This is a genomic window from Candidatus Electronema sp. JC (assembly GCF_048287365.2).
Classification (GTDB): Bacteria; Desulfobacterota; Desulfobulbia; order Desulfobulbales; family Desulfobulbaceae; genus Electronema.
Genome location: NZ_JBLWEM020000014.1, coordinates 1 through 55678, shown reverse-complemented (window position 1 = coordinate 55678; position 55678 = coordinate 1). Strand labels below are relative to the sequence as shown.

General features: G+C 58.9%; 59 protein-coding genes and 2 tRNA genes (1 of these 61 cut by a window edge). 31 read left to right on the top strand and 30 right to left on the bottom strand.

Annotated elements, in window-relative coordinates; all coding sequences use genetic code 11:
- From gpmI to ACNKH3_RS01920, 25 genes are all read right to left on the bottom strand, one after another.
- Positions 1-335 carry the 5' portion of a 2,3-bisphosphoglycerate-independent phosphoglycerate mutase gene (gene gpmI, locus ACNKH3_RS02040; RefSeq protein ID WP_420208056.1) on the bottom strand. The gene continues 1201 nt to the left of window position 1, outside the view, so the window shows 335 of its 1536 coding nt (coding positions 1-335); it begins with the start codon at positions 333-335; its stop codon lies beyond the left edge, outside the window.
- Positions 332-739 (bottom strand): ribosome silencing factor, encoded by a 408-nt coding sequence (gene rsfS / locus ACNKH3_RS02035; RefSeq protein ID WP_420208055.1) that lies wholly within the window; start codon positions 737-739, stop codon positions 332-334. Before rsfS ends, gpmI begins: the two co-directional genes overlap by 4 nt.
- Before the next feature lie 369 nt (positions 740-1108).
- Positions 1109-1903, bottom strand: a complete 795-nt coding sequence (rlmB, locus tag ACNKH3_RS02030) for a 23S rRNA (guanosine(2251)-2'-O)-methyltransferase RlmB (protein WP_420208054.1) — start codon at positions 1901-1903, stop codon at positions 1109-1111.
- 36 nt (positions 1904-1939) lie between these two features.
- Entirely contained in the window at positions 1940-3343 is a 1404-nt protein-coding gene (sbcB, locus tag ACNKH3_RS02025; protein ID WP_420208053.1) for an exodeoxyribonuclease I, read from the bottom strand.
- A 120-nt stretch (positions 3344-3463) separates the two neighbouring features.
- Positions 3464-4030 carry an LPS export ABC transporter periplasmic protein LptC gene (gene lptC / locus ACNKH3_RS02020; RefSeq protein WP_417916022.1) on the bottom strand — a complete coding sequence of 189 codons (567 nt, stop codon included), beginning with the start codon at positions 4028-4030 and terminating at the stop codon, positions 3464-3466.
- Positions 4027-4662 (bottom strand): KdsC family phosphatase, encoded by a 636-nt coding sequence (locus ACNKH3_RS02015; protein WP_420208052.1) that lies wholly within the window; start codon positions 4660-4662, stop codon positions 4027-4029. The genes lptC and ACNKH3_RS02015 overlap by 4 nt, the downstream gene beginning before the upstream one ends.
- Positions 4655-5503, bottom strand: a complete 849-nt coding sequence (kdsA, locus tag ACNKH3_RS02010; RefSeq protein ID WP_417916024.1) for a 3-deoxy-8-phosphooctulonate synthase — start codon at positions 5501-5503, stop codon at positions 4655-4657. Before kdsA ends, ACNKH3_RS02015 begins: the two co-directional genes overlap by 8 nt.
- 126 nt (positions 5504-5629) lie before the next feature.
- Complete coding sequence (locus ACNKH3_RS02005) at positions 5630-7147, bottom strand: MBOAT family O-acyltransferase (protein WP_420208051.1); 1518 nt, start codon at positions 7145-7147, stop codon at positions 5630-5632.
- Between the two features lie 3 nt (positions 7148-7150).
- Complete coding sequence (locus ACNKH3_RS02000) at positions 7151-8380, bottom strand: hypothetical protein (protein WP_417916523.1); 1230 nt, start codon at positions 8378-8380, stop codon at positions 7151-7153.
- Positions 8326-10470 (bottom strand): glycosyltransferase family 4 protein, encoded by a 2145-nt coding sequence (locus ACNKH3_RS01995; protein ID WP_417916524.1) that lies wholly within the window; start codon positions 10468-10470, stop codon positions 8326-8328. The genes ACNKH3_RS02000 and ACNKH3_RS01995 overlap by 55 nt, the downstream gene beginning before the upstream one ends.
- Positions 10467-11606 carry a class I SAM-dependent methyltransferase gene (locus ACNKH3_RS01990; protein WP_420208050.1) on the bottom strand — a complete coding sequence of 380 codons (1140 nt, stop codon included), beginning with the start codon at positions 11604-11606 and terminating at the stop codon, positions 10467-10469. Before ACNKH3_RS01990 ends, ACNKH3_RS01995 begins: the two co-directional genes overlap by 4 nt.
- Entirely contained in the window at positions 11606-12709 is a 1104-nt protein-coding gene (locus ACNKH3_RS01985; protein ID WP_420208049.1) for a TylF/MycF/NovP-related O-methyltransferase, read from the bottom strand. Before ACNKH3_RS01985 ends, ACNKH3_RS01990 begins: the two co-directional genes overlap by 1 nt.
- A 12-nt stretch (positions 12710-12721) precedes the next feature.
- On the bottom strand, positions 12722-14038 hold the full coding sequence (locus ACNKH3_RS01980) for an ABC transporter ATP-binding protein (RefSeq protein WP_417915730.1): 1317 nt from the start codon (positions 14036-14038) through the stop codon (positions 12722-12724).
- Between the two features lie 3 nt (positions 14039-14041).
- Complete coding sequence (locus ACNKH3_RS01975; RefSeq protein WP_417915731.1) at positions 14042-14842, bottom strand: ABC transporter permease; 801 nt, start codon at positions 14840-14842, stop codon at positions 14042-14044.
- Positions 14843-15793 (bottom strand): GDP-L-fucose synthase, encoded by a 951-nt coding sequence (gene fcl, locus ACNKH3_RS01970; protein ID WP_417915732.1) that lies wholly within the window; start codon positions 15791-15793, stop codon positions 14843-14845.
- 9 nt (positions 15794-15802) lie between these two features.
- Complete coding sequence (locus tag ACNKH3_RS01965; RefSeq protein ID WP_417915733.1) at positions 15803-16165, bottom strand: hypothetical protein; 363 nt, start codon at positions 16163-16165, stop codon at positions 15803-15805.
- Between the two features lie 4 nt (positions 16166-16169).
- Positions 16170-16397, bottom strand: coding sequence for a DUF4160 domain-containing protein (locus tag ACNKH3_RS01960; RefSeq protein WP_420208048.1), 228 nt, complete (start codon positions 16395-16397; stop codon positions 16170-16172).
- A 67-nt stretch (positions 16398-16464) separates the two neighbouring features.
- On the bottom strand, positions 16465-17550 hold the full coding sequence (gene gmd / locus ACNKH3_RS01955; RefSeq protein WP_417915735.1) for a GDP-mannose 4,6-dehydratase: 1086 nt from the start codon (positions 17548-17550) through the stop codon (positions 16465-16467).
- Entirely contained in the window at positions 17547-18500 is a 954-nt protein-coding gene (locus ACNKH3_RS01950) for a UDP-glucuronic acid decarboxylase family protein (protein WP_420208061.1), read from the bottom strand. Before ACNKH3_RS01950 ends, gmd begins: the two co-directional genes overlap by 4 nt.
- 67 nt (positions 18501-18567) lie before the next feature.
- A tRNA-Arg gene (locus tag ACNKH3_RS01945) sits at positions 18568-18644 on the bottom strand.
- 58 nt (positions 18645-18702) lie between these two features.
- Complete coding sequence (locus ACNKH3_RS01940) at positions 18703-19983, bottom strand: glucose-1-phosphate adenylyltransferase family protein (protein ID WP_420208047.1); 1281 nt, start codon at positions 19981-19983, stop codon at positions 18703-18705.
- Positions 19980-21224 (bottom strand): glucose-1-phosphate adenylyltransferase family protein, encoded by a 1245-nt coding sequence (locus tag ACNKH3_RS01935; RefSeq protein WP_417916949.1) that lies wholly within the window; start codon positions 21222-21224, stop codon positions 19980-19982. Before ACNKH3_RS01935 ends, ACNKH3_RS01940 begins: the two co-directional genes overlap by 4 nt.
- A gap of 129 nt (positions 21225-21353) precedes the next feature.
- On the bottom strand, positions 21354-22394 hold the full coding sequence (locus ACNKH3_RS01930) for a DHH family phosphoesterase (RefSeq protein ID WP_420208046.1): 1041 nt from the start codon (positions 22392-22394) through the stop codon (positions 21354-21356).
- A 184-nt stretch (positions 22395-22578) separates the two neighbouring features.
- Positions 22579-23772 carry an efflux RND transporter periplasmic adaptor subunit gene (locus ACNKH3_RS01925; protein WP_420208045.1) on the bottom strand — a complete coding sequence of 398 codons (1194 nt, stop codon included), beginning with the start codon at positions 23770-23772 and terminating at the stop codon, positions 22579-22581.
- Positions 23769-24386, bottom strand: a complete 618-nt coding sequence (locus ACNKH3_RS01920) for a TetR/AcrR family transcriptional regulator (protein ID WP_417916512.1) — start codon at positions 24384-24386, stop codon at positions 23769-23771. Before ACNKH3_RS01920 ends, ACNKH3_RS01925 begins: the two co-directional genes overlap by 4 nt.
- A gap of 305 nt (positions 24387-24691) precedes the next feature.
- Between ACNKH3_RS01920 and ACNKH3_RS01915 the strand changes: the two genes are divergently transcribed.
- The 7 genes from ACNKH3_RS01915 (at position 24692) to ACNKH3_RS01885 (ending at position 32367) form a co-directional block, all read left to right on the top strand.
- Positions 24692-26464 (top strand): hypothetical protein, encoded by a 1773-nt coding sequence (locus tag ACNKH3_RS01915; RefSeq protein WP_420208044.1) that lies wholly within the window; start codon positions 24692-24694, stop codon positions 26462-26464.
- 70 nt (positions 26465-26534) lie between these two features.
- Positions 26535-27542, top strand: coding sequence for a caspase family protein (locus tag ACNKH3_RS01910; protein WP_417916514.1), 1008 nt, complete (start codon positions 26535-26537; stop codon positions 27540-27542).
- Positions 27523-28650, top strand: a complete 1128-nt coding sequence (locus ACNKH3_RS01905; RefSeq protein WP_417916515.1) for a hypothetical protein — start codon at positions 27523-27525, stop codon at positions 28648-28650. Before ACNKH3_RS01910 ends, ACNKH3_RS01905 begins: the two co-directional genes overlap by 20 nt.
- Positions 28651-29496, top strand: coding sequence for a malonyl-ACP O-methyltransferase BioC (gene bioC / locus ACNKH3_RS01900; RefSeq protein ID WP_417917178.1), 846 nt, complete (start codon positions 28651-28653; stop codon positions 29494-29496). It begins immediately after the preceding gene.
- Between the two features lie 27 nt (positions 29497-29523).
- Complete coding sequence (locus ACNKH3_RS01895; RefSeq protein WP_417917177.1) at positions 29524-30336, top strand: TatD family hydrolase; 813 nt, start codon at positions 29524-29526, stop codon at positions 30334-30336.
- Positions 30333-31046 carry a YggS family pyridoxal phosphate-dependent enzyme gene (locus ACNKH3_RS01890; protein WP_417917176.1) on the top strand — a complete coding sequence of 238 codons (714 nt, stop codon included), beginning with the start codon at positions 30333-30335 and terminating at the stop codon, positions 31044-31046. Before ACNKH3_RS01895 ends, ACNKH3_RS01890 begins: the two co-directional genes overlap by 4 nt.
- Before the next feature lie 10 nt (positions 31047-31056).
- Positions 31057-32367 carry a UDP-glucose dehydrogenase family protein gene (locus tag ACNKH3_RS01885; RefSeq protein ID WP_417917175.1) on the top strand — a complete coding sequence of 437 codons (1311 nt, stop codon included), beginning with the start codon at positions 31057-31059 and terminating at the stop codon, positions 32365-32367.
- Between the two features lie 209 nt (positions 32368-32576).
- Here ACNKH3_RS01885 and ACNKH3_RS01880 read toward each other — a convergent pair whose 3' ends face one another.
- Positions 32577-32825, bottom strand: a complete 249-nt coding sequence (locus ACNKH3_RS01880) for a PxxKW family cysteine-rich protein (RefSeq protein ID WP_420208043.1) — start codon at positions 32823-32825, stop codon at positions 32577-32579.
- A gap of 167 nt (positions 32826-32992) precedes the next feature.
- On the opposite strand from ACNKH3_RS01880, the gene ACNKH3_RS01875 reads away from it, so the two are divergent.
- From ACNKH3_RS01875 to coaE, 10 genes are all read left to right on the top strand, one after another.
- Positions 32993-34198, top strand: a complete 1206-nt coding sequence (locus ACNKH3_RS01875) for a type II secretion system F family protein (protein WP_420208042.1) — start codon at positions 32993-32995, stop codon at positions 34196-34198.
- A gap of 119 nt (positions 34199-34317) precedes the next feature.
- On the top strand, positions 34318-34608 hold the full coding sequence (locus ACNKH3_RS01870; RefSeq protein ID WP_420208060.1) for an integration host factor subunit alpha: 291 nt from the start codon (positions 34318-34320) through the stop codon (positions 34606-34608).
- A 58-nt stretch (positions 34609-34666) separates the two neighbouring features.
- Complete coding sequence (gene ispE / locus ACNKH3_RS01865) at positions 34667-35605, top strand: 4-(cytidine 5'-diphospho)-2-C-methyl-D-erythritol kinase (RefSeq protein WP_420208041.1); 939 nt, start codon at positions 34667-34669, stop codon at positions 35603-35605.
- Between the two features lie 43 nt (positions 35606-35648).
- A tRNA-Gln gene (locus ACNKH3_RS01860) sits at positions 35649-35723 on the top strand.
- Positions 35724-35753: 30 nt separating this feature from the next.
- A complete protein-coding gene (locus tag ACNKH3_RS01855; RefSeq protein WP_417916518.1) occupies positions 35754-36695 on the top strand; it encodes a ribose-phosphate pyrophosphokinase in 942 nt (313 codons plus the stop codon).
- A gap of 94 nt (positions 36696-36789) precedes the next feature.
- A complete protein-coding gene (locus ACNKH3_RS01850; protein ID WP_417916519.1) occupies positions 36790-37347 on the top strand; it encodes a 50S ribosomal protein L25 in 558 nt (185 codons plus the stop codon).
- A gap of 88 nt (positions 37348-37435) precedes the next feature.
- The gene (pth, locus tag ACNKH3_RS01845) at positions 37436-38044 is read left to right on the top strand and encodes an aminoacyl-tRNA hydrolase (protein WP_417916520.1); all 609 of its coding nucleotides are present in this window, start codon (positions 37436-37438) and stop codon (positions 38042-38044) included.
- A 105-nt stretch (positions 38045-38149) separates the two neighbouring features.
- Positions 38150-38653: a CarD family transcriptional regulator gene (locus ACNKH3_RS01840; protein WP_417916521.1), complete on the top strand. Its 504-nt coding sequence runs from the start codon at positions 38150-38152 to the stop codon at positions 38651-38653.
- Between the two features lie 20 nt (positions 38654-38673).
- Complete coding sequence (locus ACNKH3_RS01835; protein WP_420208040.1) at positions 38674-39585, top strand: RluA family pseudouridine synthase; 912 nt, start codon at positions 38674-38676, stop codon at positions 39583-39585.
- The gene (gene coaE, locus ACNKH3_RS01830) at positions 39578-40207 is read left to right on the top strand and encodes a dephospho-CoA kinase (RefSeq protein ID WP_420208039.1); all 630 of its coding nucleotides are present in this window, start codon (positions 39578-39580) and stop codon (positions 40205-40207) included. Before ACNKH3_RS01835 ends, coaE begins: the two co-directional genes overlap by 8 nt.
- A gap of 24 nt (positions 40208-40231) precedes the next feature.
- On the opposite strand, the gene ACNKH3_RS01825 is transcribed toward coaE, so the two are convergent.
- The 3 genes from ACNKH3_RS01825 to ACNKH3_RS01815 form a co-directional block, all read right to left on the bottom strand.
- Positions 40232-40546 carry a hypothetical protein gene (locus tag ACNKH3_RS01825; protein WP_420208038.1) on the bottom strand — a complete coding sequence of 105 codons (315 nt, stop codon included), beginning with the start codon at positions 40544-40546 and terminating at the stop codon, positions 40232-40234.
- Between the two features lie 32 nt (positions 40547-40578).
- Entirely contained in the window at positions 40579-40671 is a 93-nt protein-coding gene (locus ACNKH3_RS01820) for a type II toxin-antitoxin system RelE family toxin (RefSeq protein WP_420208037.1), read from the bottom strand.
- 147 nt (positions 40672-40818) lie between these two features.
- Positions 40819-41025, bottom strand: a complete 207-nt coding sequence (locus ACNKH3_RS01815; protein WP_420208036.1) for a hypothetical protein — start codon at positions 41023-41025, stop codon at positions 40819-40821.
- 467 nt (positions 41026-41492) lie between these two features.
- Here ACNKH3_RS01815 and rho point away from each other — a divergent pair, with 467 nt between their 5' ends.
- The 4 genes from rho to prmC all read left to right on the top strand — a co-directional run bounded on the left by rho (position 41493) and on the right by prmC (position 45368).
- Positions 41493-42740: a transcription termination factor Rho gene (rho, locus tag ACNKH3_RS01810; protein ID WP_420208059.1), complete on the top strand. Its 1248-nt coding sequence runs from the start codon at positions 41493-41495 to the stop codon at positions 42738-42740.
- Positions 42741-42861: 121 nt separating this feature from the next.
- Positions 42862-43077, top strand: coding sequence for a 50S ribosomal protein L31 (gene rpmE, locus ACNKH3_RS01805; protein ID WP_420208035.1), 216 nt, complete (start codon positions 42862-42864; stop codon positions 43075-43077).
- An 89-nt stretch (positions 43078-43166) separates the two neighbouring features.
- On the top strand, positions 43167-44237 hold the full coding sequence (gene prfA / locus ACNKH3_RS01800) for a peptide chain release factor 1 (RefSeq protein WP_420208058.1): 1071 nt from the start codon (positions 43167-43169) through the stop codon (positions 44235-44237).
- A gap of 264 nt (positions 44238-44501) precedes the next feature.
- Positions 44502-45368: a peptide chain release factor N(5)-glutamine methyltransferase gene (gene prmC / locus ACNKH3_RS01795; RefSeq protein WP_420208034.1), complete on the top strand. Its 867-nt coding sequence runs from the start codon at positions 44502-44504 to the stop codon at positions 45366-45368.
- On the opposite strand, the gene ACNKH3_RS01790 is transcribed toward prmC, so the two are convergent.
- Positions 45352-46260 carry a polyprenyl synthetase family protein gene (locus tag ACNKH3_RS01790; protein WP_420208033.1) on the bottom strand — a complete coding sequence of 303 codons (909 nt, stop codon included), beginning with the start codon at positions 46258-46260 and terminating at the stop codon, positions 45352-45354. The genes prmC and ACNKH3_RS01790 overlap by 17 nt on opposite strands.
- Positions 46261-46353: 93 nt before the next feature.
- Here ACNKH3_RS01790 and ACNKH3_RS01785 point away from each other — a divergent pair, with 93 nt between their 5' ends.
- The 10 genes from ACNKH3_RS01785 to ACNKH3_RS01740 all read left to right on the top strand — a co-directional run bounded on the left by ACNKH3_RS01785 (position 46354) and on the right by ACNKH3_RS01740 (position 55440).
- Positions 46354-47877 carry an HD domain-containing protein gene (locus ACNKH3_RS01785; protein WP_420208032.1) on the top strand — a complete coding sequence of 508 codons (1524 nt, stop codon included), beginning with the start codon at positions 46354-46356 and terminating at the stop codon, positions 47875-47877.
- A 189-nt stretch (positions 47878-48066) separates the two neighbouring features.
- Entirely contained in the window at positions 48067-48360 is a 294-nt protein-coding gene (locus tag ACNKH3_RS01780) for a hypothetical protein (protein WP_420208031.1), read from the top strand.
- Between the two features lie 6 nt (positions 48361-48366).
- Positions 48367-48960 (top strand): hypothetical protein, encoded by a 594-nt coding sequence (locus ACNKH3_RS01775; protein WP_420208030.1) that lies wholly within the window; start codon positions 48367-48369, stop codon positions 48958-48960.
- Between the two features lie 436 nt (positions 48961-49396).
- The gene (locus tag ACNKH3_RS01770; RefSeq protein ID WP_420208029.1) at positions 49397-51232 is read left to right on the top strand and encodes an ABC-F family ATP-binding cassette domain-containing protein; all 1836 of its coding nucleotides are present in this window, start codon (positions 49397-49399) and stop codon (positions 51230-51232) included.
- Positions 51219-51431 carry a hypothetical protein gene (locus ACNKH3_RS01765; protein ID WP_420208028.1) on the top strand — a complete coding sequence of 71 codons (213 nt, stop codon included), beginning with the start codon at positions 51219-51221 and terminating at the stop codon, positions 51429-51431. Before ACNKH3_RS01770 ends, ACNKH3_RS01765 begins: the two co-directional genes overlap by 14 nt.
- Positions 51432-51435: 4 nt before the next feature.
- Positions 51436-52317 (top strand): Tim44 domain-containing protein, encoded by an 882-nt coding sequence (locus tag ACNKH3_RS01760; protein WP_420208027.1) that lies wholly within the window; start codon positions 51436-51438, stop codon positions 52315-52317.
- 24 nt (positions 52318-52341) lie between these two features.
- Positions 52342-52773, top strand: coding sequence for an FKBP-type peptidyl-prolyl cis-trans isomerase (locus ACNKH3_RS01755; protein ID WP_420208026.1), 432 nt, complete (start codon positions 52342-52344; stop codon positions 52771-52773).
- A gap of 77 nt (positions 52774-52850) precedes the next feature.
- Positions 52851-53798, top strand: coding sequence for a glycosyltransferase family 2 protein (locus tag ACNKH3_RS01750; RefSeq protein WP_420208025.1), 948 nt, complete (start codon positions 52851-52853; stop codon positions 53796-53798).
- Between the two features lie 239 nt (positions 53799-54037).
- Complete coding sequence (locus tag ACNKH3_RS01745) at positions 54038-54781, top strand: YkgJ family cysteine cluster protein (RefSeq protein ID WP_420208024.1); 744 nt, start codon at positions 54038-54040, stop codon at positions 54779-54781.
- On the top strand, positions 54778-55440 hold the full coding sequence (locus ACNKH3_RS01740; RefSeq protein WP_420208023.1) for an HD domain-containing protein: 663 nt from the start codon (positions 54778-54780) through the stop codon (positions 55438-55440). Before ACNKH3_RS01745 ends, ACNKH3_RS01740 begins: the two co-directional genes overlap by 4 nt.
- Positions 55441-55678: the final 238 nt, after the last annotated feature.

Here is a 55678-nt window from a genome sequence, read left to right as displayed (position 1 = left end):
CTGCTGCCTGCCGCCTGCGCCTTGTCAAGCACGGCTGTCAGGGCGGGATTCTTGGCAAATTCACCCAGCGCAATGGCCCGGCTGATGCGGGTGAAATCCTGATAGACCACCCGGCCCGCGCCGATATTAAGATGGCCGACCTCGGAGTTGCCCATCTGTCCTTCCGGCAGGCCGACCGCGCCGTTGTGCGCAGTCAGTGTGGTGCAAGGATACTCGGCGGCCCATTTGTCCATGTTCGGAGTCAGGGCCATAGCCACCGCGTTGGCCGAAGAGGCCGGAGCCACGCCCCAGCCGTCGAGAATCGCCAGAACTACAGGCCGTCCCGCTGCCGTCATTCTTCCACCTCCGGCTCGGCAACGCCCAAATCCTCTTTCAAATCCAAGCGGGGCGCGTCGTGCCACAAGCCTTCCAGATCATAGAACGCCCGCTGCTCTTTGTAAAAAATATGCACGACCGCGTCGCCGAAGTCGAGCAGCACCCAGAGGCCCTCTTGCAGACCCTCGGCGTGCTGGCTGCTCACCCGCTTGGAGTTCAGCTCCGCCTCAATGGTCTCCGCCAGAGCCTGCACATGGCGGGTCGAGCGGCCGCTCATGATGACGAAATAATCGGTGAAGGAGGATTGGCCGCGCACGTCGAGCACGGTCAGTTCTTCCGCCTTGGTGTCAAGGGCGATGCGGGCGCAGACAGCAGCCAGCTCTTGGCCGCCGCATTCCTGGTATTCTTTTTTCAGTTGTCGCATATCATCTGTTGATGAAAAATTATTGATTTAAAATCAAAGAAACAGCTTAGTGAAGGCGGTTGCCGCAAACATGGCATTACATCTGGAACAGAATAATTTGAAAATTCATCATTCGGCAAGCTCAGGAGCCATCCTTCGACAAGCTCAGGAACTGCGCGCTCTTCGGCTCCGCTCAGAGTGCTTGTTCGTGCAAGTGCCCTGAGCGGAGCCGAAGGGCATTTTATAGCACTACAGCTATAATAAAATTAATTTCCGCCTTTATGCAGATACAAAAAAACAGCGGAAACAGCAACAAATTGCTGTCTTGTCAAACAATCAAATCCTGCTTTTTTAAGCAGGACAGACAATGCTGCAACATCGAGTTGAGGATCAAGAGCTGCTCCTCTGTGCCTGCCGCACCGTTTCAAACATGACCAAAGCGGCGGCGACAGAAGCGTTGAGGGAATTGAACGCGCCGGGCATGGGAATGGTGATCAAGTGATCGCAGCATTTCTGCACCAGCGGACGGATGCCTTTGCCCTCGCTGCCGATGACGATGCCGATTTTACCGCTGAAGTCGGTCTGATACATGGACTGCGCCTCGGCTTCAGCCACAGCTCCGTATATCCAATAGCCTTGACTTTTGAGCTGCCGCAAGGCTTCGGCGAGATTGACCACCCGGCTGATGCGGAGATGAGCGACCGCTCCGGCAGAAGCGCGGGTCACGGCGCCGGTCAGGGGCGCGCTGCGCTCGCTGGTGATGACGACAGAGCTGAAGCCCGCCGCCAGCGCGGAGCGGAGAATGGAGCCGAGATTGCCAAGGTCTTGGATGGAGTCAAGCAGCAGGATGCGCTCCGGCTCCGCCGCCAGCAGCTCGGCCAGCGGCAGCAGCTCGGCCTCGGCCTGCCGGGCGGCCACGCCCTGATGACGGCAGCCGCTCGGCAGGCCGACCCGCTCCAGCTCGACAAAACGGAGACGCACTTCAGCCTCGCGGGCGGCCTCAATGATCTCCTGCAGCCGTGCTCCTGCTTTGCCTTTCTCGATGAAGATTTCGCTCAGTCGGCGGGGATTGCCGCGCAAAGCCTCGGCCACGGCGTTGATGCCCCAGATCAGGCTTTCGTCCGGATTCTCCTCTGTTTTCCGTTTCTGTTCAAAACTGCGTGTGCTTGCGCGCTGCGAGGTCATAGTTTTTTTCGTGCAAAAAAAGAAGATGTTGTCCGTTCAGACATCCGCCAGCAGCCGGAACAGCTCCGGCTGCTGCGCCGCCGCGCCGCTGCTGATCAGCTCTTCCAAAATCTGCTTGTAGCGCGTGAAGGTCAGCTCGTTGCCGAACTGACCTTCCAGCAGGCGGGCCTCGCAGAAGTGCCGCCACCGCGCCTGCTCCTTGGCGTTCAGGCTCTCCGGCCAGTTGCGCGCCCGGAAGCGGAAATAGAGCGTTTGCAGCCGCTCATCGGCAAAAGGCGGCTGCCAGGCCGCAAGCTGGCCCGGAGTTTTCGTCAGTGCCTCATCACAGAGGCGGCGGTCAGCATCAGAAATCAAGCCTTCATATAAGGCCGCGTCCGCGTCCGGCGGCACGTCCGGCCTGCTCTGATAGAGCGTGGTCAGCCGCTGCATCAGTGTTTTGTCTGCTAAAATTTGCTCGCGGTGCCGCTCGGCTTGGGGCAAGTCAATCTGCCACTGCGCGGCCAGCTCCGGGCGCAGGGTGTTGAGCGGGGCCAGCACCGGCGACTTGTTGACATGCGCCCCTTTTAGGGCCAGCCGCTCGAAGCCCTCCGGCTGCTCCTCGCTGCGGGCGTAGAGGTTTTCCGCCATCTCCTCCGGTGTCATCGAGAGCAACATCTGCGGCGGCTGGCGCAGGTTATAGACAATGATCTCGCTTTTGTTGCGTGGATGCTGGAGCAGCGGCATGATTGGGGCGATGCAGCCCTTGACCGCCGGATACATGCCACTGACATGCAGGACGATGTCTTTTTTGCTTAGATCAAGCAGTTTGGTCGCCTCGCTCTTCTGGCGGAGGTTGAAGCAGTAGTCATAGAGGCGCGGCTGGAGCCGCCGGAGCAGGCGGGCCAGATCCAGCGTGGCGCGGACATCGCTCAGGGCCTCGTGGGCATCATGCGTGATGCCGTTGGCGGCGGCGAGCAGGTCGAGGCGAAAGCTGACGCAGCCGTCCTGCTCCGGCCAGCTGATGCCTTCCGGCCGCAGGGCGTGCGCGGTGCGGAGCAGGTCGATGATGTCCCAGCGCGAGCAGCCGTGCTGCCATTCGCGGGCGTAAGGGTCGATGAAGTTGCGGTAGAAGCCGAAGCGTGTCACCTCGTCATCAAAACGGAGGCTGTTGTAGCCGACTCCGCAGGTGCCGGGCCGGGCCAGCTCGGCCTCGATCCGACGGAAGAACTCGGCCTCGTTCAGCCCCTTCTTGGCCGCCTCCTGCGGGCTGATGCCGGTCAGCAGCACGGCGCGCGGGTCCGGCAGCGCGTCGCTGGCAAGGCGGCACCAGAGCACGAGCGGCTCGCCGATTTCCTCCAACTCAAGATTGGTGCGAACAGCGGCAAACTGCGCAGGCCGGTCGCTGCGGGGATTCAGCCCCCAGGTCTCATAGTCATGCCACAGCAAGGTGATTTCGGACATCTGCTCCTCTGATTTGAGAACTGCTGCGTGGACGCTGGCGAAGAGCGGCAGCAATAAAAAGACTGAACGCCGCCAGAGCCGTCTTGACTCCGTTCTTGAGGCGTTCAGTCATGCTCTGACCTACATGACCACATGCACCCGTCCGCCGAAATCATAGGCTTTGGTGGAAATGTCGTAGTTCATCCTGCCGCCGCGCAGCTCAAAGCTGGGGCTGCTGATCCGCACCTTGTCCGGACTGACAAGCAGTTTTTTTGTGTCGTAGTAGTGGAGCAGCTCGGTGCGCAGCCGCTCGCGCTGCACCGGCTTGGTCAGCACCACGTCCTCGGTCAGAGTCAGGTGCTTTTCATCCATACGGTACAGGCCCCGGCGGCTGGTGACCAAAAGCGGGTCGTCGCCTTTTTTGCTGTACACGGCATCCACGCCGTTCATGTCAATCTCGCGGTCGGTTTTGCCGGTGCGGGCCTGCGCGGCTTTGACTGTCCACGTCAGCTGGCCGTTCGAGGTGAAGGTCAGCACCACGTCCTCCATGACAAATTCCTGCGTCTCCTGAGTGTAGGCGGCGGCAGCGGCGGCATCATAGCCCCCGCGTGGTTCTAGAAAGGCGGCGGCGCGCCCTTTCCAGAGCGGGCTGCTGACAAGCAGGCCGAGCGGAACCGCCCAGAGCAGATTGCGCAGGCTCCAGCTCATGGCTGTCCTTGGCAGCAGCGGGCGAAAAGAGCGGCCAGCAGACCTTTGGCCTCCAAGATCAGCTCGCAGACTTCCCGCACCGCCCCGTGGCCGCCGCTCCGCTCGGTGACATAATCGGCCCTCTGCCGCAGCTCGGCGACCGCGTTGGCCGGTGCGAAAGCGCAGCCCGCCCGCAGCAGCATCGGCAGATCCAGCCAGTCGTCGCCCATGCAGCCGACCTGCTCCGGCTTCAGGCCGGTTTGGGCCAAGATGTCGGCAAACGCGGCGCCTTTGTCCGAGCAGCCCGCGCAGACATGGGCTATTTTCAAATCCTTGGCCCGCTTGCTCACCGCTTCCGAGCTGCGGGCGGTGATCAGGCCGACTGTGACTCCGGCTTCCTGCAAGATGCGCAGGCCGAAGCCGTCTTGGGTGTTGAAGCCCTTGATCTCGCCGGAATCAGGGCTATAGAAGACAGTGCCGTCAGTCAGCACGCCGTCCACATCCAAGAGGAGCAGCTCAATTTTTTCCGCCTTGCGCAAGGCCGCGCGCCATGCCGGACTGCGTTCAACCGGCTTTTCCCGCTCCGCCGCCCGAAGACGGAGGGCTTCAGTCAGGGCGCAGTCAGAATAGGCGCCGCAGCTTTGTTCACTCATTGCTGAACCTGCTCACTGCCTTGCGGATTTCCAGCAGCTGCCGGAGCAGCGGCTCGACTTTGTCCAAGGGAATGCTGTTGGGGCCGTCGCAAAGGGCTTTGTCCGGGTCAGGATGCACCTCCATGAACAGGCCGTCAATGCCTGCGGCCATCGCCGCTCTGGTCAGGGCGGGGATGAATTTGCGCTGGCCGCCGGAGCTGCCGCCCATGCCGCCCGGCAGCTGCACCGAATGCGTCGCGTCGAAAATCACAGGGCAGCCGAAGGAGCGCATCACCGGCAGGGAGCGCATGTCGACCACCAGGTTGTTGTAGCCGAAGCAGGCGCCGCGCTCAGTAAGCAGGATGCGCTCGCCCCCAGCGGCCCGCACCTTTTCCACCGCGTGCTTCATGTCCCACGGCGAGAGGAACTGGCCTTTTTTCAGATTGACCACCCGGCCTGACTTGGCCGCCGCTGTCAGCAGGTCGGTCTGACGGCAGAGAAAAGCGGGAATTTGGATGATGTCCAAGCATTCCATCGCGATGTCAACCTGGCTGGCCTCATGCACGTCCGAGACCACCGGCACGCCGACTTCCTGCCGCAGGCGGCAGAGCTGACGCAGCCCTTTCTTCAATCCCGGCCCCCGGAAGGAGTTGAGCGAAGTGCGGTTGGCCTTGTCAAAAGAGGCTTTGAAGACATAGGAAATGTCCAGCCGCTGGCAGATGGCCTTCATCTCCCAAGCGACCTGCCAGCAGAGGTCGCTGGACTCCAGCGCGCACGGGCCGGCCATGAGCAGCAGCGGCTGGCCGGGGCCGACCTGAATGGCTTTGCCGCCCGGCAGAGCGGTCATTTCAACAAGTTTCATGGAGCGCAGTGAGGGGTGAAAGGAAAGGACGCTGCTCCGGCAGGCCGGTCAGTCCGGGACACGCTGCACTATACCGCTTTTGCCCGGCGCAGGCAAGCGCGACCGTGTTGAACCGGCAGGGATTGCTCAGAAGTTGAAATAGAGAAACTCGCTCGGCGCGGCCCGCAGCATCCGGTAGAGGGCGCAGGAAAAGAGGAGGCCGGTGAGGACGGCCCAGCCCAAATTCGGGCGGAAGCGGAGGACTCGCCGCAGGATGCGGTTTTTTTCCGACGGCCTGTTTTGCAGCAGCCCGCCGATCCGGCAGGAGTTGGGCAGCAGGAAGAGCACGGCGGCGAAGGCGAGCAGATGCCAGCGCATCTCGCCCGGCAGCAGCAGGGTTCCTGCGGTCAGCTGGCCGCGCAGCGGGCTGATCTGCTCCAGCAGCTGGGTCATGCCTGCGCTGAAGACGATGCCGTTCAGCCCGATCATGCCCTTCAGCACCCCCAGTCCGTCTTCCAAATTCGCGGCCCGGAAGATCACCCACGAGGCGTTGACAAAAAGGAAGGTGCAGAGCCAGCCGAGGACGACAGGCAGCCGCAGGCCCCGCTCCTGCCAAAGACGGTGGACGACCAGCGCCGCGCCGTGCAGACCGCCCCAGAGGACGAAGGTCCAGCCTGCGCCGTGCCACAGCCCGCCAAGCAGGAAGGTGACGAACAGATTCAAGCAGGTGCGCGGCAGGCCCTTCCGGCTGCCGCCAAGGGGGATGTAGAGATAATCCCGCAGCCAGCGCGACAGGGTGATATGCCATCGCCGCCAGAAATCCTGAATGCTGGCCGCCTGATAGGGCGAGTCGAAATTCACCGGCAGGACGATGTTGCAAAAGAGCGCGGCGCCGACAGCCATGTCAGAGTAGCCGGAAAAATCAAAATAGAGCTGAAAGGTGTAGCTGAGGCTCGCTCCCCATGCGTCAAAAAAGGTGAGCGCGTTGTTCGCGGCGAAGCCGGTTCCGGCCCAAACTGAAAACTGGTCAGCGATCCAGACTTTTTTGAACAGGCCGAGTGAAAAGAAAAAAAGGCCCAAGGCCATGTTGCGGGGCGCAGGCAGACGGTTGCGCAGGCGGGCGAACTGCGGCATCATCTCCTGATGATGGACAATCGGCCCGGCCACTAACTGCGGGAAAAAGGTGACAAAGAGGCAGTAGTTGAGGAAATCGTATTCCTTTGCGTTCTCCCTGCCGCAGTCCACTAAATAGGCAATCTGCTGGAACGTGAAGAAACTGATCGCCAAGGGCAGGGCCAGCTGCGGCAGCGGCAGCGCGGCACCCAGCAGGCTGTTGAAATTTGCTAAAAAGAAATCGGCGTATTTGTAATATCCGAGCAGTCCGAGGTTGAAGCAGATGCCGAACGGCAGGATGACCCGGCGGGCGAGGCCGAATTTGCCCGACCGGCCCGCCTGCTGGAGCATGGTGCCCAGAGCGAAATTGACTATGATCGACAGCAGCAGCAGCGGCAGGTGGGCCGGATTCCAGCAGCCGTAAAAAAAAAGCGAGGCCAAGACCAGCCATGCGCTGGCCGCAAAACCAAAACGCCAGCGGTTGAGCAGAAAATAGAGCAGAACAGCGGCGGGCAGAAAGAGAAAAATGTAAGCTGGGGAATTGAAAAGCATGGCTCAGTTCATGCAGCTTTGCAGCTCGGCGGAAATGGCCCGAAGGTCGTAATCAGCCGCCAGCCCGGCAATTTCCTGCAAATAAGCGTCAAGATTCTCCGCTCGCAGCAGGCCGCGCCCTTCAGCCATCAGACGCAGCAGTTTGGCGTTGATGTCCTTGTGATAGTGGCTCTGGTCTTTGTAATTGGCGATGTCGGCGGTGAAGTCTTGGTTGTCAAAGCCGAAGATGCGCACATTGGGCAGATTTCCGGCAGCGCGGACCACATCTTCGATGAAAAGCTGGTAGCTTTTGTAATAGCTGACATAGTATTGCTCCTGCATGGCGTACCAAAGCCGGGAGTAAGGCGGGAAAAAGAACAAAAATTCTGTTTCTGGATGCGCGGTCACAATTGGCAGCAGATGCTGTTCAAAGGACGAGCGGCTGTTATTCCGGCATTCCGCAAGAAACTGCTCTTGCCAGACATCTTTTTTCTCTTGTTTAACAATGTCAGCCACCCGGATGATTTCATCTAAAAAGGCTTTGAACGGCGGTGACTTTTTGCTCCATCCGCACCATGCTTTGATGCCGCCAAAGGCTTTAACATAATACGGAAACCACTGGTACAGTTCCTCTAAAGACTTCACCCGCGCTGTGCCGGGAATTTCCTCCCAGCAGGAGTTCTTTCGGCTGAAGTTCCAGCAGCGGAGCAGGCGGATGTCGAAATAGAGACGGAAGTCGTCAAAGGGATTGCGGTTGTAAAGAAAGGCGAAGCGTTCTGGCGGGAGATCTTGGCTGTACTGCCCGGCGCGGACAAAGGGCAGATGGTCGAGCGAAATGATCACCTGCTTGATATTTTTTTTGCGGAGCAGATGCTCCAGCACAATCTGCCGCTCGCTGAACAGCGAGCCGGCCATTGAGAGATTGACGAAGCGGCCCCCCAGCTCCTGTCCGGCCTCGGCGGCGGAAAAATTCTCCGCCATGCTGTTGCCGAGAATGGCGGAGTCAAATTCGTGGCTGTTGATCAGCCCGGCGTTTTGAAAGCGGGCGTTGTTGATGAAAACAGTTTCCCGGAACCACGGCTGATGAAAAAGCTGCCACGGATCAAAGAGGAAGCCGTACAGGAGCAGGCTGCTGAACAGCGCGCCGACTGTGCCGAGCACGCCGAGGCAGAACCGCCGATGCGCTGCCGGGCCGCCCATCAGTTTTTTGTCAGCCCCAGCCGCCGCGCTCCGCTCCGTAGCATTTTTTTCCACAGCGGGCCGTGATGCTCGGCGATGCGGACATGATGCCGGGCGGCAAACTGCTGCGGGCTGCTTGCCCGCAGCGTGACCGTGATCTCCAGCATGTCGCCTATGGAAATGCGCTCCTCCTCAATTTTCGGCAGCACGCAGATGGCGTTCGCGCCGCCGCAGAGCAGGATGTTTCTCCGCTCCGGCGCGAGCCAAGTCAGGCTGCCGGTCAAAAAAAGCTGCTGAAAATCATCCGGCTGCCGGAAGGCCATGATCTCGTCCTGCCGCGTGACGTTGCGCACGACAAGGCTGGCGATTTCGACAAAGCAGGTCCGGCGGCTGGGATCAAGGCGGAGCCAGAGCGGTGCCTCCTCCACCGGCAGCGTGAAAGAGGCCGTCACCAACTCTCCGCCATGATAACGACAATTTTTTGATTTGCTGTTGCTGAACTGCCCCTGTCCGTCCCAATACAGCAACAGCGCATTGTTTCTGTCCGCTGCCTCCTCACTGCTGGCAAGAACATTGAGCTGCTGCATGCCATTTTCCCGCAGCCGGACAGCAAGCTCCAAGGAATCGCCCACGGCGGCATCAGCTTCGGTCAGCAGCGGCAGCAGGATGATCGGTTCCGGGCCGTAGGTGAAAACCACGTTTCTCCGCTCAGGGCAGATCCATTTCAAATCCTTGGCCAAAAAAAGCCGCTGAAACTCCTCCTGCTCGCGGAAGGCCATGATTTCAAGGTCTTGGCTGGCATTGCGCACCGTGACGCAGTCGATTTCAGTGATGCCGAGGCGGGAGCTGGGATCAAGGCGGAGCCAGAGCGGCAGCTCCTCAACCCGCAGGGTGAAGACGCATTCCGTCCATTCCCCGCTGTGGCAATGCCGCCATTGGGACTGCTGATCAGTGAACGTGCCGTCGCCGCTCCAAGAAAAGCGGACAAAATTATTATGTTCCGATGCCTTTCCTTCCCAGTCCGCCTTTTCACGGGCGGCGAACTGTTTTTGCAGGACAGCGCGGAGAAAAGGTTTCTGACTGCGGAACAGCTCGCGGGTCCATGTTTGCAGATAGGTGCGGCTGACCGGCCTGCCTGCGGCGATTTGCAGCAAGGCTTGCTCAAACTGGGCGGCGCAGGCATCCCAGTCCGGCCAAGCTGCCGCTGTCGCCGCCGCGCCGCGCTTGAGCCGTTCCAGCTCCGCCGGGTTCTCCTTCAGATGACGCAGGAGGCGGACAACTTCGGCCTCGTCATCCCGCTTGACCACATACGCGTTCCGACCGTGGACAATGTACTCGTCATGGCCAGTGACATCATAGACCAAGGCTGTGCCGCCGCAGTGAAACATCTCCAGCGGCGGGCCGAACATCCCCTCGACATGACTGAGCTTCAGCACCAAGTCGCAGGAGCGGTACACTGCCGGGGTTTCGTGAATCGGCACCCGCGAGAAGACGCGGTCAGCATCGGGCCAGCTTTGGATGGCCGAAGAAGTCAGCAGCCAGATTTCATCCGCGCCCGCCGCCTTGGCCAGCCTGACCGCCGCAGGCACGTTTTTGAAAAAAACCTCTGTCGGCCCCTCCACTAAAACCCGGAATCGGCCCGGCTGGCGCGGCGCAATCGCCGGACCGTCGGCGGTGTAGATGTCCTTGCGGATGCCGTTGCGCACCAAATACGGCCAGTTGTTGTGGTGCCGATGGAGATAGTCCTGAATCCAACGCGCCTCAGTGATCATCGGCACGGCGCAGGAATAGGTCTGCTCGCAGATGCCGCGCCAAAGCGTCCGCTCAAGGCTGCGGGGATGCTGCGGATCCGGCGGCTCAAAAAAACGACTTTCGATGGACTGGACGAAATAGGCGCAATGCTTGGCCTTGAGCTTGCGGAGGAGAAACGCGGTCTCCCACCATGTGGCAAGCACCACGTCAAAGCATTCAGCCCGCACCTGCCGGAGCGTCAGCCAGTCCAGCTCGGCGGCGGAGCTGTGCCAAGCGTGGTCTTCGGGCCGGACTTCCTGCCGGGTGATGACCGCGACGCTGTGACCTTTCCGCTTCAGGCGCGAGGCGTGTTCGTAGATGACATAGCTGCCGCCGCTGATGCCCGGCCAGCCAAGCAGAAAGCCGATTCTCATCGCAGCAGCTCCTTCAGCTTCCGATACGGTGCGGCGATGAAGTTGCCGATACGCCAGCGTTTGGAAGAAAGAACCTCACGCAGCTGCTGCTCTGCCGCCGCCAACCGTTCGTTCAGGCTGCTGATGACAAAATTTTGCTCGCGGAGGAGATATTTGTCAGCGACAAAGATGCTCTCCGGCGGCGGAGTCAGTTCCGGCGGCGGGCCGTCATGTTTTTTGTAGATCAGATTCAGCACCACCCGCGAAAACCCCAGCGGCGCATCGACATGGGCGAAGAGGAAATAATGACGCAGCAGCTCCTCATCCAGCGTCACATCGAACCAAGACAGCATTTCCGGCTCAAAACCGCTGGCGACCAAATATCTGCCATGCTCTTTGCCAATGGCCAGCTCGAAATCGTGAAAGCTCACGCCCCGGCCCCAGCGCATGATAGCAGTGTCTAATTCTTCAACTGAAATGGCGGCAAAATTGGCGAAGCCTTTGCCAAATCCTTCGCGCGGCGAGCGGTCGGCATATCTGGCGTACAATGCCGAGGGCAGCAGATGAAGAAAGGGCAGCTGGGAAGTGTGCAAATCGCCGTAATGGAGCAGGTTCGGCGTTTCCGTGACTACGAGCAGGCCGCCGGGTTTGAGCAGCTCCCAGCAGAGCTTGAGCGTCTCATGTCGCTCGCGGATGGTCTGATGCTCCAGCACGGCAAAGAGCAGGACAATGTCCGCGCCTTCTTCAGCATGATTGCGCCGCAGGGCCGCCATCAGCTCTTCCGCCGCGACCAAATGCAGGGCCGCGTTGCGCAGGCCCATGACCTCCAGCCGCGCCCGCGCCCCGGCCAGCGCCTGCGCGTCAATGTCGTAGCCGTCAATTTTTTCGACAAAATGAGCGAAGGCGGCGGTGCTGGAGCCGGTGCCGCTGCCAATCTCCACCAAGGTCTTGCCGCGCAGGTCAATATGGCGGGCCACCCACGGCACGACATGGGTCAGCGAGTTGTTGTAGCGCCGGAAAACGTTGGCCTTGATGTCCTCCTTGCCAGCCTCGGTTTCCAAAAAAGCGGGATCATAATTTTTGAAATAGGAATCCCGCAGAGCCGCCTCAATCTGCCGCAGCTTCTCGCCGTCCTCGATTATGTATTCTTGGTGCATCAGCTTGCCTTGCGCAGCCCCAGCGTGCTGAGGATGCCCTTGACCGCCTGCTTGAGCTTAACATCCGCTGTGGCCTTGTAAATCTGCATTAGCTTGTCCACCTCGTGCTGCCAGTGACGGATGTCGTGATTCGCCTGCGCCCGCTGCTGGGCCAGCACTGTGTCAGCATGGCGGCAGCGGTCGCGGAGGAATTGCACATGGGCGCAGGAAAGCAGCAGTTTTTCACCCGGCGCACAGGGCACGATAAGGCCGGAGCCGTTTTCCAGCGGCATGGCCTGATACGTGATGCCGCGCTCGGCAAAAAAGGCGTTCAGGGCTTTGGACGGGCCGATAGTCGGCTTAAGCAGGCCGTTTTCGTCAAAATCGCGCTCAGCGAACAGCTCGTGCGAAATCAGCGCGCCGCCGGGTGAAAGCAATGGATACGCATTGTTGAGAATGTCCATCGCCGATTCGTACAGATCCACGTCCATCCAGAGCAGACAGAGCGGACGGCTGAAGCCGCGCAACGAGGTTTCGTAAAAACCTTGGATGAAATCCACCTGCGCAATTCTGCCGAAATCCTCCAAATTCGCCCTCACCTCATCAATCTGGCCGCAGAAATCGCCTTTTTTGTAGTACGGGTCCGTGCTGTTTTCCGGCAGCCCGGCAAAGGAGTCGGCGACAATCAGCCGCCTGCCGAGATAATTGCAGACCCAGCTCAGGCAGCAGGCGGAAAAGCCTTTGTAGGTGCCGCATTCCATCACATCGCCCGGCACGCCCCAGCTGTCAAGGCAATACAGATAGATAGCATGATAGATCAGCTCGCCCGGCGCGGTGCCGATGGCACTGACATCGTCCTTGTGGGTGCTGTTGGCGTTCAGCTTGGGGAAATACTGATATATCTCGTTGAAGATGCTGTAGGTCGAGGCGATGAAATGCAGATATTTCCTGACCGCCCGGCTCTTGTTGCAGCCTTCGGTCAGCAGGTATTCCTCAAAGGAGAAATCCTGCGGCTGCGGGGCGGCGGCAGTGTTGACCGAGCCGATGGCGGCTATATGTCTGAAACGAGATTTCAGCGCAGGATCATTGCTGACAAATTCAACGATGTCTTTTGGGTAAATCATATCTGATCTGTTTCAGAGTGAATTCGGAGCCATCTCCACCGTCCGCACTGCCAGCGAATTCAGCTCATTATTGAACATTCCATGAATAGAACGTCCAGGAGTCACTGCGCTTAGAGAAACAATGTCATGCGCCCAGCACTGCACCACATGGCCCAGCGCGGCCTCGCCTTGGCCAATGCCGACAGTGACAGTATATTTGTACGGATAGACTTCCGGCCAGTAAAATGAATACTCGACCACGCTGCGCCCGGCGGCCAGACGCGGGGCAGGCGCGTTCAGACAGAGGCTGTTTTCGCCGAACACCGCGTTGCCGATGCGGTCTTTGACCGTGTAACCGAAAATCAGCTCGTCCAAATCGGTCACGGCATGAACCAGCAGGCGGATAGTGACCAAGTCGCCTTTCTGCACTAAATTGACCGGCTTGCCGCCGCAGGTGACGCTCAGATATTCAATCACCGCCTGCTCGACCCCGGAACGTTTCTCATGCGGCACCTTGATCCAGTCGGAAAAATCATCAGGCAGGCCCGCGCTGACAACGGCGGACGGCAGGACGGACTCCTCTGCGCGCTCAACCCGCTGTTTGCCGCCGCTGAACTGCTCCTCGTGGAGGAGCTTGGTGTACTTGCTCACCGCCTCGACCGGGTCGCCGTCAAAGGTCACGCGCCCGTTTTCCAGCAGCAGAACCCGGTCGCAGAGATTGACGATGGAGTGCATGTCATGGCTGACCAAAACGATGGTGCAGCCTGCCATCATCTTCTGCATGTGGGTCATGCACTTCTGCTGAAAAAAGATGTCGCCGACAGACAAGGCTTCGTCAACAATCAGGATTTCAGGCTGGACGCTGACCGCTGCGGCAAAGGCGAGACGGATGTACATGCCGCTGGAATAGGTCTTCACCGGGCGGTCGATGAACTCGCCGATGTCGGCAAACTCGGCGATGCGCTGAAAGCGCGCGTCAGTGTCCTCTTCAGAAATGCCCTGAATCGCGGTATTCAGATAGACATTTTCCCGGCCAGTGAACTCTGGGTTGAAGCCCGCGCCCAGCTCCAGCAGGGCAGAGATGCGGCCATTGACCTGCACCGCGCCGCTCGTCGGCTGCTGAATGCCGGTGATGAGCTGGAGAAGCGAGGACTTGCCGCTGCCGTTGCGCCCAATCAGCCCCAACGCCTCGCCCCGGTGCAGCTCAAAGCTGACATTGTCCAAGGCGCGGAACGGCACGTGGTATTTTCTGCCGTGAGGATGAAAAATTTCCAGCAGCCGGTGGAACGGCTTGCGGTAGAGCGCATAAACCTTGCTCGCCTCGCGGACGGAAATGACCAAATCAGACATGATTCAGAGCACGTCGGGAAACTGGGGCTTCAGCTTCCTGAAAATATATGCGCCGCAGGCCAGCGCAGCCGCAGTGACCGTCCAAAAATAGACGGTGTGCAGCGGATGCGACCAGAAGGGCTGGAAGGTGATGAAGGACTCGCGGTAGCCCTGCACGATGTAGTAGGCCGGATTGAGCTTGAGCAGCCGCTGGATATTCGGACTCATCATCTTGATGTCCCAGAAAATCGGTGTGACCCAGAAGCCGATTTGCAGGGCCACGGCCACGAGCTGGGCCACGTCGCGGACAAAAACATTGAGCGCGGCCAAGGCCCAAGCGATGCCGAGCGAAAGCGTCAGCAGGCAGAACAGATAATACAGGGCTTGCAGATAATAGAGACTGAAAGGCATCTGCTGAAAGAGCAGCAGCACCAGCAGCACAGCGATGAAAATGCCGTGCGTGACCAAGGCCGAGGCGATCTTCACCACCGGCAGAATTTGCGAGGGGAAGATGGTTTTCTTCACCAAATGAGCGTGGGCGATGATGATGCCGGTGGAGCCGCTGACGATGTCGGAAAAAACATACCATGCCGCCATGCCCGCTGTCAGCCAGACCACAAAGGGCACGTTGTGAAGCGGCTGGGTTTTGAAGCCGACGCTGAAAACGAACCAGAAAACCGTAATCATCACGATTGGATGAATCAGCGTCCAAAGCAGGCCGAGCGAGGAGGCCACGTACTGGGCGCGCAGCTCCCGCGCCGCCATCGCGGTGATCAGCTTTCGGCGCTCATGAAGCAGACGGAGAAAGGCGAGCAGACTGTTCATTTACAGGCGGAGCTGCTGTTCATGATCAAGAAACCACTGATAGGTGGCGGCAATGCCGTCGCGCAGGCTGATGCTGCTCTGCCAGCCCAAGGCGGAGAGCTTGGAGACATCAAGCAGCTTGCGCGGCGTGCCGTCGGGCATGGCGGTGTTGTAGCGGAGTCTGCCTTGAAAGCCGACAATTTCTTTGACTAAGGCGGCTAATTCGGCGATGGTGACTTCCTGCCCTGAGCCGACATTGACAATTTCTTCGCCGCTGTACTGCTCCATCAGGAAGAGGCAGGCGGAAGCAAGGTCGTCAACATGCAGAAATTCCCGTTTTGGCGTGCCGCTACCCCAAATTTCCACTTCCGGCAGCTGATTCAGCTTGGCCTCGTGGAATTTTCTGATCAGCGCGGGCAGGACATGCGAGCTGTGCAGATCAAAATTGTCGCCCGGCCCGTAAAGATTGGTGGGCATCAGACTGATCGCATCAAAGCCATGCTGCTTGCGATAGGCTTGGCACATTTTAATGCCCGCAATTTTGGCAATCGCATACCATTCATTGGTCGGCTCCAGCGCGCCGCTGAGGAGATGCTCCTCCTTCATCGGCTGCGGCGCGAATTTCGGATAAATGCACGACGAACCGAGGAAAAGCAGCTTTTTCACGCCGCTGCGCCAAGCCGCGTCAATGATGTTGGTCTGTATCAGCAGGTTATCGCGGATGAAATCTGCCGGACTGCTGTTGTTGGCATGAATGCCGCCGACCTTAGCTGCGGCCAGAAAGACGTATTCCGGCTTTTCTTCAGCAAAAAAGCGTCGCACGGCAGCCTGATCCGTCAAATCTAGCTCGGCGTGGGTGCGAGTGAGCAGATTTGTGCAGCCAGCCTGCGCCAAGGCACGACAGATCGCGCTGCCAACTAAGCCGCGATGACCGGCTATGTAAACGGAGGAAGAAGCGAGGAGTGCGGCCATGCTGTTTTTTTATTTTTTTCTGACTTTTTTTATAGTTTTTCCATAGCGTTCACAGAAAAAACGGACACACTCCGGCGCAAGATCAACGGTTTTAGACTCGTTCATTTCAGGATCAGGCCAGACAAGCGCGTAGTCTCCACGAACATACTGAAAACGATCTTTTTTCTTCAAAACGGAAAAAACTCCGCCAAGATTTTCTTCGACCAGCAAAGGATGAAAATCTAATTCGTAAATGGACACGTCAAGTTCTTCTTCAAACCACAGCCGCAGTCTGTAATTATCTATATATTCTGCTTTCAGCAGCCCTTTTTCCTGCCGTCCAGCCCAAATTGCCGCATCATCAGCAACACTGCGCCATTCCTGCCATTTCATATATTCATCCTATAATGGAAACAGGCTGATTATTGGAAGCATGTTGCCACTGTTCAAGCAGTTCCGCTTCATGCGCCTCAATCCAAGCCTCAACCAGCTTCGCCAGCGGCTTGGGCAGCTCACGTCCCGGCTGCATCCACATTCTGCTTTTTATTTCAATCCTGTAATTCTGCACATCGCCTTGATATTTGACATGCAGATGCGGCGGCGCATGGTCTGCGTAATTCAACAAAATGACTAATGCGCCTCTTTTAAACGGATGTGAGACCGGCGGCATTTTCTATGCCAACAAATTAAGACTACTCAAAATAATTATACGCCCGATAGCCCTTCTGCCGCACGACCTGATCCCGCTCCGCCAGCTTCAGGTCTTCCACGATCATCTCGCGCACCATCTCCTCAAAGCTGATCTTTGGCTCCCAGCCGAGCTTTTCCTTGGCCTTGGACGGGTCGCCAAGCAGCGTTTCGACCTCGGTCGGGCGGAAATAGCGCGGATCAACGCGGACAATAGTCTTGCCGCTCTTGCGCTCAATGCCGACCTCATCCAGCCCGCTGCCCTGCCAGACGATATTCATGCCCAGCTCTTCAGCGGCGATTTCCACGAATTCCCGCACAGAATGCTGCCTGCCGGTGGCGATGACGAAATCCTCCGGCTGCTCCTGCTGGAGCATCAGCCACTGCATCCGCACATAGTCCTTGGCATGGCCCCAGTCGCGCAAGGAATTAAGATTGCCGAGAAAGAGCGTGTCCTGCAAGCCCAGCTTGATCCGCGCCAAGGCTCTGGTGATCTTGCGGGTGACAAAGGTCTCGCCCCGCACCGGCGATTCGTGGTTGAAGAGAATGCCGTTGCAGCAGTACATCTTATAGGCTTCACGGTAATTCACCGTGATCCAGTACGAATAGAGCTTGGCCACCGCGTAGGGCGAGCGGGGATAGAACGGCGTGGTCTCGCGCTGGGGAATCTCCTGCACCTTGCCGAACAGCTCTGAGGTGGATGCCTGATAGAAGCGCGTTTTGCCTTCCAAACCAAGAATGCGGATAGCCTCCAGCAGGCGCAGGGTGCCGAGCGCGTCGCTGTTGGCGGTGTATTCCGGGGTCTCGAAGGACACCGCCACGTGGCTTTGCGCGGCCAGATTGTAAATCTCATCAGGCTCAACTTCCTGCACAATTCTGATCAGATTGGTGGCATCGGTCAGGTCGCCGTGATGGAGCTTGAAACGGACAGCCTCCTCGTGCGGGTCTTGGTAAAGATGATCCACCCGGTCGGTGTTGAAGAGCGAAGAACGGCGTTTGAGGCCATGCACCGAATAACCTTTTTCAAGCAGGAGTTCGGCCAAATACGCGCCGTCCTGACCGGTGACTCCGGTGATCAGAGCTGTTTTCATTGTTGTTTGCGGAGAAAATCGTCAAAATAGGCGATGGTCGGAAGCAGTCCTTCGCGCAGGGAAATCTTCGGCTCCCAGCCGAGCTTTTCCTTGGCCAAAGTGATGTCCGGCTGCCGCTGCTTCGGATCGTCCTGCGGCAGAGGTTTAAAGATCAGCTCGGACTTCGAGCCGGTCAGTTCCAGTACGTTTTCCGCCAATTGCAGGATGGTGAACTCGCCCGGATTGCCGGTGTTGACCGGGCCGGTGAAATCGTCCTCAGTGGCCATCAGGCGGATGAAGGCTTCAATCAGATCATCGACATAGCAGAAAGAGCGGGTTTGCGAGCCGTTACCGTAGATGGTGATCGGCTCGCCGAGCAGTGCCTGAACGATGAAGTTGGAGACCACCCGCCCATCGTTGGGGTGCATACGCGGCCCGTAGGTGTTGAAAATGCGGGCCACTTTGATCCGCAGGTTATGCTGGCGGCGGTAATCGAAAAACAGGGTCTCAGCGCAGCGCTTGCCTTCGTCGTAGCAGGAGCGCAGGCCGTTCGGGTTGACATGGCCCCAGTAGGATTCTGGCTGCGGATGGATCTGCGGGTCGCCGTAGACTTCCGAAGTAGAAGCCTGAAAAATCTTCGCCTTCACCCGCTTGGCCAAGCCGAGCATGTTGATCGCCCCATGCACCGAGGTCTTGGTGGTCTGCACCGGATCAAACTGATAATGAATCGGCGAGGCCGGGCAGGCGAGGTTGTAAATTTCATCCACCTCAATATAAAGGGGGAACGTCACATCGTGGCGGAGCAGCTCAAAGTACGAATTGTCTAACAGGTGAACAATATTCTGCTTGGCGCCGGTGAAGTAGTTGTCCAAGCAGACCACCTCGTTGCCCTCAGCCAGCAGCCGTTCGCAAAGATGCGAGCCGAGAAATCCCGCTCCGCCGGTGATCAATATCCGCTTTTTCCGCTGCACAGATTGCATAAGATGTCCGATTAAAGCCGCTGCAAGAAGGATGGAAGTGAACACAAGAGGGATGGCTTGGTGCGCCCGGCAGGATTTGAACCTGCGGCACCCAGATTAGGAATCTGGTGCTCTATCCACCTGAGCTACGGGCGCGGCGACAGCTGCTTGCCGATTTTACCTGAACGCCGGGCAAAAGCAAAGTTTTTCCGCATCAGGCAGCGGAAAAGACCACGCCGTGCTGGCACTCTTCGAGCGGCGCACTGCTGCGGCTGAAACCGGTCTGAACAATGCAGTTGCGGCCTATCTTCATGCCTTCCGGAATCCGCGCCTCCTTGCCGAGCAGAGTGATGCCGCTGTAGAGATGCGTCGGGAAGTCCTTGTTGATGATCTTCTTCGCCTCGGCATCGCCGCAGCCAACTGCCGCGCCGCAGCCGACGTGAATCCGCTTGTCCGCCACCACCAGATCAACTTCAGCCCCGGCTTCTATCACGGAATCCTCGAAAATAACTGAATCGCGGACTGCTGCGCCTTTTCGCACGATCACGCCGGGCGAGAGGACGGAGTTGATCACTGTGCCTTCGATCACGCAGCCAGCGGCAATCAACGAAGACCGCACCGTGCAGCCAGCGGCGAAGCGGGCCGGAGCGCGGTCCATCATCCGCCGCTTGGTCTCGATGTTCGGCCTGATTCCCCATGCTTCCGGCGAGATGCCAGAATCCGGGCCGATGATATCCATGTTCGCGTCCCAGTAGGCCTGAATGGTGCCGACATCGCGCCAGTAGCCATAGAAGGGATAGGCGAAGACCTGCCGTTCCTCAATCGCTTTAGGGATGATGTGCATCCCAAAGTCAATCTCGCTGCGGTCGCGGGCGAGCATGGCCAGCAAGTATTCGGTGTCAAAGACATAAATGCCCATCGAAGCTAAGTTGGTGCGGGCGACCTTGGGCTTTTCCTCCCAGTCCACAATCCGGTTGTCTTCGTCCACAATGCCAGCCCCGAACTGATGAATCTCGCTCATTGGCACGACCATCATGCCGATGGTGATGCCTGCTTTTTTCGCCCGGTGGCAGGCGATCATGTCGTTGAGATCCATCCGGTAAATATGGTCGCCGGAAAGAATCACCACCTGCTCAGAGGGATTGGCTTTGATGAAGTCAATGTTCTGCCGGATCGCGTCTGCCGTGCCTTTGTACCAGTCGGAATCCTTCTCGCCGGTGCGCGGCGGCAGGATTTCCACACCTCGGCTGCGGCCTGTGAAGTCCCACGCTTGGCCGCTGCCAATGTGCCGCATCAGCGAGAGCGGCTTGTACTGGGTGAGCACGCCAACCCGGCTCAGGCCAGCGTTCATCACATTGGACAGAGAAAAATCAATGATCCGGTAGATGCCGCCAAAAGGCACTGCCGGTTTAGCCCGGTGGCCGACCAGTATATTCAGGCGGTTGCCTATGCCGCCTGCCAGCAGCAGCACCAGCGCGTCGTTCGCGTCTCTCATCGCAGTTCCTCCAAATCAGCCAAGCCCTGCTGCGGCCATTTGTCCGCGTCCATCTCCGGCGCGACTGAGCAGCCGCCGCCGATGATCATGCCGTCAGGAACATGGTTGTTCCAGCCGATCACCGTCACCCGGCCCTCTGCCGCGCCTGCCCGCACGCCGCTGCCAAAGCTGGTGTTGACATCGCTGATCACTCGCTCCAGCCTGCTGCCCTCTTTCACCACATTGTTGAAGAAGAGGATGGAATTCCTGACCTCCGCGCCTTTCTCCACCCGCACGCCAGGGAAGAGGATGGAATTGGTCACTTTGCCCTCGACGATGCAGCCGTTGTAGGCCATCGAATTGTCCAATGAGCCGTCCTGCCCTACTTTGAGCGGCTGGCAGTCGCGGATGCCGCGATGCTCCAAATTCGTACGCAGGCCCCAGTGCTCCATGTCAATCAGCGGGCTGTCGCCGAGCAGGTCCATCGAAGTCTGCCAGTATTCGTCCACGGTGCGCGTGTATCCCCAGTAGCCGTTGAATTTGTAGCCGAAAACCTTCATGCCGCGCTGCATCATCAGCGGGATGATGTCGCGGCCAAACTCGTAGGATTCGGCAGCCTGATTTTCCTTCAGCACATCGCAAAGCACTTTGGGCTTGAAGCAGAGCACAGTGAGCGAAGCCCAGTCGCCCTTCGGCTCCTCCGGCTTTTCTTCATAAGAAAGCAGCCGTCCGCCTTCAGCAGTGTCATCAGCAATCTCCGCCACGCCGAAACGACGGGCCGCGCTCTTCTTCTCAACTTTAATAAAGGCGGCGGTGAGGTCGGCATCGTGCTCATGATGAAAGCGGATCAGCTGCCGGTAGTCCATTGAATAGATATGATCGCCGGAGAGGATCAGGATTTCCTCCGGCTTGTTGTAGCGGATAAAATCAAGGTTCTGATAGACTGCGTCCGCCGACCCGCGATACCAGTGCGGATTATAGTAATCTTTGAAGGGCGGCAGGATGAAGATGCCACGGTTTCTGCCGATCATGTCCCAAGCCGCGCCGGTGCCGATGTGGTTGATGAGCGAATAGGAGCGGTACTGGCTCAGGATGGCGATGCGCTCAATGCCGGAGCGCATCAGGTTGCTCAGGGGAAAGTCGATCACCCGGGCGAAACCGCCGAAGGGGACAGCGGATTTGGGACGGTAATGGGTGAGCACACCCAGCTCGTCAACGCGGCCTCCGGCCAGAATCATCGCCAAAGTGGAAGGCATTGCCATATTCAGACTCTCGTGCAGTTCGGACTTTTAGAATGTTGCCTGCGGAAGCGGCGGCAGCCCGCAGGAAGGCCGTCTTTTCCGCGACCGAATTATACTGCGGCGGCAGGGAAAGGAAAAGAAAAAGGCGGGTCAAAGATGGCGGGTGGCGATTTTCATCAGCGTGGCTGTGCTGAAGTCCTGGCCCTCGCGCCGGGGCGGCAGGTTCTTCAACGGCAGCTCTGCCCGCGCCGCCTCGCGGTGGCCGCCGGCGGAGCCGTACTCGCTGAAAGTTTTCTGAGCGAACTTGCCCGCATGCTTGCGGTAGCCGTCGCAGCGGAGGATGACAATCAGCTTGTCGCCGGAGATGCCGGAGACGAAAACCCAGTCGAAGCCATCAACATGGTTGAGGAAATCGGCGATGATCACCAGCACGTCCGGGGTGCTGACCTTGCCGAGATGGGCGTAGGCCCGGCCCTTGCTGGCCTTGACTTCTTTCAGGGCGGTCTTGAAATATTTCAGCTCGGAGCGGCGCAGCTCTGTCAACTCGAACTTGCGCACCAGGTTGCGGTTGGCAAAATTAAAGACATAGCGGAAGGAGATGCCGTCAGCCAATTGAAGATTCTTCTTCTCAAAATTCTGGGTGTCAACCTTGATGCCGTAATACAAGGCAGTTGCCAAGGAAACAGACGGTGTGATGTTGGCGGCCCGGATATATTCTATCATCATCGAGGCTACCGCTCCATAATCCGGACGGATGTCAATGAATTTCACATTTGCATCCCAGCCGTTCGTGACCGGGTGATGATCAATCACCGCGTCGAACTGAATTTTCTCAAAGCAGGGCTGGTGCGTCGGCTGGGAATCTAAAAGAATCTTTTTGGAATAATCATTGATCTGAAGGGTGTGCAGCCGCTCAATCGGGATTTTCAGCCGCTTGATCATGGTCAGGTTGTTTAGCCGCCGGATTTCGTTCGGATAACCGATGGTGACGCTGCCGACGCGGTAGCTGAGGAGCCGCTTCACCGCCAGCGCACAGGCGAGCGAATCCGGGTCGGCGACAATGACGATCAGCACCTGATCCGTGCGGCTGAAAAGCTGGTAAAAGGCATTGAGGCGGGTCTGGGCGGAACAGCGGCTTTTTTCGCTGCGGTTGACGATGCCTGCGATTTTTTCCAAGCGTGTCTGCTTCAACAAAGCTCCTGCGGCTGAGGTTCACAGAGAGGCAGCTTTGCGCATCTCCGTAATGCAAGGTCTTTTTCTGCGGAATCCCGGAAACTCTGTCCAATAGTAGCACAGGACGGCGGAGAAATGCAAGCAGGCTTTCGCGCAGCGGAAAATTTGCAGAATTTGCAACTTGAGGCTCGTGCGTGCAGAATCAGGCTTCAAAATATCGCTGATCTGCTCCCGCGTTTGAAACAGCGGCCAGCTCCTTCAAATCGGCGGCGGCCTTCACTGTCCGCACCTTTTGCCCGTCCTCCACGCTGCGGTGGCCCTCAACGATCACCTTGTCGCCCGCCTGCAAGCCTTCTGTGACCAGCACCTGCCAGCCTTCGAGGAAGCCGGTGCGCACTGTCCGCCGCTTGGCGAGGCCGTTCTCCTCGACATAGACAAACTGCTCGCCGTTGCGGGAGATGACCGCGTAGATGGGCACGGCAAGGGCCTGCGCCTGCTCCTCCTTGACCACCTCAGCGCGGACGAACATGCCCGGCAGGATGCGGCGGCCCGGGTTGTCCAAGGCCAGCTCCAGGCGGTAGACGCGGGCCATGCTCTCCGGCGCGGGCGCGAGGAAATGCACCGGCGCGGTGAATTTCTCCCCGCCCAGCGCCTGCACCTCGATCTGCACCGCCTTCAGCCTGCGCACTGCGGCCACATCGGACTCAGGAATGGAGACTGCGGCCTTGACCCGCTCCAGCTCCAGAATCTCGGCCAGAGGGGCGGGAGAGAACGAGTGCACCAGCATTCCGACTTCCGCGTCCAGGCGGCTGATCACTCCGGCTATTGGCGCGGTGATCTGGCAGCGCGACAGCTTCAGCTCCGCGTCCTCAAGGGCGGCCTTGGCCTGGCGGACTTGGTTCTGCTGCTCCTCCAAGCTGGCCTGCGTGCTGATGCCCTTGCTGCGCAGGGACTCGCTGCGGGCGAGGTTGGCGCGGGCCAGCTCGTGCGCTGCCCTGGCCGAATCCGCCGCGATCTGATACTCCTTGGTCTCCAGCCGGGCGACAAGCTGGCCCTGCCTGACCTGGTCGCCTTCCTTGACAAAGATCTCCTCGACGCTGCCCGCCACTTTGGCCATGAGCTGGAGGCTGCGCCACGCCTCGATCACGCCGGGCAGGCTGATCTTGTCGCGCAGCGGCGCGGGCCGCAGCTCCAGCGTCACCACGTTCACCGGCGGCACCTCGGCAGCGGTGGCGTTCCGCAGCTCCTCTTCGAGCACGGCCTTCTTCGCCTTGACCTGCTCGTTGACCCGCATGGCGACAAAGGCCAGCAACAGGATGAAGAGCAGGCCAGGCAGGTTGTAGAGGAGGAAGCGGACAATCTTGGCCCGCATGGTTCTCGCTTCTGGATGAGTCATGGCAGCTCTGGCTGCGGCATGAGGCCGCTCAAGGCTTGACGGAACATCACCTGCATGGCGGCGCGGACATCGTCCTCCTCCGGCAGGCGGCCTGAATACCATGCGGACAAGGCCATGAGATAGAGCGCGTAGAAGTGGCCGCAGGTCAGGGTCAGGTCGATGTCGCGTCGCAGCTGGCCGCGCGTCTGCGCTTCAGTGAACATGATGACAAAGAATTGGATGAACTGCTCCTCGATCTTCCGCGACTTCTCCGTGGTCAGCTCTTTCGGGAAGATGACTTCCCGCATCAGCGTGCGGCCAAAGCCCTTGTTTTTGGTCACATAGCGGAATTCGTGCATGAAGACATGCAGCAGCTTCTCCTCCAGCGGCGCGTCTGCCGGGATGGTGCGTTGCAGCTCAAGGTGGAGGCATTCCAGCTCGTCCTCGCAGAAGGCCAGCAGTATTTCGCTCTTGGAGCGGAAGTAGGAGTACACGGTGCCTTTGCCAATCCCGGCGGCTTTGGACAAGGCGGAAATGCTGGTGTTCTCATAGCCGCGCTCGCCGAAAAGGGTGAATGCCGCCTCCATGATGGCGGCTCTGGTCTGTTTTTTTTTCTGCTCGCGCAATCCGGCCATTTGCCTTTCCTGTTGTTGTCATTGAAGATGAATTATGGCTGCGGTCAAATTTGACCTAAGTCAAACTTTAGGGCTTCCGGCACAGTCTGTCAACGGAGAAACGGCTGTGGTCGGGTCGCGCTGACCCAGCCGCAGCCAGAATTCCGTTTTCTGACGCGCCGGAGCCTTCCGCCTCATACTGACTCCGGGTATGATCTTTTATGAAAAACCGCCGGTTCTGTCTTGGCGGCCCGCTGATTTTAGAGTAGATTTGAACATGCCCGCGTTCTGCGGCACACCCGACACCCACCAAAAAGGAGGAAGCCATGTCCACCCCGCCGAAAAAACACAACTGCCCCATTCTCGATCTGTTCAAAGGATGCGGCTGCGGCAGCAGCAGCAAGCCGGAACAGCCAAGCTGCGGCTGCGGCGATCACAGCCATGACCGCGATCATGCGCATGAGGCCGGACACAGCCACGATCATGGCCACGCGCACGGGCATCATCATGACCATGAGCACCCGCACGTCCACCCGCACGGCGGCCATGATCACGGTGCCAGCGGCGGTCAGGAGCACAGCCATGCCCACGGCCACGACCATGCGCATAATCACGAGCATGATCAGGAGCACGGGCACAGCCATGAAGCGGCGGCTGCGCCTGCTGCGGACGGAGAGGACAAGGCGGAAGACAGCAATGCCGACGACGGACAGCTGGAGGTCAGCGCGGAGCAGGAGCAGGCTCTGCGGGCTGATCTGGAGGCCTTTGAGAACGAGCCGGCGGAGTTCATGGACCGCCTGCCGCTGAAGCGGACAGAGCAGCAAGGCGCGACACCTGAGGCGCTGCCTCTTTTCAGCCCGGAGGCGCTGGAGAGCAAAGCTTATGTCGGCGCCCGCGACGAGCTGCGCACCCTTTTGGACAGCGACGAGGAGGAGCGGGCGACCCGCGCCGCCATCGCCTCCAATGATCAGGCCCGCAATCTGGTGGACAGCTATGTCCACACCAGCCTGCAAAGCATGCAGGCCAGCGGCTTGATGCGGGCGCGTCTGAGCGTCACGCCGTGGTCGGACGACTACTGGGGCCTGTATCTCGGCTGCCTTGGCAAACGCTACGCCGATCCCGGCTTCCCCCATTCCCAAGACTGGCAGGAAAATTACAGCTACGTGCAGAGCCGCCCAGCCTCAGGCATTCTCAGCAGCGGCAGCGCGGCGGCTGTCAATCAGCTCTCGCCTTCGGAGAAGTACGATATTCTGATCGGCGACAGCAGCTTCAGTCTGACCCGGCAGATGTGGGCGGACGGCGAGCGGTATCAGCAGCAGTACGGTCATGTCGAGACATGGATGGGCATCTGCCATGGCTGGGCGCCGGCCAGCTACATGGCGCCGCGCCCGGCCAAGGCTGTCACTCTGACGGCTGCGGACGGCAGAACGCAGCTCACCTTCTATCCTTCAGACATCAAAGCCCTGGCTTCGCTGCTCTGGGCCAAGGCCAGCCCCAGCGTCAGGTTCATCGGCGGCCGCTGCAACGTCCCCAACCCGGAGCGGGACGAAATTGGCCGGGTGATCGCGCAGGACTGCTTTGACACCAACCCCGGCACTTGGCATCTGGCCGTGGTCAATCAGCTCGGCGCGTCCAGGCGGAGCATGGTCATGGATGTCACTTTTGACTATCAGGTCTGGAATCAGCCTGTGGTCGGCTACCGCTATTACCATTTCAACCCGAAAAGCATGACGTATCAGAGCGCGATCGCCGCCGCCGCCGTGCCCCGCGCGAGCTTCACCAACGACAAGTTCGCCCGCTACCGCAGCAGCCAGACCGCGAGCGTCATCGGCATAGAAATGTACGTTTCCTACACCGTCGAGACTGCCCCCAGCCACAGCATGACCGACAGCCCCGGCAGCGACGCGGTGCAGGAGGTCCGCTATCTCTACGATCTGGAGCTGGACATCTCCGGCAAGATCATCGGCGGCGAGTGGCGGAGCAAGGCGCATCCTGACTTCCTCTGGACCCCGCCCAAGGGCAGCCAGGCGCAGGGAGGCGGCTCCGGCGTGCCGCAGGCGGACGTGGTCGCCCGCCTGATCAATCTGGCCAACAGCTGAGAATGGGCAGGCCCGCTCTGTCTGCGCGGGCCTTTTTTTCATGATCAACTTCAGGCACAGGTGCCGGATGATGCCCGACAAGAAGAAAAAACATCACGCCATTGTCATCGGCATCAACGACTATCCCGGCTTGGAATCTCTCAAAGGGCCGGTCAATGATGCTCTGGAATTTGATGCCTGGCTCCGTGACCCGGCAGGCGGCAACCTGCCCGGATCCAACATCAGGCGGATGCTCTCGACTGATTTTCCCGCGCAGTCAGGCAGCCCCACGCCGAACCAGGTCGAGGCACTTTTTGAGCCGTTCATCGCCGATTACTACGACGGCAAAAAAGAGGGCGAACGGCTGTACATCTTCGCGGCAGGCCACGGCTTCGGCGATCCTGGCGACATGAGCCGCACGGCGCTCTACGCCGCCAATGCCAAGCGGATGTTTCCTTGGCACATCGCGGTCACTGACTACGTCGAATGGCTGCGCCGCCACGCGGTCTTTGACGAGCTGGTGCTGATCATGGACTGCTGCCGCACGGTCAATGTGCCGTATCAGATCCGGGAGCCGCAATATACGGTCAGTCAAGGCCACTTCAACGCCGATCAGATGAAATATTTTTACGCCTTCGCCGTGGGCCGGGGCCGGGAAGCCCGCGAGCGGCCCTTTGAGGACGGCATCAACGCGGGCATCTTCACCCGGACTATGCTCGACGCGCTGCGGAACGCCCGCCCGATTCAGGGCGCAGTCACCGGGCAGGCTTTGAAAAATCATATTCACAACAGCATCGCCCGCTTTGCCGGAAATTCAGAGGCAGAGCCGCCGGAAATCCGGCTCGACTCCAGCCGGGATATCACCTTTTTCAAACGGAAGACAGCGGGCGCGGCGGAAGTCCGGGTCAGCCTGCAACCCTACAGCGGCGCGGAGCGGCTGGTGCTTTTCGACGGCAATTTCAAGGAAATCAGGCAGGAAGCGGCAGGCACGGCGGCGGTGACGCTGGAGCTGGAGCCAGGTCTGTATAAAATCGCGGTGGGCGGCACAGGCCGCCAGAAAATATTCGAGGTGCCCGGCAATGAGCAAATCACCGTCTAAGCAGACCGGCGCCCTGAGTGTCAGGGCGGCGGACAGCCTGACCGAAGTCTTTCTCGCTGACAGCCGTTTTCAGCTGATCGCCAGCGGCATCGGCAGGGCCGAGGCGGCGGTCGCGCCCGGCCTCTACAAGGCCCGCTTCCGGGTCGGCCAAGTGCAGACGGACAGCCTGATCGAGGTTGCCTCTGGAGCGCGGAGCCAAATTTTTGACGGCCCGCCCGTGCAGTTCGCCTCGCCCGCGCCGCTGGCGCAAACGTTGACGTGGAGGGAGGAGCACGGCGCGGCGGCGCAGGAGCTGTCTCGCGCTAAACACGCTCCCTTCAAAACCGGCAGCGGCAGCCAGCTGTTCCTCTGTCTCCGGGGCTTGAGCGACGAGGCGGCCCGGCCATGGCTGGGCGTGTCGCTGCATGATATACACGGCGAGCTGCTGGCAGAGGCGGCGCATGGCATCTGTGCTGCGGAGAGCCGGTTCTGCGCCTTGCATCTTGAGCTGGATCCCGGTCTCTACCGTCTGCGGGTGGAGGATGAGCCAGGCGAGGTCTATGAAATTTTTGTCCAAACTTTGGCGGGCTGGCAGACCCAAGTCTTCGCTGTGGCGGAGCAATCGTGGCAGCCCGGAGTGGATGCGGTGCGGGCCGCGCTGCCGGAGGCCGCTGTGCTGATGGCGGAAATCGGCAAAGGCTTTGATCCGGCCAGTCCGGCGGCGCGGCAGACTGAGCTGCTCCGCCTCGGCCTGCTGCATGGGCGAAAAATCCTGACTGAACCCGGCCTGAAAAGTCTGCTGGCAGCGCAGCCGCTCAACCCGATGAACGTGCTCTATGCCGCACACCTGATCCAGAAGCCGGATGAATCAGGTCTGACCGAGCTGCTGGCCTCGCATTTGGACAAAAATTTGAGGGAACTGCCGGATATACATGCTGTGCTGATCGACGCAGGCTCCCGAAAAAGGCCGTCTGTTTTTGCCCTGCCGCCTCTGTTCAGTAAAGGCTGGCAGCTGCTCATGGAAGGGGCCGACAAAGAAAAGGCCGTCATCACCCCTGGCTCCCTTAGCGAAAAAATTCAAGGCAGAACGCTGAACTCCTCTCTCTGGCTCCTTCACCAGCTCCGCTGAATGTGTTTTTCTTCCCACGCAGAGGCTGGCTCCAGCCTCTGCTCTGTCTCGCCTGCTCTCGTTGACAAAGACCTGCTGCGCCAGCAGTTCCGGCGGGCTGCGGCCAGCTACGAACAGCAGGCTGTAATTCAGCGTCGCACCGCCGAGCGGCTGCTTGATCTGCTGGCGCAGCACTGCGTCAGACCGCCGCAGCAGGTGTTGGAGATCGGCTGCGGCACCGGGCTGCTCACCCGGAGTCTGATCGGACGGTTCAGCGGCATCCGCGAGCTGATCTTGAACGATCTGGTCCCGGATTTTGCCAGCCGCCTTGACCTGCCCGCCTTCAGTCCGGCAGTGCGGCTGCTGTCCGGCGACATCGAGGTGCTGCCCCTGCTTGGCGGTCTGGATCTCGTTCTTTCCGCCTCCACCTTTCACTGGCTTCACGATCTGGACGGCCTGCTGGTCAAATTGGCGGCCTGTCTGCGTCCCGGCGGCCTGCTGGCCTTCTCCCTGTATGGGCCGGAGAATCTGCGCGAAATCCGCGCCCTGACCGGCATTGGCCTGCGCTACCGCAGCTTGACGGAAATCGCCGCCAGTCTCCGCCGTCATTTCACCCTGCTCCACAGCAGCCATGAAACAGTGACGCTGCGTTTCGCCAGCCCGCAGGACGTGCTCCGCCACCTGCGTCAGACCGGAGTCAACGCCCTCAGCCGCAGCCTGTGGAGCCGCTCACGGCTGGAGCAGTTCTGCGCCGAATACCGCCGCCGTTTCAGTGCTGACGACGGCGGGGTTGCCCTGAGCTATCATCCGTTGTATTTTGTTGCCCGCCGGGGAGAGGACACGCATCGCTCCTGTCCGGCAACTTGAGCGAACAATATCATCTCAACTGATCTGATGAACACGACTGCCCTGCCCGCGCTGCCACACGGCTGCCGCTTGGTTGACACCCACTGCCATCTCGACATGTCCGAGTATCAGGCCGATTTGGCTAAAGTCATCGCCGCCGCAAACCGCTGCGGCGTGACCAAGATCATCACCATCGGCATTGATCTGGCCAGCTCGCGCCGGGCGGTGGAATTGGCCGCCGAGCATGAGGGCGTTTACGCGGCAGTGGGCATCCATCCTCATGATGCCGACAAGGCCGGGGACGAGGCGACGTTCCGCCATCTGCGCGAGCTGGCCGCCGCGCCCAAGGTGGTCGGCTTCGGCGAAATAGGCCTTGATTACGCCAAGAATTATTCGGCCAAAGCGGCGCAGCTGCGCGTTTTCGCCCGCCAGCTTGAGCTGGCCAAGGAGCTGCGCCTGCCGCTGATCATCCACGACCGCGACGCGCACGAGGACTGTCTGCGCCTGCTGCGGGAGAAAGGGCCTTTCCCGCGCGGCGGGGTGATGCATTGCTTTACCGGCAGCCGCGAGCTGGCCGAGCAGGTGCTGGAGCTGGGCTTTTATCTCTCCATTCCCGGCATTGTCACTTTCCCCAAGGCCGAAAGCCTGCGCGAGGTTGTGCGCGGCCTGCCGCTTGACCGGCTGCTGCTGGAAACCGATGGGCCGTTTCTTGCGCCGGTGCCGTTCCGGGGCAGATGCTGCCGCCCGGAGCATATGCTCCACACTGCCGCCGCCGTGGCCGCGCTGCACGGCGTTTCCTTGGCGGAAATCGCTGACCAGACCAGCCGCAATGCGGAAAAACTCTTTGCTTTGCCAGCATGATCTGCGACAATCTTGAACAGGTGCGCGCCGCTGTCCGCGCTGCCGCCTTGGCCTGCGGCAGAAATCCTGACGCAATCAAGATCATGGCGGTGTCCAAGCACGTGCCTGCGGCGGGCGTGGCTGCAGCGCAAGCCTGCGGCCAGACAGTCTTTGGCGAAAATTACCTGCAAGAGGCGGCAGGCAAGATCAGCCAGCTTGATCCTGCCTTGGAATGGCATTTCATCGGCCATTTGCAGAGCAATAAGGCCGCCGCCGCCGCGTCGCTGTTCCAAGTCATTCAGACTGTTGACCGGCTGAAGCTGGCCGCCGCCTTGGACAAGCACGCGGCGCAGCTCGGCAAACAGTTAGACGTGCTGGTGCAGGTCAATGTGGGCCGCGAGCCGCAGAAATCCGGCGTGCTGCCGGAGCAGGCCGAAGAGCTGCTCCGGGCTATGCGACCGCTGGCCAGCCTGCGCGTCCGGGGCCTGATGACCATGCCGCCGCTGGGCCGTGAGCCGGAAGCAAGCCGCCCGTGGTTCCGTTCGCTCAAGCAGCTCTCCTTGCACTTGGCTGAAGAGAGTTTGTTTCATGACAATGAGGCGGTTGCATTGTCCATGGGCCTGTCAGGAGATTTCCGCGTCGCTGTCGAGGAAGGCGCGACGATGGTCAGAATCGGCACGACACTTTTCGGCGAAAGACCAATAAATTTATCTCAGGATATCGAAATATAAAAGGGAAAAAATGAAAATAGCAATGATCGGCACCGGCTATGTCGGCCTTGTCACTGGCACCTGCTTGGCGGAGTTCGGCCATGACGTGGTCTGCGTGGACAAAATTGAGGAGAAGATCGTCCGCCTGCGGCAGGGGCAGATTCCGATCTACGAGCCGGGCTTGGATGTGATGGTGGCCAAAAACGTGGCCGAAGGGCGGCTGCGCTTCACCACCAAACTGGACGATGCGGTGCCAGAGGCGGAGGCGGTTTTCATCGCCGTCGGCACGCCCTCTTCCCGGCGCGGCGACGGCTACGCGGACCTCAGCTACATCTACGCGGCAGCCAAGGAAATCGCCCCCTGCCTGCGCGGTTACACCGTGATTATCGACAAAAGCACGGTTCCAGTGGGCACTGCCCGCCAAGTGGCCCGCATCGTCCGCGAGGCCAATCCGCAGGCGGATTTTGATGTGGCCTCCAACCCGGAATTTCTGCGCGAAGGCGCGGCCATCGCCGACTTCATGCGCCCGGACCGGGTGGTGATCGGCGTGGATTCGGAACGCTCGGAGCTGCTGCTGCGCGAAATCTACAAGCCGCTCTATCTGCGCGAAACGCCGATCGTCAGCACAAGCATTGAGACTGCCGAGCTGATCAAATACGCGGCCAACGCCTTCTTGGCGGTGAAGATCAGCTTCATCAACGAAATCGCCTCAGTCTGCGAAGCGGTGGGCGCGGATGTGGCCGCGCTGGCCAAGGGCATCGGCATGGATGGCCGGATCGGCAGCAAATTCCTTCATCCCGGCCCTGGCTACGGCGGTTCCTGCTTCCCCAAAGACACACTCGCCCTGATGCGTCTGGTGCAGGAATACGGCGAAAGCCTGCGCATCGTCGAGGCGGCGGTGGAGGTGAACGCGGCGCAGAAAGCGCGGATGGTCAAAAAAATCCGCGACGCAATGGGTGGCTCGGAAGCGGGCAAGGTCATCGCCGTGCTCGGCCTGACCTTCAAGCCGGAGACCGACGACATGCGCGACGCGCCCGCAATCAGCATTCTCCCAGCCCTGCTGGAAAAAGGCGCGACAATCCGGGCGCATGACCCGAAAGGCATGGAGGAGGCGCGGAAATATCTGCCCGAAGGCGTGGACTATGCGGAAAACGCTTACGCCGCCTGCGAAGGCGCGGACGCGGCAGTGCTGATGACTGAGTGGAATCAGTACCGCGCCCTTGATCTGGAGCGGCTGAAAAAGGCGTTGCGGCAGCCAGTCTTCATCGATCTGCGCAATGTCTATGAACCTGCGGCAATGAAGGCAGCTGGCTTCCGCTACGTCGGGGTGGGAAGAAAATAGTAATGAGCTGACTGGTGTCGCAGGAGCAATGAGCCGCCGGAGCGAAATCAGCTGCCTGAGCGGAGCCGAAGGCAGCTGATTTCGCTCCGCTCAACCGCCTTGACGCAATGGAACAGGAACGTCAACGTAACAAGAACAACGGGAAGGGCGGAGCAGACGGGGTCTTGCGCTGGCGCAGCCAAGACCCGCCGCCTGAAACGTGACAGGGACTACTTTTTGCGGGCCGAAGCGCGCTTGGCCGCTTTCAGCGGGTTGACTTTTATGGTGACTATTTTGATTTCCGGCTTGGCATGGGTGGCCAAGTTGCAGAAACCCAGCCGCCATTTTGCCGAGGGCTGCATGAAGGTGCCGCAGTACTGGCTGCTGTTTTCGGCAACAACGCGGTCGCAGCCGCTGCACTTGTCAATGATCGGCTGAAAGCCGCCGGAGCTGTATTTTCCTGCGCTGCTGGTCTGCATTCTGCGAACCTCCTGAAAAAATATGATGTTTTCCTTGAACTGGAAAGAAATCTTGCATACAATGAAACTGGTTGCGCCAAGCTGCCATTTTATAAATGGTATTGCGCCCGCTGTCAACTGTTTATACGGTGTTTCCGGCTGAAAAATATCACTGTGGGGTCTGAGCGATGCCTGTTTACGTCTGGAAAGGAAAAAATTCCCTTGGCAACAAGATCAAGGGCGAGATAGAAGCGGTCAACGAGGCAGGGGTGCTGGCCCAGCTCAAGCGCCTGCGCATCCAGAACCCGACGGTGAAGGAAAAGCCCAAGGACATGTTAGCCAACGTGGCCTTCCTTCAGCCCAAGGTCACGGGCAAGGACATTGTCATCTTTGTCCGCCAAATGTCCACGATGATTGACGCAGGCCTGCCCTTGGTGCAGAGCCTGCAAATTCTCTCCAAGCAGCAGGACAATCCCACTTTCAAGCGGGCATTGACCGAAATGCTCAACGATGTCGAAACCGGCCTGACGCTGGCGGACAGCATGCGCAAGCATCCGAAAATATTCGATTCGCTTTTCGCCAACATGATTGAGGCGGGCGAGGTGGGCGGCATTTTGGACACCATTCTTTCCAGGCTTGCGGCATTCAAAGAAAAGTCAATGGCCTTGCAGAAGAAAATCAAGGGAGCCATGACCTACCCGGTGATCTGTCTCGGCATTTCAATTCTTATCTTGGCGGTCATCCTCATCTTCGTCATCCCGGTTTTTCAAGAGATGTTCGCCAGCATGGGCGGCGCATTGCCCACGCCGACTCAGATAGTCGTTGACATGAGTGAGTTCGCCAAAGCGAATTTTCTTTACATCATTGGTGCCGTCTGGGTTGCTGTCATTATTTTCAAAAAATATTACAACACCGAGGGCGGGCGGATAAAAATAGACGGCTTGCTGCTCCATGCGCCGGTCTTTGGCCCGCTGATCCGCAAGGTGGCTGTGGCCAAATTCACCCGCACCCTCAGCACCATGCTGGAGAGCGGCGTGCCAATCTTGGACGCACTGCAAGTGGTGGCCAAGACCGCCGGCAACAAGGTCATCGAGCAGGCGGTTTTTCATGTCGCCAGCTCCATTGCTGAAGGCCGTCCGATTGCCGAGCCGCTGGAGGAGTCCGGCGTGTTCCCGAACATGGTGGTGCAGATGATCAATGTCGGCGAGTCCGTCGGCGCGCTGGATGCCATGCTGTCTAAAATCGCCGACTTCTACGACGAGGAGGTCGATCAGGCAGTAGAGAACCTCACCGCGATGATCGAGCCGTTCATGATGGTCTTCCTCGGCGGCATGATCGGCGGCTTGGTTGTGGCCATGTACCTGCCGATCTTCACCATGGCCGATGCCATCTGATGGCGGCTCAAAAAAGGCAACAATAATGATAATTATTGACAGGGCCTTTATTTTTTCTTATAGTTAGAGTAGGTTGGAATGACTATTCCGCACAAGGCCATAATATGGAGGTATACGAAATGACCCTGACCAAGGCAAATCTCATTCAAGCGGTTTACAAGAAGCATCCCGGCCTGACCAAGACGCAGGCCGCCGAATCGGTGGAGACCTTCATCCAGCTCGTCAAGGAATCCTTGATCAAGGGCGAGGATCTGCTCCTCAGCGGCTTCGGCAAGTTCAACGTGAAGGACAAAAAACCGAGACGCGGGCGCAATCCGCAGACTGGCGACGAGCTGATTCTTGATGCCCGCCGGGTGGTTACGTTCAAGCCCTCCGGCATCCTCCGCAGCAAGATCAACAACGGCAAATAACCCGCCCTCCTGCCCCGGACAAGGGGCAGGACGCCTTCTTTTCACCCCCGTCACAGCCTTGCTTTGCACGACACCGCCGCCAAGTCAGCCTTGCTTCCGGCACGTCCTCACGCTCCGCGCTCCGGCCAAAATTAATCTGTATTTGAAAATCCTCGGCAGGCGGTCTGACGGCTATCATGAGTTGGATACGCTCATGCAGAAGGTTGAGCTGCATGATGAGCTGGAGCTGTCGCTGGCTGATGAGCCGGGCATCCGGCTGATCTGTCAAGACGCTGATCTGCCGGAAAATGAAGGCAACATTGTTTTCCGTGCCGCACGGCTTTTTCTCAATCAAACCGGTAAGAACGGACAAGGACTGCATATTATCCTGCGCAAGCGCATTCCGCTGGCCGCTGGCTTGGGCGGCGGCTCCAGCGACGCGGCGGCGGTGCTGACAGGGCTGAATCAGCTCACCGGCGCAGGCCGCACAACTGAAGAGCTGGCGGCGATGGGCCTGCGGCTCGGCGCGGACGTGCCCTTCTTTGTTTATGATTATCCGGCGGCTTGGTCGGGCGGCATCGGCGAGCAGCTGGAGCCTGCCGCGCCGCTGCGCCGTTTCATCGTGCTCTTAGTCAATCCGGGCATCGCGGTTTCGACCAAATGGGCCTACGAAACTTTTTCGCAGACCGCCGGGAGAATTGCATTGACAGCGGCAGGGAAAAAGTTTAATCTCTTGAATTTTTCAAGCGAATCCGGTCTCCCTCTGCGGCGGCAGCAGGCTTTTTTGCCTTCCGACCTGCTGAACGACCTTGAACCGGTCACAGCGGAAAAGCACAGCGTGATCGGCGAGCTGAAGGCGCGGCTTTTAGCCGCAGGCGCGGCAGGGGCGATGATGTCCGGCTCCGGCTCGACCGTCTTCGGCCTCTTCGCCGCCGGAACAGAAGCGCAGGCGGAATCCTGCCTGCGAGAATTGCGACAAGAATACGGACAGGCTTATCTGGCCGCTCCGCTGACTTAAGGCTGTCCACAGCGAATTTGCTGTGCAGAAATTGATGCAGGACTGGGGTGTCGTCAAGCGGTAAGACACAAGGTTTTGATCCTTGCATTCGGGGGTTCGAATCCTCCCGCCCCAGCCATTTTCTGCCAGAACCATGTGAGATTCTGAAATGCCCAACGTAATGAAGATCTTCACCGGCAACGCCAATCCGGAAATCGCGCGGGAAATCTGCAACTATCTCGACATTCCGCTCTCCAGCGCGGAAGTGAAAAAGTTCAGCGACGGCGAGATTTCGGTGGAGATCGGCGAGAACGTGCGCGGTACAGATGTTTTTGTCATTCAGCCGACCTGCACGCCGGTCAACGACAACCTGATGGAGCTGCTGATCATGGTTGACGCGCTCCGCCGGGCTTCGGCGCGGCGGATTACCGCAGTCATGCCTTATTACGGCTACGCCCGGCAGGATCGCAAGACGAAACCGCGTGTGCCGATCACGGCCAAGGCGGTGGCGGAAATGCTGATGGCTGTAGGCACACGGCGCGCCCTGTGCATGGATCTTCATGCCGGACAGATTCAGGGCTTCTTCAACATTCCGGTGGATCATCTCTATTCCGCGCCGGTGATGTTGGAATACATCCGCAAGAATATTGACGACGATGTGGTCATGGTCTCGCCAGACGCGGGCGGTGTAGAGCGCACCCGCGCCTTTGCCAAACGCCTCAACGCCGACTTGGCCATCATTGACAAACGGCGCGAGCGGGCCAACGAGTGCGAGGCGATGAATGTCATCGGCAACGTGCAGGGCCGTACCGCCATTCTTCTTGACGACATGGTGGACACCGCCGGCACCCTCTGCGGCGCGGCGGCCAAACTGAAGGAGTGCGGGGCAAAAGAAGTCCACGCCTGCTGTTCGCACGCCGTGCTCTCCGGCCCGGCCATTGACCGGCTCAACGCCTCGGAAATCAAGTCGCTGGTGGTGACGAACTCCATCCCCATGCGCGGCAAGACCGAACGCTGCGACCGCATCGTGGTGCTGTCCGTGGGCGAGCTGTTGGGCGAGGCGATCAGCCGCATCCATTCCGAAGATTCGGTCAGCTACCTTTTTGTGTAATATTTCTGAATTTTGCTGAAAAACGTCGGCAGGAGCTGATTACCCGCTCTGCCGCCTTTTTTCTTGATACTTTCTGGATGAAAGGGAGAACATTATGCTGCAAGTGAACATGTCAGCCGCCAAACGGACGGCTTTTGGCAAAGGTGAATGCGGACGGATGCGGGCAGCCAAGAAGACTCCGGCGGTGGTCTATGGCAAGGGCCAGGCAGCCATGCCGGTCGAGTTTGACGCGGCAGCTCTGTATAAAGATCTGCTCTTCATCCATGGCCGCAACGCTGTAGTCACCTTGAAAATCGAGGGCGACGAGAAGGCCGAGCGTCATGCTGTGGTGCAGGAAATCCAGAAGGCGCCGACCATCGAGCAGGTGCTGCATGTGGATTTCTTGGAGATTGAGCTGGACAAACCGGTGAGCCGCCCTGTGCCGCTGCGCCTGACCGGCGTGGCCAAAGGCGTGGAGTTCGGCGGCGAGCTGTCCGTGCTGAAACAGAGCGTGGTGCTGCGCGGCTGCCCGTTGGACATCCCGGACGAGATCGTTGCTGACATCACCGCGCTGGACAAGGGCGGCGCAGGACTGACCTGCGCTGACCTCAGCCTGCCTGCCAAGGTGGAGCTGATGGATGCTCCGTCGCAGGTCTGCGCGTTGGTGCTGTAAGCCAAATTCTGTAGGGGCGGTTCGCGAACCGCCCCTACCTCGTTATTGAACCGGAAGATTTTCTTCCGGTTTTTTTATTTATGGACAAATGACAAGCGGATATTTGATCGTCGGCTTGGGCAATCCCGGCCCGGAATATGAGCTGACCCGGCACAACGCAGGCTTTCTTGCGCTGGATTATCTTGCTGATCAGCACGGCTGGCCGCTGACCAGCGAGAAATGGCAGGGCATCTGCGGCAGCGGGCGGCTGGGCAGCCAAAAGGTCTTTCTCGTCAAGCCGCAGACTTACATGAACCGCTCCGGCGAGTCCGTGGCCCGCTTTGCCGAGTTCCACCGCATCGGGCCGGAAGGCATTCTTGTCCTGCATGATGACCTTGATCTGCCTGCCGGAAAAATCAAGGTCGCGGCCAAAGGCGGCGCAGGCGGCCACAACGGCATCCGCTCGCTCATGCAGCATCTTGGCAGCTCGGATTTCGCCCGCCTGAAAATTGGCATAGGCCGTCCGCCGCGCAACGAGCAGGGCCAAGGAATGCCGGTGGACCGCTACGTGCTCTCCGCCTTCAGCGGCGAGGAGCTGGAGCTGTTCAACAGCCGCCTGCCGCTGATCCAAGAGGCGGCGGAGCTGTTCGTCAGCCAGGGCGTGGAACGCTGCATGAGCCAGATCAATGGCCGGACTGCCGAGCAGCAGCGGCCCTGATGCACATCTTCAAATTCCTTGATTTGCCAGAAGTGAAAAAATATGTTACTGTTCTGACCCTGAGCAGTTGAATGTGTCTGCACAATGCGGTCAGCCGGAGGCATCATGAGCGAAGTCAAGGAAAACAAGAGTTTCGCAGCAGGCGACATGGCCGTTTATCCCTCCCACGGGGTCGGCCAGATTGAAACCATCAGCGTGCAGAAGGTCGGCGGCATAGACCAGACCTTCTACGTTCTCAAGCTGCTGGAAAGCGGCATGACCATCATGATCCCGACCAGCAGCAGCCGCACTGTCGGGCTGCGACCGGTGATCAGCCAGAACGAGGTCAAGCAGGTGGAGGACATCCTCCGCGACCGGGAAGGCAAAATCAGCACCCAGACGTGGAACCGCCGCTACCGCGATTACATGGACAAAATTAAAACCGGCTCCGCCTTTGAGGTGGCGGTGGTGCTGCGTGACCTGCTGGTGCTCAAGGGCGACAAGGAACTGTCCTACGGCGAGCGGAAGATGATGGACACAGCCAAGACCCTGCTGATCCGCGAGCTGTCCGTGGCCCGGCAGATGGACGAGGAGATGGTCGAGCAGCAGCTGGAGGAGATGTTCGCCTGAACAACGCCGCGTCCTTTCTGGTGCAGCCGCAGGAAGCTGGGCTGCGGCTGGATCATTATTTAGTCCGGCAGCTGCCGGAGCAAAGCCGTTCCAGTCTTGACCGGCTGATCCGCACGGGTTCTGTGCTGGTCAACGGCGAGGCAGTCAAGCCGGGCTGCAAGCTGCGGGCTGGCGATAGCGTCGCTGTTGCAGTGCCCGCAGTCCCTGCCATAACAAACCGTCTACAGCCGCAGCCGGTTGATTTCCATATCATTCATGAAGACGAGCAGCTGGCGGTGATCAGCAAGCCGCCGGGTTTGGTTGTCCATCCCGCAGCCGGTCACAGCGACGGCACCTTAGTCAATGGCCTGCTCCACCGCTACGGCGAGCTGGAGCTGCTCGACGGCGAGCGGCCCGGTCTTGTCCATCGTCTCGACAAGGACACCTCCGGCATCATGCTCGCCGCCCGCACCGAGGCCATGCACCGCCTGCTTGCCGCCGCCTTCAAGGAACGGCAAATCCACAAAACCTACCACGCCCTGCTTCTGCGCAGTCCGGCTGCCGACACTGGCCGGATTGACGCGCCCATCGGCAGGCATCCGGTCAACCGGCAGAAAATGGCGGTGCGGCAGCACGATGGCCGTCATGCGGTGACGAACTGGCGGATATTGGAACGCTTCCGCAACAGCTGCTGCTTCGCGGAAATCGGGATAGAAACCGGACGCACCCATCAGATCCGGGTGCATATGTCCTCCATCGGCGCACCGGTGCTCGGCGATGCGCTCTACGGCGGCAAAAGCCAGACCGTGCAGGCTGACCGCCAGCTCCTTCACGCTTCTCAGCTCCGTTTTGTCCATCCAGCAAGTGGTCAGGCTTGCCATTTCACCGCGCCGCTTTGGCCAGACATCGAAGCCGCACTTGCCCTCCTGCGGGAGCAGTTCCGCCTTGCCTGAGCTGATCGGCATCACCGGCGGCATTGGTTCCGGCAAGAGCCGCGCCTGCCGTTATCTCGCTGACTTAGGCGGCTGGCCGCTGCTTGATCTCGATCAAATCTGCCGTGCGCTGCTCCTGCCAGAAATGCCGGGCTGGCAGGCTTTGCGGCAGGCTCTGGGGCGTGATTTCTTCACCGCTGCTGGCGAGTTGAACCGGCCCAAGCTGCGCGAGGCCATCTTTGCGGATGCCGCCTTGCGCCAGCAGGTGGACGGGCTGCTGCATCCCTTGGCCAAACAGGCAATGGCAGCGCAGGCGACCCGACTCAATGCGCCGCTGGTGCTGGCGGAAATCCCCCTGCTCTTCGAGGCGGGCTGGCAGGACAGCGTCAGCCAGATCGTGGTTGTTTATGCCGACGAAGCCGTGCGTCTGCGGCGGATCATGGAGCGCGATCAGGTCAGCGAAGAGCAGGCCCGGCGGGCCATTGCCGCGCAAATGCCACTGGAGGACAAAGCCCGGCTGGCTGATCATCTCATTGATAATTCAGCGGGGTGGGAGAACACTTGTGTTCAGTTGCGGCAGGCCGCTAAATTGATGGGCAAGCAAAAAGACGCTTGCCCATCCTACAGTGCTTTATTCACATAACGTTGCGCATGACCGGATAGTGCTTTAAGGCTCGACTATTTCAGGCTTCCAGTGGTAGTTCGTGTAGAAGAAGGGTCTTTCTCCTTCTCGGTCAGTCAGTTTAGCCTTAAACAAGAATTTGGTTCCTGGCGGATGACTACTACGCAAGTCTTTGCTGCATTCAAGTAGGAGATCACTTGGGTCCAACGACCGATTGTCACACTCGGTTTCCACTTCTTCGGGGAGATTCTGGCTCTGGTCACGGGTCAGTCTGAGCGCAACTGCATCACGATGCCCGGACGTGCTTTCCAAAACAAAGCTCTCAAACCACAGTTTGTGGTACTCCTGATTTAATGCCATGCTTGTCGCCTATCTGATTGATATTATCCTGCTCACCGGTACACTTCTTTCCTGTGCCTGACACGGACAATAGTGACACACGCATCCGCCTCTGCCACTTCGTACACAATCCGGTAGTCGCCCACGCGGATGCGGTAGATGAATTCGGTGCCCTGAAGTTTCTTGGCACCAGGCGGCAGCGGCTCATAGGCCAGTTGCTCTGCGCCTCCACAATTCTGGGAATCATCTGCCGGTCAATCTTCCGCAGCTCTTTTGCCGCAGATGCCCGCCATTCAAGCCGGAAGAAGGCCATCGTCCTTCAGCTCCTTCAGCAGCTGCTCATGCGAAAGCGTCTTTTCCTCCCGCCGTTCAGCAGCGGCAGCCAGATCAGCCAAGTCTTCCATCAGTTTTTCGTAGGCATCAAAGGGAATCACCACAGCCTTCTTCCGTCCCTTCGCATCCACAATGAATTTCGGGCGCACGTTCAATGCGGCATTCATGCCAGCCTCCTTTTGAATTCCTTCAGCCAGCATACGCACGGGAACTGCCCTTGTCAACAGGGAAATATTTGCTGGAAGAGGCGGTTTCAGGCCCAGCCGGAAATCAGTCGGCATGGCCTCAATCCTACGACTTGGGCCGCCGCAGTTTTTTTCCGCCGCTGCTGGGAAAAAATCTTGACAGCGGCCCGCCAAAACAATAAAGTTCAGCAGCAGTTCAATTCCTGTCGTTCTGTTTATTCCGTTCTGCAACACAGCAGCACCGACTGCCGCCTGCCGGGTCAATCTTTCATTTTTATTCCGCCAAGCCGATTGCAAACAGCCTCTTTTTAAACCGTCTTCCTGACGATTTTTTTGCCATTCCTTGCCGTTCCGCATCTATTGCCTGCTGACTGTCCGTTCCGGCCCTGCTGCCGGACTCTTTTCTTGTTCACCGCACCTGCCCATTGAGGAGGAAGGAACCCCTGATGATCAATCCCAATGATTTGAAACACAAAAAAATCAAAGAGCTGGTCGCTTTGGCCGCCGATTTGAAGATTGAAGGCTACAGCTCCATGCGCAAGCAGGACCTGATCTTTGCCATCCTCAAATCGCAGTCCGACGAAGACGGCAAGCTGCGGGGCAGCGGGGTTCTGGAGGTGCTGCAAGACGGATTTGGCTTCCTCCGGGCACCGGACTACAACTACCTGCCCGGCCCGGATGACATCTACGTTTCCCCCTCGCAGATCCGGCGGCTGAACCTGAGCACCGGCGACACCATTGAAGGCGAGGTGCGCGCACCGAAAGAGAACGAGCGCTACTTCGCTCTGCTCAAAGTGGACAGCGTCAACCACGATCCGCCTGAGAAGTGCAACGACAAGACCCTGTTCGTCAACCTGACCCCGCTGCACCCAGACGAGCCGATCAATTTGGAGTCTGAGCCGGACAACTACTCGACCCGGATCATGAACATCGTCTCGCCGCTGGGCAAGGGCCAGCGCGGCTTGATCGTCGCGCCGCCGCGCACCGGCAAGACCGTGCTCATGCAGCAGATCGCCCGCTCGATTGTCAAGAATCACCCAGAGATCATCCTCATTGTCCTCCTGATTGACGAGCGGCCAGAGGAGGTCACGGACATGCAGCGCGGCGTGGATGCCGAGGTGGTCAGCTCGACCTTTGACGAGCCGCCGCAGCGGCACATCCAAGTGGCGGAGATGGTGATTGAAAAGGCTCGCCGCTTGGTTGAGCATCGCAAGGATGTCGTCATTTTGCTCGACTCTATCACCCGCCTGGCCCGCGCCTACAACACCGTCACTCCGGCTTCGGGCAAGATCCTCTCCGGCGGCGTGGAGGCCAACGCTCTGCACCGGCCCAAGCGCTTCTTCGGCTCGGCGCGTAACATCGAGGAAGGCGGCAGCCTGACCATCCTCGCCACTGCTTTGATCGAGACCGGCAGCAAGATGGATGACGTGATCTTCGAGGAATTCAAAGGCACCGGCAACATGGAGATTGTGCTGGATCGCAAGCTCTCGGACCGCCGCATCTATCCCTCGATCAACATCCAGAAGTCCGGCACCCGCAAGGAAGACCTGCTCCTGTCTGAAAGCGACCTGAACCGGATGTGGATCCTGCGCAAGCTGCTCGCCTCGATGAACCCGGCGGACGCGATGGAATTCCTCATGGACAAGATCAAGCACACCAAGACCAACGCCGAGTTTTTCGCCTCCATGAACAGCTGAGGCGGCGGCCTGCGCCAGTTTTTGCTTTTCAAACAGGGCGGAACGGGTATAATTGCCCATTCTGTCAACTGCTACTTTTGCCCGCCGCTCAGTGCGGCCTTATTCGGAGGCTCGAAAGACCATGAAACCGGACATTCATCCCAAATATCACAAAATCACCGCCAAGTGCGCCTGCGGCAACGAGATCGCGCTCGGCTCCGTCAACGAATCGCTCACAGTGGAGATCTGCGCCGCCTGCCATCCCTTCTTCACCGGCAAGCAGAAGCTGATCGACACCGCAGGCCGGATCGAGAAGTTCAAGAAGAAATACGCCAAGCACTTCGAGAAGACCGCCTGAGCCGCCGCGCTGCATGACTGCCCGCCGCAGTCATGCAGACAGCTCCGCCCCCTCCAGCTCCCTTCCTTTTTCTTTGCGCCGCCGAATCCATGTTTGACCGCCTTGCCGACATCCACGAGAAGCTCTCCGCCTTGGAGCGGCAGCTCTCCGAACCTGAGCTGGTGCAGGATCAGAAGAAATATCAGGAGGTGGTGCGTGATCATTCGCGGTTGGCCCGGCTCTGCACTTTGCATGAAGACTACGAGAAGGCCGGGCGGGATCTGGTTGACAGCCGCGAGCTGCTCCGCAACGCTGATCAAGACCCGGAGCTGGCCGAGCTGGCGCGGGCTGAGGTGGACGAGCTGACCCGGCGGCAGGAGGAATTGGAGCGGGAGATCAGAATCATGCTCCTGCCGCCCGATCCGAATGACAAAAAGAATATTTTCCTCGAAATCCGGGCTGGCACGGGCGGCGACGAGGCCGCGCTCTTTGTCGCCGACCTTTTTCGCATGTATTCGCGTTATGCGGAGACGCAGGGCTGGCGTGTCGAGGTGATGAGTTCCAATCCCATCGGCATCGGCGGCTTCAAGGAATTGATCGCCCTGATTGCCGGTCAACATGTCTATTCCAAACTCAAGCACGAGTCGGGCACGCACCGGGTGCAGCGGGTGCCGGAGACGGAGACGCAGGGCCGCATCCACACCTCGGCGGTGACTGTGGCCATTCTGCCGGAAGCAGAGGAGGTGGAATTGAACATTGCCCCGCACGAGCTGAAAGTTGATGTGTATCGTTCATCTGGTGCTGGCGGCCAGTCGGTCAACACCACCGACTCGGCGGTGCGGATCACGCATCTACCCACCGGCTTGGTTGTCACCTGCCAGGACGAACGCTCGCAGCTCAAGAACAAAGCCAAGGCCCTGCAAATCCTGCGGGCGCGTCTTTTGGACAGCATGGAGCAGGATCGGCATGACAAGATTTCCGCCGACCGCAAAGGCCAGATCGGCAGCGGCGACCGCAGCGAGCGCATCCGCACCTACAATTTCCCGCAGGGCCGGGTCACGGACCATCGCATCGGCCTGACCGTTTACAAGATTGATCAGATCATGTCCGGCGCGCTGGATGAAGTGATCATGCCGCTCATCACCCATTATCAGACCGAGGCCCTCAAGGGGCTGGATTGATCTTCCCTGCGGCATACTTGGCCGGAGGAAAACCGCTCTTGTCAATTCCGGCTGAACAGGCACCAGAGTGCCTCCAGCCGAGTCACCAGAGTGACAGCACGCGAGTCAGGAGAGTGGCCGCAGCCGAGGCACGCTGGTGACTCCGTTCGAGGCACTAGAGTGGTAAAATCGGAGGCACTCTCGTGCCTCCAGCCGAAGCACGAGAGTGGCGGCGATATCGTTGAAGCAGAATGAAGCTATCCTTCTGTCATTCTTGGTTCTCTTATGAAGATGCGCCAGCTGCTCAAGGATGCCGCCGCCGCCCTTGCCGAGGCCGGGGTGGAAGACAGCGCATTGGAGGCGGAGCTGCTCCTGCGGCACTGCCTTGGCGTGTCCCGCAGCGGCCTCTTTCTCCGCCAGCAGGAGACGCTGGCGAAGGAGCAGGTCGCCCAGTTGCACGCCCTTCTTGCCCGCCGCTGCCAGCGCGAGCCGCTTCAGCACATCATCGGCAGCTGCGAGTTCTGGGGCATGGATTTCCTTGTCAGCCCCGCTGTCCTTATTCCCCGCCCGGAAACCGAGTTCCTGCTAGAACATACTCTCGCCACACTGAACAAGGAAAACAGCCGTCCGCGTCAAGTCCTTGACCTCTGCACCGGCAGCGGGGTGATTGCGGCGGTGCTGGCAAAAGAGCTGCCTGAAGCGGAAGTGACGGCTTCAGACTATTCCTTAGATGCGCTGGCCGTGGCCCAAGCCAATCTCCGCCGCTGCGGGCTGGAAGACTGCGTCAATCTTCTCTGCGCCGACCTGCTCGCCGCCTTTTCGCCTAAGCCGCTGTTTGATCTTATCGTCAGCAACCCGCCCTACATCAAGGCAGGCGACATTCCTCATTTGCAGCCGGAGGTGCGTGACTGGGAGCCGCATCTGGCCCTGTCCGGCGGAGCGTCCGGCATGGAAATCATTGAGCTGATCTGCGCGCAGGCCGCCCGGCTTCTGCGGCCCGGCGGCTGGCTGTTCATGGAGATCGGCGCGGATATTGCCGCAGAGACAGAGGCGGCATTGCGCCGCAAAGGCGTTTATGAGCAGGTCAAGGTGCTGCCGGACTGGGCAGGTCGGCCTCGCGTCGCGCAGGGGCGTGTCAGTTCGTCCGGCTGACAATGTAGTGCGCCAAAGCCCGCAGCGGCTCGGCCCGCTCGTCAAAATCGGCCAGCGCAGCTGCGGCCCGTTCCGCCGCCTCATCAGCCAAAGCGCGGCTTTTCTCGATGCCGAAAAAGGCAGGATAGGTGGCCTTGCCCTGCTCGGCATCATGCCCCGCAGTTTTGCCAAGTTGCGCGGTGGAGGCGGTAACATCGAGCAGGTCGTCGGCAATCTGGAAGGCGAGGCCGACCGCTTGGCCGTATTCTGTCAGGGCCTGCAACTGCGCCTCGTCCGCGCCGCCGCCGACCGCGCCCATCTGCACAGCGGCGGTGATCAATGCGCCGGTCTTGGAGCGGTGGATGGTCTGGAGCAGCTCGAAAGGAATCTGTTTTTCCTCGCTGGCGATGTCGAGGAACTGGCCGCCAACCATGCCGAGCGGCCCGGCGGCCTTGGCTAAAATTGCTGCCAGACGCAGACGCAGTTCTGGCTTTGGGCCGGGAAAACGTTCGCTGCTGATCAGCTCGAAGGCGTAGGTCAGCAGGCCGTCGCCTGCCAGAATCGCTTCCGCCTCGCCGAATTTTTTATGGCAGGTCAACTGGCCCCGGCGCAGATCATCGTTGTCCATCGCGGGCAGGTCGTCATGGATGAGCGAATAGGTGTGAACGCACTCCAAGGCGCAGGCCGCTGGCAGCAGCAGCTCGTCCAGATTTGTCGCGTCGCTGACGCAGCGGCCTGCGGCCAAACAAAGTATGGGCCGGACGCGCTTGCCGCCGACAAAGAGGCTGTAGCGCATAGTCTCAATATGGGCGGCAAAATCGCCTGCCGCCACCAGCATATGCCGCCGCAGGGCCTCTTCGACAAGCTGCCGCTGCGCCTGAAGATACTTTTTTATATCAAAGTTGTTGCTCATTGTCGCATCCACTGAGTTTTTCTTCCGCTTCGCCTTGTTATACCATCTTTCCCTGCTTGAGCAACTGAAAATACCGCGCCTTCGGAAAAGGGCATGAAATTCCGCCAAAGTGCTGGTATATTGGGCGGCATGAAGCGGAACATTGACAAGACAGACTTTGCAGATCTCTTAGCCCCCAGCCTGCTGAAAAAATTAGCCGCAGTGCAGCAAGAGCTTGGCGGTGAGCTTTATCTCGTCGGCGGCGCGGTGCGCGACCTGCTCTTGCGCAGGCCGCCTGGCGATATTGATCTTTTAGTTGCCGGGCAGCCGAAACGCTGGGCCGTGAGGCTGCGGCAGCTCACCGGCGGGGCCTGCGTCGAGCTGGGCCGCGAGGAAGGCACCTTCCGCATTGTCATCACGCCGGACAATGCGGTGCTTGATTTCTCCGGCTTCCGGCAAGGTACGACCTGCATTGAGGACGACCTGCGCCGCCGTGATTTGACCGTCAACGCCCTTGCGGTGCCGCTGCATGACGTTCTCCATGACCGCAGTCGTGCCGAATTGCCGGTGCTTGATCCGACCGGCGGCCTGACCGATCTTGCCGAGCGGCGCATCCGTGTTATCTCCGCGCAAAGCCTGCTTGATGATCCGTTGCGCCTGCTGCGGGTTTTCCGCTTTGCCGCGTCACTTGGCTTTGCGATTGAGTCAGAAACGCTGGAGCAGGTGCGGCAGCGCAGCCCGCTGATCAGCCAAGTGGCGAAAGAGCGCATCGCTTACGAGCTGGACGCGATCATGGCCACTGACCGGGCGCATCCAGCCTTTCTTGGTCTGCGCGATTGCGGCCTGCTTTGGGAAATCCTGCCGGAGCTGCGGGCTGGAGTCGGCATGGCCCAGCCTGCCAGCCATCATCTTGATGTCTTTGAGCATTGCATGGAGGCTTTACGTCAGATTGAGCTGGTGCTTGCTGATTTTCCCGGTTATTTTCAAGAAGGCAGCGCGGTGATGGCAGCGTATCTGGCCGAAAATCCCAAGCGGCTGGTGCAGGTGAAATGGGCGGCCTTGCTGCATGACATCGGCAAGCCGGTTTGTTTCGGCACGAAAGAGGACGAGCAGGGCGGGCGGATCACTTTTTACAATCACGACCTGCGCGGCGCGGACATCTTCACCGCCTTTTCCCGGCGGCTGCGCCGTTCGCGGGAGGACACCGAAGCCACGGCCCGCCTGATCGCCGGGCACATGCGGCCTTTCTTTCTTGCCAACAATCAGCGCAAAGGCAAGCTGACCCTGCGGGCCTGCCTGCGTCTCATCCGGGATGCGGGCGGTCAATTGCCCGGTCTTTTCCTGCTGGCGATGGCCGATGCTTTGGCCGGCAAGGGCGAGGACAGCCCGGAGGCCATTGAGGAGGAGGTTTCCGGCCTTTTCGTGCAGTTGCTGCGCATTGAGCAGGAGCATGTCGCGCCGGTGCAGGCCGCGCCGCCGCTGATTACGGGCAACGATCTGATCACTGAGCTGCATCTTGTCCCTGGCCCGCTCTTCCGCGTTATTTTGGACAAAATCGAAGAGGCGCAGATGGAGCATACCATCAGCAGCCGGGCGGAGGCATTGGCTTTGGCTGCTGCCATTGCTGTCGAGATGTGAAAGATGTCTATTTTCAAAATGTTATGCTCTGTAAAAGGACAATGTTGTCCTCAATTATGGCTTGGTGGTGGCGCGGCTAAAATATCGGAATTGAAAAAACAATGTAAATTATCAACAATCTTCTTGCGGAACAAATAAAAAAGAGTCTTGACGTTCCTTAGTGCCCAAGAACCATTTTTTGCATTTAGAATGACCGCTAAAAAATCAAAAATAATTGTCTGGATCGCTTTTGTCGTGCTGCCTCTTGCATTGCATACAGCAGAAAGTTTTGTGTATGCTTATGGAGGGTATGACGGCGAACACTGCGCCGGTTTGCTGGATGCTGTCTGGGAATGCACGGAATTTGAATATTACTTAAACTGGATCTTTAATCCGTTCACGTTGCTCAATTTATTTGGCTTCTATTTGGCTGCTTTGCCATTTGCAATTGCTGCAACAATGGCCATTAACAGGAAGAAGCTGTCTGATCAGAATCAAACATGATATTGAATGATGAAACGAGTCTGGACTGCAATACTTATTTGTATTTTGACTGGCAGCAGGGCTGCTTCAGCGCATGATACGTGCTATCCCGTTAAACACGCAAACCTTCCCGCAATCACTGAGCTGAAGTATCACGAGGCGAGAAAGATGCTGCTGGCCGCCGGATGGCAGCCTGTCATGACAAAATCATACTACAGCGACCCCGCTGATGATCCAGACATCAGCTATGGAAATGGCCAAGAATTTTGGCAGAGAGGATATGTGGAAGTTGAGGCGTGCTCTGGAACAGGCTTGGCCTTCTGCTCGTTCCTCTTCAGCGATGCCTATAATAATCAGCTCCGCGTCAGTACAGCAGGAGAGGAAGATTCAAAAAATAAACGTTATGCGACAGTGGAAGGCTACGGATTCATATGCGAGCAGCCTGCAAAAGAACGTATCCATAAAGATGTATCTGATATGATAACCAATCTGTCCAATAGAACAGCACTTCTGGAAAAAACAAATGAATCAAACAGCAGTGAGATTGCAAAGATGAAGGAAGGGATCGAAGAACTGAAGAGGAAAATTGGCCCAAGCGCAAAGAGCGCCCCATGCAATTAACTGCGCTTTTCCTTGGGATGCCATTTTCATGCTGCATGGTTTATCCGCAATATGTTGTTGATGCCGCGCAGACCCGCATAACTGTCCTCGTCCTGCGGCTGACTGAAAGAGAGCAGCTACTTGAAGATATAACGACATGTTGGCATACGCGGCCAAAGCTGGCCCGCAGGAAGCTGTGTCCTTTGCGCAGGTAATGCGCGAGATCTTGTGGTCACCATAGGCCATCGCCGCGAAGTGTACCAATAATAGGCAGCAGGTAGCCGCTCCAAACCCGCCTCCTGCCCAAAAAACTCGCCTCGGCTGCTCTGCCATGCTATAATGCCTCCCGGCTGCTGGGCATATCTCTGCCCGGCAGCATGTCTTTTCTGCTTCTTCCTATTACGAATGGCTTGGCTCCTGTCCGCAGGCCGCTGATCCTGAAATGGAACTCTGACGCATGGCCGACCTGCTCACCTGCCGCACCATCGGCAAAGCCTTTGGGGCGCAAACGCTCTTTTCCTCAGTCAATCTCTCCATCAGCGAGGGCGACCGCATCGGTCTGATCGGGCCGAACGGCTCCGGCAAATCCACGCTGCTGAAAATCATCAGCGGTATGATTGAGCCGGACAGTGGCGAGATCTTCCGGCAGAAGCATGTCCGCAGCAGCTTTCTTGCGCAGGAGGATGCGTTTGCTGAAGACAAGAGCTGTCTGGACAACCTCTGCGCCGCAATTGACGACCAGCATTTGGAGCCTGCCGAGCGGACAAGCCGGGCGCAGGCTCTTCTCAGCCGCGCTGAATTCACTGATCCTGACTGCCCGGCAAGGCTGCTCTCTGGTGGCTGGCGCAAGCGGCTGGCCATCTGCCGCGCCCTGATTGTCCGGCCCGACCTGCTCCTGATGGACGAGCCGACCAACCATCTTGATTTGGAAGGCATCCTCTGGCTGGAGAAGATGCTCAACGCTTCTCTGCCGGAAAGCCCTGCCGCGTTCCTGATGATCAGCCACGACCGCCGCTTTCTGGAGAACACGGTCAGGCGGGTGATTGAGCTGTCTGCTGCCTACCCGAACGGCACCTTGCAGGTGAATGGCAACTATTCCGCCTTTGTGGAGCAGCGGGAAACCTTTCTTGAGCAGCAGCAGGAGCAGGAGGAGCGGTTAGCCAACAAGGTGCGGCGCGAGAATGAATGGCTCAGTCGCGGGCCAAAAGCCAGAGGCACCAAGGCTAAGGCCCGTAAGGACGCAGCCTATCAGCTTCAGGACGATCTGGTTGAGGTGAAGAACCGCAACCGGGTCGACAAGGTGGATATTGCCTTTGATGCCACGGAGCGCAAAACGAAAAAGCTGCTGACTGCGCTTGGCATCAGCAAGAGCTTTGAGGGCAGACAGCTCTTCAGCAATCTTGATCTGACGCTTTCGCCCGGCACAAGGCTGGGCTTGCTGGGGCGTAATGGCTGCGGCAAATCCACCCTGATGCAGATACTCGCCGCCGCAGACCGCAATGACGGCCTCAAGCCGGACAGCGGCACGGTTAAGGTGGCAGACAAACTCCGCATTGTCAACTTTGATCAGCGCAGGCAGCAGCTTGATCAGCAGCAAACCTTGCGCCGTGCCTTGGCCCCGGACGGCGATTCGGTGCTCTATCAGGACAGATCAATCCACGTTGTCTCGTGGGCGAAACGCTTCCTCTTCCGCCCGGATCAGCTGGAAACTCCGGTAGCGCGGCTGTCCGGCGGCGAGCAGGCCCGCATTCTTATTGCTGCCCTCATGCGCCAGCCTGCGGACGTGCTGCTCCTCGACGAGCCGACCAACGACCTCGACATTCCCTCCTTGGACGTGCTGGAGGAAAGTCTGAGCGAATTTCCCGGCGCATTGGTTCTTGTCACCCACGACCGCTTCATGCTCGACCGGCTCTGCGACCAAGTGCTCGGCTTTGACGGCAAGGGCAACGCTTCCTTCTTTGCTGAGTATGCGCAGTGGCTGCGCACTCTTGCTGAAGACGCAGGCCCAGTGCCAAGCAGCAAGAAAACGCCGTCTGCTGCGCCTGATGTCAAGAAAGCAGCGAAAAAACTTTCCTACAAAGACCAGCGCGAGTATGATCTGATGGAAGAAAACATCCTCGCCGCTGAAACCCGGCAGGAAGAGCTGGAAGCGCGGATGCACGAGCCGGAACTTGTTGCTGACCCGGCCAAGCTGGCTGAATACTGGGAAGAGCAGGCAGCGGCGGCGCATGAGATCGCCCGCTTGTACGCCCGCTGGGAGGAGCTGGAGCAGCTCAGGAATGGCGAACTGTAAGGGCGGTTCGCGAACCGCCCCTAATAAGCCGACCGCGCATTGTCCTGCCTGCGGCGGCAGCGGCCAGCTCAATTCCTTCAAGGGCGAAAGCCGCTTCCTTCTCACTGTGGAGGAATGCCCGCTTTGCTGCGGCACCGGTCTGGCGGAAGAAACGCCGTCCGGTTCCGCCCCTGAACCGTCAACTCAAGCCCCAAGGTGATTCTATGTATGCAGCTTTACGCAAGCTAACCCCGTTCTTTTTGGTCTTTTTCACCCTCGCCTTTGCCGATGTCGGTCTGGCGGTGCTGGACGCAGAAGCCCGTTCCCGCAGCGGTGGACGTTCATTCAAGCGTTCTGCGCCCAGCGCACCGAGAAGCGCGCCTGCATCAGGAGCAACAGCGCGTCCGTCCAACTCTGGTTTTGGCCGTGGCTTGGCGGGCGGTTTGATCGGCGGTGCCTTAGGCGGCCTCCTGCTCGGCTCGCTCTTCGGCGCGAACGGCTCTGGCATCGGCATCCTGCCTATCCTCCTGCTCGGCGTGGCCGGATATTTTTTCTACCGTCGCTTTATGATGGCTAAACCGAGCAGCGGCCTGTCAGCGTATCAGCCGTTGAGCAGCTTCAGCAGGTCTGCGCCGCCTCCTCCTCCGCACACCGATCCGCTGGAGGACGGCTTGGCCGAACTCCGCAGTGCTGATCCTGATTTTGATCCGCAGCATTTCACTGAAGTGGCTTCGGATGTCTTTTTCAAGGTGCAGGCAGGCTGGATGCGCCGCGACCTGAGCAGCTTCCGCCACTTGCTCGGCAGCAGCTTGGCTGAGGAATACGGCCAGCACTTCGCTGATATGACGCAGAAAGGCATCATCAACAAGCTGGAATCCATCTCTGTCCGCAAGGCGAAAATTGTTGAGGCTGGCAGCGTCAACGGCGAGGACTTTGTCACCCTCCTCTTCACCGCCAATCTGCTGGATTACACGGTGGATGAAAAGAGCGGTCAAGTGCTGGAAGGCAGCATGACTGAGCCGGTGAAATTCGCAGAAAAATGGACGTGGGCAAGACCGGTCAACACCGAGGCGTGGCTGCTGGAAGGCGTTGAGCTGGCAGACTGAAACGACAACCCAAGAGGAGAACAAATGGCTGCGGCAAAGAAAGGGGACTTCGTGAAAGTCCATTACACCGGCACCTTGGAGGACGGCTCCACCTTTGACTCCTCGCGGAGCGTGGAGCCGCTGGAGTTCACCCTTGGCAGCGGCCAAGTGATCGCCGGTTTTGACGAGGCCGTGACCGGCATGGAGCTGGGCGAGCGGAAGAATGTCATGATTCCGGCAGACAAAGCCTACGGCGAACGGCACGAGGAAATGGTCATCAGCGTTCCCCGCAATCAGTTTCCGGCGCATATCGTCCCCGAAGTCGGCCAGCAGATTCAGCTGTCCGGGCCGCACAACCAGCCGATTTTGGTGAGAGTGGTGAAAATCAGCGGCGACAGCATCCTGCTGGATGCGAATCCGCCGCTGGCGGGCAGGGATCTGACGTTTGATCTTGAGCTGGTGTCGATTGCTGAATAATCGTTCTTGCAGTCAGCGCGGCGGAGCGCTATAAAGAAAAGAGCATATCGCCCTCAACCGCCAGCCTGACTGCATTCATGTTTCTCGATAAAAAAATTGCGGTGGTCATTCCCGCGCACAATGAGGAAAAGCTGATTGGCAAAGTCATCAGCACCATGCCAGATTTTGTTGATCATATTGTGGTGGTGGATGACTACAGCAGCGACGGCACTGCTGCTGCGGTGCGGAATCTGGCGGAGTCAAATCAAAAAGTTGTGTTAATTGCACATGAGCAGAATCGGGGGGTTGGCGCAGCCACCGCGACTGGTTACAAATGGGCCAGGGATCATAAAATTGATGTGACGGCAGTTATGAATGCAGATTTTCAGATGGATCCTGCCGATCTGCCCCGCATCGTCAAGCCTGTCTGCACAGGAGAGTGTGATTACACCAAGGGCAACCGGCTGTTCCGGGGTGAGTCTTGGGGAATGATTCCTAAGCATCGCTATATCGGCAATTCAGTTCTCTCGCTGCTCACAAAAATCGCGTCAGGCTATTGGCATGTGGCTGATTCGCAAAGCGGCTATACGGCAATTTGTCTTGCAGCGCTCAAGGCTATTGATCTTGACGCGATTTATCCGTATTACGGTGTGCCTAATGACATGCTCATTCGTCTGAATATCGCCAGCTTTCGGGTGCGAGATGTTTCTGTTAAACCTGTCTACAACGTAGGTGAAGTGTCTGGGATAAAATTACGAAAGGTTGTTTTCACCATCCCGTGGATGCTGTTGAAAGGATTTACACGCAGGATGTTAGAAAAGTACGTCATTCGAGATTTTCATCCCTTGATTTTTTTCTATGGCTTAGGAATAATTTTTTTCTTTTTTACGATTATTTTAACTGTCCGCGCCTTTATCTATCTTGGCATAGACGGTCATCTCCCCCCGATCAATACCTTGGCAGCAATGTTTTCTTTCATGAGTTCAAGTATTTTTACTTTGTTTGCCATGTGGTTTGATATGGAATATAATAAAGATTTGAAGTGAAAAAGATCGAGTCTTTTATCGTTGTGGATACGGCAGACAAATGGGGAATAATTTTATTGCCTTTTCCTTCAACGACAATTGAAGGCTTCCGATGTTTTTATTTCCGTTGAAGCCATCTATCATCCTGTTCTGAGAGAAAAGCCTCTTCGGCAGATCATTTTATGTGTTTGATTTGATCTCTGCTCAGCCAAAAAAGCTGCATCTGCGGTTTGTCCCTGTTTCATTTCAACTGATCTGCCATGCCTGTTCCTTTACCCGACCACTGCCATCCGCTTGCCGCTGATGAGCAGTTCCGCTTCTCCTGCCACCCCGGCGTGGCCTGCTTCACCGAGTGCTGCCGCCAGCTTGATCTCGCCCTGACCCCGCATGATGTCCTGCGCCTGAAGAAACGGCTGAACATGGACTCCGGCAGCTTCCTTGAGCAATATGTGATTGTGGCCTGGGAGGACGGCATAACCTTCCCCGCCTGCTTCCTGACCATGGTTGATGACGGCAGGGAGAGCTGCGTCTTTGTCACCGAGCAGGGCTGCGGCGTGTATGCGGACAGGCCCGCCGCCTGCCGCGCCTATCCGGCAGGCCGGGGCGTGATGCGGCGGAACGGCAGGCTGGAGGAGTGTTTTGTCCTGCTCCGCGAGCCGCATTGCCTTGGCTTCGCCGAGCAGCAGGCGCAGCAGACCGCGCCGGAGTACTTCCGCGCCCAAGGGCTGGAGGAATACAACCGCGTCAATGACGAGCTCCTGCGCTTGCACCAGCATCCCCGCATTCTGGCCGGGTTCCGTCTCAGCCAGCAGCAGCTTGACCAGTACATCATGGCCTTGTACAATCTAGATTTTTTCCGGCAGGAGATGGCGGACGGCAGGATCACGATGCGCCGCCCGCTCACCGCCTTGGAGCTGCGCGCCCTTGCCGACGATGACGAGGAGCTGCTCTTGCTCGGCCTGCGCTGGCTGCTTCAGGAGTATTTCAACGAGATCAGCCGATGAAGCCGGAGCTGCTGGCCGAGCTGCGCCGGATCAGCGAGCGGCACGGCCTGGAGGAAGGCGGCCCGCACGGCCCGGATCACACGGAGCGCGTTCTGCGCAATGCGCTGGCCATAGGCCGCGAGATGGGCGCGCGTTTGGACATTCTCACTGCTGCGGCCCTGCTGCACGACATTGGCAGGAGCGCGGAGAGTCGCAGCAAAGGCGGGGTTTGTCATGCCGAGATCGGCGCGGAGCTGGCCGGGCCGCTGCTGCGCGGGCTGGGCTTCAGCGCCGAGGACGCGGAGGCGGTCTGCCACTGCATCCGCGCCCACCGCTTCCGAGGCCGCACTCAGCCGGAGAGTCTGGAGGCCAAGATCCTTTTTGATGCGGACAAGCTCGACTCCATCGGCGCGGTCGGCATTGGCCGCGCTTTCCTTTTCGCCGGGCAGATCGGGTCGCGGCTGCACAACGCCGAGCTGGACCACGAGACCACTGCCGCCTACTCCGGCGAAGACACTGCCTATCGTGAGTTTCAGGTGAAGATGTCCAGAGTGCGCGGCCAGATGCTCACGCCGCCCGGACGCGCGGCGGCGGAGCGGCGGCACCAGTTCATGGAAACCTTCTTTGCCGAACTGAATTTGGAGATATACGGCGGCCTGGTGCAAAAGTCCCGCCCGTAGAGGCGCCCGGCGAAACGCCCTGCCGCCCTCCCCTCCTCTGTCAAGCCGCCTGCCCGCAAAACCCGCTCCAACTTCCGCATCAGCCGCAAGGCAATTCTCTTAGGAGTTACGCAGTTGGTAAAAATCAGTTAACCTATCAGGATGAATAAATCCAAAGTAAGTGAGTACGATTATATTAATTTTTTAATCGGCACTCAGCGAGTTTATAGCAGCGCCGAAGCGGAGCGGGTCAGTCCTG

Bases quoted from the DNA above. Each gene is read 5' to 3' on its own strand.
- ACNKH3_RS01890 (WP_417917176.1), top strand. From the start codon at position 30,333: ATGATCTGCGACAATCTTGAACAGGTGCGCGCCGCTGTCCGCGCTGCC.
- ACNKH3_RS01880 (WP_420208043.1), bottom strand. From the start codon at position 32,825: ATGCAGACCAGCAGCGCAGGAAAATACAGCTCCGGCGGCTTTCAGCCG.
- ACNKH3_RS01755 (WP_420208026.1), top strand. From the start codon at position 52,342: ATGGCTGCGGCAAAGAAAGGGGACTTCGTGAAAGTCCATTACACCGGC.
- ACNKH3_RS01990 (WP_420208050.1), bottom strand. From the start codon at position 11,606: ATGCACCAAGAATACATAATCGAGGACGGCGAGAAGCTGCGGCAGATT.
- ACNKH3_RS01910 (WP_417916514.1), top strand. From the start codon at position 26,535: ATGCCCGACAAGAAGAAAAAACATCACGCCATTGTCATCGGCATCAAC.
- ACNKH3_RS01885 (WP_417917175.1), top strand. From the start codon at position 31,057: ATGAAAATAGCAATGATCGGCACCGGCTATGTCGGCCTTGTCACTGGC.
- ACNKH3_RS01940 (WP_420208047.1), bottom strand. From the start codon at position 19,983: ATGAGAGACGCGAACGACGCGCTGGTGCTGCTGCTGGCAGGCGGCATA.
- ACNKH3_RS01870 (WP_420208060.1), top strand. From the start codon at position 34,318: ATGACCCTGACCAAGGCAAATCTCATTCAAGCGGTTTACAAGAAGCAT.
- ACNKH3_RS01975 (WP_417915731.1), bottom strand. From the start codon at position 14,842: ATGAACAGTCTGCTCGCCTTTCTCCGTCTGCTTCATGAGCGCCGAAAG.
- prmC (WP_420208034.1), top strand. From the start codon at position 44,502: ATGAAGATGCGCCAGCTGCTCAAGGATGCCGCCGCCGCCCTTGCCGAG.
- ACNKH3_RS01855 (WP_417916518.1), top strand. From the start codon at position 35,754: ATGCCCAACGTAATGAAGATCTTCACCGGCAACGCCAATCCGGAAATC.
- ACNKH3_RS01780 (WP_420208031.1), top strand. From the start codon at position 48,067: ATGACCGCTAAAAAATCAAAAATAATTGTCTGGATCGCTTTTGTCGTG.
- ACNKH3_RS01745 (WP_420208024.1), top strand. From the start codon at position 54,038: ATGCCTGTTCCTTTACCCGACCACTGCCATCCGCTTGCCGCTGATGAG.
- ACNKH3_RS01760 (WP_420208027.1), top strand. From the start codon at position 51,436: ATGTATGCAGCTTTACGCAAGCTAACCCCGTTCTTTTTGGTCTTTTTC.
- ACNKH3_RS01765 (WP_420208028.1), top strand. From the start codon at position 51,219: ATGGCGAACTGTAAGGGCGGTTCGCGAACCGCCCCTAATAAGCCGACC.
- rpmE (WP_420208035.1), top strand. From the start codon at position 42,862: ATGAAACCGGACATTCATCCCAAATATCACAAAATCACCGCCAAGTGC.
- ACNKH3_RS01840 (WP_417916521.1), top strand. From the start codon at position 38,150: ATGAGCGAAGTCAAGGAAAACAAGAGTTTCGCAGCAGGCGACATGGCC.
- prfA (WP_420208058.1), top strand. From the start codon at position 43,167: ATGTTTGACCGCCTTGCCGACATCCACGAGAAGCTCTCCGCCTTGGAG.
- ACNKH3_RS01965 (WP_417915733.1), bottom strand. From the start codon at position 16,165: ATGAAATGGCAGGAATGGCGCAGTGTTGCTGATGATGCGGCAATTTGG.
- ACNKH3_RS02015 (WP_420208052.1), bottom strand. From the start codon at position 4,662: ATGAGTGAACAAAGCTGCGGCGCCTATTCTGACTGCGCCCTGACTGAA.
- ACNKH3_RS01905 (WP_417916515.1), top strand. From the start codon at position 27,523: ATGAGCAAATCACCGTCTAAGCAGACCGGCGCCCTGAGTGTCAGGGCG.
- fcl (WP_417915732.1), bottom strand. From the start codon at position 15,793: ATGGCCGCACTCCTCGCTTCTTCCTCCGTTTACATAGCCGGTCATCGC.
- sbcB (WP_420208053.1), bottom strand. From the start codon at position 3,343: ATGTCCGAAATCACCTTGCTGTGGCATGACTATGAGACCTGGGGGCTG.
- ACNKH3_RS01785 (WP_420208032.1), top strand. From the start codon at position 46,354: ATGAAATTCCGCCAAAGTGCTGGTATATTGGGCGGCATGAAGCGGAAC.
- ACNKH3_RS01790 (WP_420208033.1), bottom strand. From the start codon at position 46,260: ATGAGCAACAACTTTGATATAAAAAAGTATCTTCAGGCGCAGCGGCAG.
- ACNKH3_RS01850 (WP_417916519.1), top strand. From the start codon at position 36,790: ATGCTGCAAGTGAACATGTCAGCCGCCAAACGGACGGCTTTTGGCAAA.
- ACNKH3_RS01925 (WP_420208045.1), bottom strand. From the start codon at position 23,772: ATGACTCATCCAGAAGCGAGAACCATGCGGGCCAAGATTGTCCGCTTC.
- rlmB (WP_420208054.1), bottom strand. From the start codon at position 1,903: ATGACCTCGCAGCGCGCAAGCACACGCAGTTTTGAACAGAAACGGAAA.
- ACNKH3_RS02005 (WP_420208051.1), bottom strand. From the start codon at position 7,147: ATGCTTTTCAATTCCCCAGCTTACATTTTTCTCTTTCTGCCCGCCGCT.
- ACNKH3_RS01985 (WP_420208049.1), bottom strand. From the start codon at position 12,709: ATGATTTACCCAAAAGACATCGTTGAATTTGTCAGCAATGATCCTGCG.
- rsfS (WP_420208055.1), bottom strand. From the start codon at position 739: ATGCGACAACTGAAAAAAGAATACCAGGAATGCGGCGGCCAAGAGCTG.
- ACNKH3_RS01770 (WP_420208029.1), top strand. From the start codon at position 49,397: ATGGCCGACCTGCTCACCTGCCGCACCATCGGCAAAGCCTTTGGGGCG.
- ACNKH3_RS01815 (WP_420208036.1), bottom strand. From the start codon at position 41,025: ATGAATGCCGCATTGAACGTGCGCCCGAAATTCATTGTGGATGCGAAG.
- ACNKH3_RS01935 (WP_417916949.1), bottom strand. From the start codon at position 21,224: ATGGCAATGCCTTCCACTTTGGCGATGATTCTGGCCGGAGGCCGCGTT.
- ACNKH3_RS01995 (WP_417916524.1), bottom strand. From the start codon at position 10,470: ATGAGAATCGGCTTTCTGCTTGGCTGGCCGGGCATCAGCGGCGGCAGC.
- pth (WP_417916520.1), top strand. From the start codon at position 37,436: ATGACAAGCGGATATTTGATCGTCGGCTTGGGCAATCCCGGCCCGGAA.
- ACNKH3_RS01895 (WP_417917177.1), top strand. From the start codon at position 29,524: ATGAACACGACTGCCCTGCCCGCGCTGCCACACGGCTGCCGCTTGGTT.
- ACNKH3_RS01980 (WP_417915730.1), bottom strand. From the start codon at position 14,038: ATGTCTGATTTGGTCATTTCCGTCCGCGAGGCGAGCAAGGTTTATGCG.
- ACNKH3_RS01740 (WP_420208023.1), top strand. From the start codon at position 54,778: ATGAAGCCGGAGCTGCTGGCCGAGCTGCGCCGGATCAGCGAGCGGCAC.
- ACNKH3_RS01825 (WP_420208038.1), bottom strand. From the start codon at position 40,546: ATGGCATTAAATCAGGAGTACCACAAACTGTGGTTTGAGAGCTTTGTT.
- kdsA (WP_417916024.1), bottom strand. From the start codon at position 5,503: ATGAAACTTGTTGAAATGACCGCTCTGCCGGGCGGCAAAGCCATTCAG.
- ACNKH3_RS01750 (WP_420208025.1), top strand. From the start codon at position 52,851: ATGTTTCTCGATAAAAAAATTGCGGTGGTCATTCCCGCGCACAATGAG.
- ACNKH3_RS01915 (WP_420208044.1), top strand. From the start codon at position 24,692: ATGTCCACCCCGCCGAAAAAACACAACTGCCCCATTCTCGATCTGTTC.
- ACNKH3_RS01775 (WP_420208030.1), top strand. From the start codon at position 48,367: ATGATGAAACGAGTCTGGACTGCAATACTTATTTGTATTTTGACTGGC.
- bioC (WP_417917178.1), top strand. From the start codon at position 28,651: ATGTGTTTTTCTTCCCACGCAGAGGCTGGCTCCAGCCTCTGCTCTGTC.
- ACNKH3_RS01920 (WP_417916512.1), bottom strand. From the start codon at position 24,386: ATGGCCGGATTGCGCGAGCAGAAAAAAAAACAGACCAGAGCCGCCATC.
- ACNKH3_RS01875 (WP_420208042.1), top strand. From the start codon at position 32,993: ATGCCTGTTTACGTCTGGAAAGGAAAAAATTCCCTTGGCAACAAGATC.
- lptC (WP_417916022.1), bottom strand. From the start codon at position 4,030: ATGAGCTGGAGCCTGCGCAATCTGCTCTGGGCGGTTCCGCTCGGCCTG.
- gmd (WP_417915735.1), bottom strand. From the start codon at position 17,550: ATGAAAACAGCTCTGATCACCGGAGTCACCGGTCAGGACGGCGCGTAT.